At 33.3% G+C, this 57,671-nt stretch carries 54 protein-coding genes and 1 tRNA gene (1 of these 55 running past the window's edge); 27 read left to right on the top strand and 28 right to left on the bottom strand.

The genetic code is table 11. The annotated features are described in order from the left end of the window. From ACFQ1Q_RS09290 to uvrB, 7 genes are all read left to right on the top strand, one after another. Positions 1–879 carry the 3' portion of an ABC transporter ATP-binding protein gene (locus tag ACFQ1Q_RS09290; RefSeq protein ID WP_386130357.1) on the top strand. It extends 21 nt beyond the left edge of the window, so 879 of the gene's 900 nt are visible here — the last part of the coding sequence; its start codon lies off the left edge, out of view; its stop codon occupies positions 877–879. Positions 880–957: 78 nt separating this feature from the next. After that, positions 958–1,782 carry an ABC transporter permease gene (locus tag ACFQ1Q_RS09285; protein WP_386130355.1) on the top strand — a complete coding sequence of 275 codons (825 nt, stop codon included), beginning with the start codon at positions 958–960 and terminating at the stop codon, positions 1,780–1,782. A gap of 28 nt (positions 1,783–1,810) precedes the next feature. Continuing rightward, positions 1,811–5,203 carry a T9SS type B sorting domain-containing protein gene (locus ACFQ1Q_RS09280; RefSeq protein ID WP_386130352.1) on the top strand — a complete coding sequence of 1,131 codons (3,393 nt, stop codon included), beginning with the start codon at positions 1,811–1,813 and terminating at the stop codon, positions 5,201–5,203. A gap of 33 nt (positions 5,204–5,236) precedes the next feature. Then, a complete protein-coding gene (locus tag ACFQ1Q_RS09275; protein ID WP_386130351.1) occupies positions 5,237–7,015 on the top strand; it encodes a gliding motility-associated C-terminal domain-containing protein in 1,779 nt (592 codons plus the stop codon). A 108-nt stretch (positions 7,016–7,123) separates the two neighbouring features. Beyond that, positions 7,124–11,962 carry a choice-of-anchor L domain-containing protein gene (locus ACFQ1Q_RS09270; RefSeq protein WP_386130348.1) on the top strand — a complete coding sequence of 1,613 codons (4,839 nt, stop codon included), beginning with the start codon at positions 7,124–7,126 and terminating at the stop codon, positions 11,960–11,962. Between the two features lie 74 nt (positions 11,963–12,036). After that, positions 12,037–14,385, top strand: coding sequence for a T9SS type B sorting domain-containing protein (locus tag ACFQ1Q_RS09265; protein WP_386130345.1), 2,349 nt, complete (start codon positions 12,037–12,039; stop codon positions 14,383–14,385). 60 nt (positions 14,386–14,445) lie between these two features. Continuing rightward, positions 14,446–16,452: an excinuclease ABC subunit UvrB gene (gene uvrB, locus ACFQ1Q_RS09260; RefSeq protein WP_386130343.1), complete on the top strand. Its 2,007-nt coding sequence runs from the start codon at positions 14,446–14,448 to the stop codon at positions 16,450–16,452. Between the two features lie 123 nt (positions 16,453–16,575). Here uvrB and ACFQ1Q_RS09255 read toward each other — a convergent pair whose 3' ends face one another. Further along, the gene (locus ACFQ1Q_RS09255) at positions 16,576–17,013 is read right to left on the bottom strand and encodes a TerB family tellurite resistance protein (RefSeq protein ID WP_386130340.1); all 438 of its coding nucleotides are present in this window, start codon (positions 17,011–17,013) and stop codon (positions 16,576–16,578) included. A 144-nt stretch (positions 17,014–17,157) separates the two neighbouring features. Here ACFQ1Q_RS09255 and ACFQ1Q_RS09250 point away from each other — a divergent pair, with 144 nt between their 5' ends. After that, positions 17,158–17,421: a DUF1456 family protein gene (locus ACFQ1Q_RS09250; protein WP_386130338.1), complete on the top strand. Its 264-nt coding sequence runs from the start codon at positions 17,158–17,160 to the stop codon at positions 17,419–17,421. A 29-nt stretch (positions 17,422–17,450) separates the two neighbouring features. Here the strand turns inward: ACFQ1Q_RS09250 and sucC are convergent, their stop codons facing one another. Next, on the bottom strand, positions 17,451–18,641 hold the full coding sequence (gene sucC, locus ACFQ1Q_RS09245; RefSeq protein ID WP_386130335.1) for an ADP-forming succinate--CoA ligase subunit beta: 1,191 nt from the start codon (positions 18,639–18,641) through the stop codon (positions 17,451–17,453). 108 nt (positions 18,642–18,749) lie between these two features. Then, positions 18,750–20,360 carry a carboxypeptidase-like regulatory domain-containing protein gene (locus tag ACFQ1Q_RS09240; protein ID WP_386130333.1) on the bottom strand — a complete coding sequence of 537 codons (1,611 nt, stop codon included), beginning with the start codon at positions 20,358–20,360 and terminating at the stop codon, positions 18,750–18,752. Between the two features lie 158 nt (positions 20,361–20,518). Here ACFQ1Q_RS09240 and lysA point away from each other — a divergent pair, with 158 nt between their 5' ends. Further along, positions 20,519–21,721, top strand: coding sequence for a diaminopimelate decarboxylase (gene lysA, locus ACFQ1Q_RS09235; protein ID WP_386130330.1), 1,203 nt, complete (start codon positions 20,519–20,521; stop codon positions 21,719–21,721). Here lysA and ACFQ1Q_RS09230 read toward each other — a convergent pair. After that, positions 21,718–22,293 carry a hypothetical protein gene (locus tag ACFQ1Q_RS09230; protein WP_386130327.1) on the bottom strand — a complete coding sequence of 192 codons (576 nt, stop codon included), beginning with the start codon at positions 22,291–22,293 and terminating at the stop codon, positions 21,718–21,720. The genes lysA and ACFQ1Q_RS09230 overlap by 4 nt on opposite strands. A gap of 23 nt (positions 22,294–22,316) precedes the next feature. Between ACFQ1Q_RS09230 and ACFQ1Q_RS09225 the strand changes: the two genes are divergently transcribed. Further along, positions 22,317–22,469, top strand: a complete 153-nt coding sequence (locus ACFQ1Q_RS09225; RefSeq protein WP_386130324.1) for a hypothetical protein — start codon at positions 22,317–22,319, stop codon at positions 22,467–22,469. Here ACFQ1Q_RS09225 and ACFQ1Q_RS09220 read toward each other — a convergent pair. The 8 genes from ACFQ1Q_RS09220 to ACFQ1Q_RS09185 form a co-directional block, all read right to left on the bottom strand. Beyond that, on the bottom strand, positions 22,466–23,878 hold the full coding sequence (locus ACFQ1Q_RS09220; RefSeq protein ID WP_386130322.1) for a M20/M25/M40 family metallo-hydrolase: 1,413 nt from the start codon (positions 23,876–23,878) through the stop codon (positions 22,466–22,468). The genes ACFQ1Q_RS09225 and ACFQ1Q_RS09220 overlap by 4 nt on opposite strands. Next, positions 23,871–24,749: a polyphosphate kinase 2 family protein gene (locus ACFQ1Q_RS09215; RefSeq protein WP_386130320.1), complete on the bottom strand. Its 879-nt coding sequence runs from the start codon at positions 24,747–24,749 to the stop codon at positions 23,871–23,873. Before ACFQ1Q_RS09215 ends, ACFQ1Q_RS09220 begins: the two co-directional genes overlap by 8 nt. A gap of 12 nt (positions 24,750–24,761) precedes the next feature. After that, positions 24,762–25,925, bottom strand: a complete 1,164-nt coding sequence (locus ACFQ1Q_RS09210) for a sigma-54-dependent transcriptional regulator (RefSeq protein WP_386130317.1) — start codon at positions 25,923–25,925, stop codon at positions 24,762–24,764. Position 25,926: 1 nt separating this feature from the next. Further along, positions 25,927–26,817 (bottom strand): DUF6268 family outer membrane beta-barrel protein, encoded by an 891-nt coding sequence (locus ACFQ1Q_RS09205; protein ID WP_386130314.1) that lies wholly within the window; start codon positions 26,815–26,817, stop codon positions 25,927–25,929. 28 nt (positions 26,818–26,845) lie between these two features. Further along, positions 26,846–28,156 (bottom strand): ABC transporter permease, encoded by a 1,311-nt coding sequence (locus tag ACFQ1Q_RS09200; RefSeq protein WP_386130311.1) that lies wholly within the window; start codon positions 28,154–28,156, stop codon positions 26,846–26,848. Positions 28,157–28,159: 3 nt separating this feature from the next. Beyond that, positions 28,160–29,086 carry an ABC transporter ATP-binding protein gene (locus tag ACFQ1Q_RS09195; protein WP_386130308.1) on the bottom strand — a complete coding sequence of 309 codons (927 nt, stop codon included), beginning with the start codon at positions 29,084–29,086 and terminating at the stop codon, positions 28,160–28,162. Between the two features lie 262 nt (positions 29,087–29,348). Continuing rightward, the gene (dnaJ, locus tag ACFQ1Q_RS09190) at positions 29,349–30,461 is read right to left on the bottom strand and encodes a molecular chaperone DnaJ (protein ID WP_386130305.1); all 1,113 of its coding nucleotides are present in this window, start codon (positions 30,459–30,461) and stop codon (positions 29,349–29,351) included. A gap of 98 nt (positions 30,462–30,559) precedes the next feature. After that, positions 30,560–31,111, bottom strand: coding sequence for a nucleotide exchange factor GrpE (locus ACFQ1Q_RS09185; RefSeq protein WP_386130303.1), 552 nt, complete (start codon positions 31,109–31,111; stop codon positions 30,560–30,562). Between the two features lie 148 nt (positions 31,112–31,259). Between ACFQ1Q_RS09185 and ACFQ1Q_RS09180 the strand changes: the two genes are divergently transcribed. Continuing rightward, positions 31,260–31,910: a YceI family protein gene (locus ACFQ1Q_RS09180; protein ID WP_386130301.1), complete on the top strand. Its 651-nt coding sequence runs from the start codon at positions 31,260–31,262 to the stop codon at positions 31,908–31,910. A 126-nt stretch (positions 31,911–32,036) separates the two neighbouring features. Here the strand turns inward: ACFQ1Q_RS09180 and ACFQ1Q_RS09175 are convergent, their stop codons facing one another. Then, a complete protein-coding gene (locus ACFQ1Q_RS09175; RefSeq protein WP_386130298.1) occupies positions 32,037–32,549 on the bottom strand; it encodes a fasciclin domain-containing protein in 513 nt (170 codons plus the stop codon). A 300-nt stretch (positions 32,550–32,849) separates the two neighbouring features. On the opposite strand from ACFQ1Q_RS09175, the gene ACFQ1Q_RS09170 reads away from it, so the two are divergent. Continuing rightward, positions 32,850–34,085: a DEAD/DEAH box helicase gene (locus ACFQ1Q_RS09170; RefSeq protein WP_386130297.1), complete on the top strand. Its 1,236-nt coding sequence runs from the start codon at positions 32,850–32,852 to the stop codon at positions 34,083–34,085. A gap of 102 nt (positions 34,086–34,187) precedes the next feature. Then, the gene (locus ACFQ1Q_RS09165) at positions 34,188–34,574 is read left to right on the top strand and encodes a DUF2306 domain-containing protein (protein WP_386130295.1); all 387 of its coding nucleotides are present in this window, start codon (positions 34,188–34,190) and stop codon (positions 34,572–34,574) included. Between the two features lie 2 nt (positions 34,575–34,576). Here the strand turns inward: ACFQ1Q_RS09165 and ACFQ1Q_RS09160 are convergent, their stop codons facing one another. From ACFQ1Q_RS09160 to ACFQ1Q_RS09145, 4 genes are all read right to left on the bottom strand, one after another. After that, a complete protein-coding gene (locus ACFQ1Q_RS09160) occupies positions 34,577–35,221 on the bottom strand; it encodes a hypothetical protein (protein WP_386130289.1) in 645 nt (214 codons plus the stop codon). A gap of 61 nt (positions 35,222–35,282) precedes the next feature. Further along, a complete protein-coding gene (locus ACFQ1Q_RS09155; protein ID WP_386130287.1) occupies positions 35,283–36,458 on the bottom strand; it encodes a hypothetical protein in 1,176 nt (391 codons plus the stop codon). Next, a complete protein-coding gene (locus ACFQ1Q_RS09150; protein ID WP_386130284.1) occupies positions 36,455–36,964 on the bottom strand; it encodes a hypothetical protein in 510 nt (169 codons plus the stop codon). Before ACFQ1Q_RS09150 ends, ACFQ1Q_RS09155 begins: the two co-directional genes overlap by 4 nt. After that, positions 36,948–37,496, bottom strand: a complete 549-nt coding sequence (locus tag ACFQ1Q_RS09145) for an RNA polymerase sigma factor (RefSeq protein WP_386130281.1) — start codon at positions 37,494–37,496, stop codon at positions 36,948–36,950. The genes ACFQ1Q_RS09150 and ACFQ1Q_RS09145 overlap by 17 nt, the downstream gene beginning before the upstream one ends. A 122-nt stretch (positions 37,497–37,618) precedes the next feature. Here ACFQ1Q_RS09145 and ACFQ1Q_RS09140 point away from each other — a divergent pair, with 122 nt between their 5' ends. After that, positions 37,619–38,935: a hypothetical protein gene (locus ACFQ1Q_RS09140; protein ID WP_386130279.1), complete on the top strand. Its 1,317-nt coding sequence runs from the start codon at positions 37,619–37,621 to the stop codon at positions 38,933–38,935. On the opposite strand, the gene ACFQ1Q_RS09135 is transcribed toward ACFQ1Q_RS09140, so the two are convergent. Both ACFQ1Q_RS09135 and ACFQ1Q_RS09130 read right to left on the bottom strand, forming a co-directional pair. Then, positions 38,932–39,330 carry a hypothetical protein gene (locus ACFQ1Q_RS09135; protein WP_386130276.1) on the bottom strand — a complete coding sequence of 133 codons (399 nt, stop codon included), beginning with the start codon at positions 39,328–39,330 and terminating at the stop codon, positions 38,932–38,934. The two genes, ACFQ1Q_RS09140 and ACFQ1Q_RS09135, sit on opposite strands and share 4 nt — an antisense overlap. Next, the gene (locus ACFQ1Q_RS09130) at positions 39,320–39,898 is read right to left on the bottom strand and encodes an RNA polymerase sigma factor (protein ID WP_386130273.1); all 579 of its coding nucleotides are present in this window, start codon (positions 39,896–39,898) and stop codon (positions 39,320–39,322) included. Before ACFQ1Q_RS09130 ends, ACFQ1Q_RS09135 begins: the two co-directional genes overlap by 11 nt. Positions 39,899–40,030: 132 nt before the next feature. Here ACFQ1Q_RS09130 and ACFQ1Q_RS09125 point away from each other — a divergent pair, with 132 nt between their 5' ends. From ACFQ1Q_RS09125 to ACFQ1Q_RS09115, 3 genes are all read left to right on the top strand, one after another. Further along, positions 40,031–40,402 (top strand): DUF6249 domain-containing protein, encoded by a 372-nt coding sequence (locus tag ACFQ1Q_RS09125; protein ID WP_386130271.1) that lies wholly within the window; start codon positions 40,031–40,033, stop codon positions 40,400–40,402. A gap of 84 nt (positions 40,403–40,486) precedes the next feature. Continuing rightward, a complete protein-coding gene (locus tag ACFQ1Q_RS09120) occupies positions 40,487–41,476 on the top strand; it encodes a hypothetical protein (protein ID WP_386130268.1) in 990 nt (329 codons plus the stop codon). Between the two features lie 12 nt (positions 41,477–41,488). After that, the gene (locus ACFQ1Q_RS09115) at positions 41,489–42,655 is read left to right on the top strand and encodes an MFS transporter (RefSeq protein ID WP_386130266.1); all 1,167 of its coding nucleotides are present in this window, start codon (positions 41,489–41,491) and stop codon (positions 42,653–42,655) included. On the opposite strand, the gene ACFQ1Q_RS09110 is transcribed toward ACFQ1Q_RS09115, so the two are convergent. Continuing rightward, positions 42,652–43,338, bottom strand: a complete 687-nt coding sequence (locus ACFQ1Q_RS09110) for a M15 family metallopeptidase (protein ID WP_386130264.1) — start codon at positions 43,336–43,338, stop codon at positions 42,652–42,654. The genes ACFQ1Q_RS09115 and ACFQ1Q_RS09110 overlap by 4 nt on opposite strands. Before the next feature lie 27 nt (positions 43,339–43,365). On the opposite strand from ACFQ1Q_RS09110, the gene ACFQ1Q_RS09105 reads away from it, so the two are divergent. From ACFQ1Q_RS09105 to ACFQ1Q_RS09060, 10 genes are all read left to right on the top strand, one after another. Then, a complete protein-coding gene (locus ACFQ1Q_RS09105; RefSeq protein WP_386130262.1) occupies positions 43,366–43,965 on the top strand; it encodes an alpha-ketoglutarate-dependent dioxygenase AlkB family protein in 600 nt (199 codons plus the stop codon). Between the two features lie 362 nt (positions 43,966–44,327). Continuing rightward, positions 44,328–45,260: an alpha/beta hydrolase gene (locus tag ACFQ1Q_RS09100; protein WP_386130259.1), complete on the top strand. Its 933-nt coding sequence runs from the start codon at positions 44,328–44,330 to the stop codon at positions 45,258–45,260. A 475-nt stretch (positions 45,261–45,735) separates the two neighbouring features. Continuing rightward, the gene (locus ACFQ1Q_RS09095; protein WP_386130257.1) at positions 45,736–46,596 is read left to right on the top strand and encodes an SPFH domain-containing protein; all 861 of its coding nucleotides are present in this window, start codon (positions 45,736–45,738) and stop codon (positions 46,594–46,596) included. Positions 46,597–46,598: 2 nt separating this feature from the next. Next, on the top strand, positions 46,599–46,775 hold the full coding sequence (locus ACFQ1Q_RS09090; RefSeq protein ID WP_386130255.1) for a hypothetical protein: 177 nt from the start codon (positions 46,599–46,601) through the stop codon (positions 46,773–46,775). A gap of 4 nt (positions 46,776–46,779) precedes the next feature. Further along, entirely contained in the window at positions 46,780–46,938 is a 159-nt protein-coding gene (locus tag ACFQ1Q_RS09085) for a DUF4177 domain-containing protein (RefSeq protein WP_386130253.1), read from the top strand. After that, positions 46,939–47,424 carry a hypothetical protein gene (locus ACFQ1Q_RS09080; RefSeq protein WP_386130251.1) on the top strand — a complete coding sequence of 162 codons (486 nt, stop codon included), beginning with the start codon at positions 46,939–46,941 and terminating at the stop codon, positions 47,422–47,424. Continuing rightward, positions 47,424–48,359: an alpha/beta hydrolase gene (locus tag ACFQ1Q_RS09075; protein WP_386130249.1), complete on the top strand. Its 936-nt coding sequence runs from the start codon at positions 47,424–47,426 to the stop codon at positions 48,357–48,359. The genes ACFQ1Q_RS09080 and ACFQ1Q_RS09075 overlap by 1 nt, the downstream gene beginning before the upstream one ends. Positions 48,360–48,362: 3 nt before the next feature. Next, complete coding sequence (locus tag ACFQ1Q_RS09070) at positions 48,363–48,530, top strand: Arc family DNA binding domain-containing protein (RefSeq protein ID WP_386130246.1); 168 nt, start codon at positions 48,363–48,365, stop codon at positions 48,528–48,530. A 62-nt stretch (positions 48,531–48,592) separates the two neighbouring features. Continuing rightward, positions 48,593–49,903 carry a DUF819 family protein gene (locus tag ACFQ1Q_RS09065; protein WP_386130244.1) on the top strand — a complete coding sequence of 437 codons (1,311 nt, stop codon included), beginning with the start codon at positions 48,593–48,595 and terminating at the stop codon, positions 49,901–49,903. 61 nt (positions 49,904–49,964) lie between these two features. Beyond that, positions 49,965–50,687: a DUF4369 domain-containing protein gene (locus ACFQ1Q_RS09060; RefSeq protein WP_386130241.1), complete on the top strand. Its 723-nt coding sequence runs from the start codon at positions 49,965–49,967 to the stop codon at positions 50,685–50,687. Positions 50,688–50,803: 116 nt separating this feature from the next. Here ACFQ1Q_RS09060 and ACFQ1Q_RS09055 read toward each other — a convergent pair. The 8 genes from ACFQ1Q_RS09055 to ACFQ1Q_RS09020 form a co-directional block, all read right to left on the bottom strand. Next, a tRNA-Thr gene (locus tag ACFQ1Q_RS09055) sits at positions 50,804–50,877 on the bottom strand. Between the two features lie 48 nt (positions 50,878–50,925). After that, on the bottom strand, positions 50,926–51,195 hold the full coding sequence (locus tag ACFQ1Q_RS09050; RefSeq protein ID WP_386130239.1) for a hypothetical protein: 270 nt from the start codon (positions 51,193–51,195) through the stop codon (positions 50,926–50,928). A gap of 71 nt (positions 51,196–51,266) precedes the next feature. Beyond that, positions 51,267–52,235, bottom strand: a complete 969-nt coding sequence (locus tag ACFQ1Q_RS09045; RefSeq protein WP_386130236.1) for a type I phosphomannose isomerase catalytic subunit — start codon at positions 52,233–52,235, stop codon at positions 51,267–51,269. Between the two features lies 1 nt (position 52,236). Continuing rightward, positions 52,237–52,647: a 6-pyruvoyl trahydropterin synthase family protein gene (locus ACFQ1Q_RS09040; protein WP_386130233.1), complete on the bottom strand. Its 411-nt coding sequence runs from the start codon at positions 52,645–52,647 to the stop codon at positions 52,237–52,239. Continuing rightward, a complete protein-coding gene (gene idi / locus ACFQ1Q_RS09035; protein ID WP_386130230.1) occupies positions 52,644–53,168 on the bottom strand; it encodes an isopentenyl-diphosphate Delta-isomerase in 525 nt (174 codons plus the stop codon). The genes ACFQ1Q_RS09040 and idi overlap by 4 nt, the downstream gene beginning before the upstream one ends. A 107-nt stretch (positions 53,169–53,275) precedes the next feature. Further along, positions 53,276–55,258 (bottom strand): OmpA family protein, encoded by a 1,983-nt coding sequence (locus ACFQ1Q_RS09030; protein ID WP_386130228.1) that lies wholly within the window; start codon positions 55,256–55,258, stop codon positions 53,276–53,278. Between the two features lie 10 nt (positions 55,259–55,268). Further along, complete coding sequence (locus ACFQ1Q_RS09025) at positions 55,269–56,195, bottom strand: PorP/SprF family type IX secretion system membrane protein (RefSeq protein WP_386130747.1); 927 nt, start codon at positions 56,193–56,195, stop codon at positions 55,269–55,271. A 23-nt stretch (positions 56,196–56,218) separates the two neighbouring features. Continuing rightward, positions 56,219–57,671, bottom strand: a 1,453-nt coding sequence (locus tag ACFQ1Q_RS09020) for a T9SS type B sorting domain-containing protein (protein ID WP_386130225.1), incomplete at its 5' end; no start/stop codon positions are given.

Raw genomic sequence — 57,671 nt, 5'->3', positions numbered from 1 at the left:
AATAACCTTACAAAAAAGTTTGGTTATCTCACAGCAGTAAAAGATTTAAGTTTTACCATACAAAAAGGTAACGTTTATGGCATTTTAGGGCCTAATGGAAGTGGAAAATCTACGACCTTGGGCATTGTTTTAAATGTTGTCAATAAAACCAATGGCGATTTTCATTGGTTCGATGGAAACACTACCACGCATGACGCCTTAAAAAAAGTTGGTGCCATAATAGAACGCCCAAATTTTTACCCATACATGACGGCAGCGCAGAACTTAAAATTGGTCTGTAAAATCAAAGGCGTCTCTACTGAAAAAATAGATGAAAAACTAGAAGTTGTTGGACTTTTAGACCGAAAAAATAGCAAATTCCGAACATATTCTTTGGGTATGAAACAGCGTTTGGCAATTGCTTCGGCATTATTGAACGACCCTGAAATTTTAATTTTAGATGAACCTACAAATGGACTTGACCCACAAGGTATTCACCAAATTCGTCAAATTATAAAAGACATTGCAGCAAATGGCACAACCATTCTTTTAGCTTCTCATCTATTGGATGAAGTCGAAAAAGTATGCTCTCACGTTGTCGTTTTAAGAAAGGGCGAAAAATTATATTCTGGTCGCGTAGATGAAATGATAAACAGTTATGGTTTCTTTGAACTTAAAGCTGAAAAACATTCAGAATTACTTTCTCTTTTAGAAGCAAACGACTTATTTGGAAACATTAAAGTTGAAGATCAATTAATTACAGCTTTTTTAAACGAGCCAATGTCAGCTTCAGAATTTAACCAACTGATGTTTAATAAAGGTATAGTGCTTTCGCATTTGGTAAAACGAAAAGAAAGCTTAGAAGAGCAATTCCTTCAGCTAACTGACAATCTCAATTAAAATTATTTTACGATGTCACGCTGAGCGCAGTCAAAGCGCTTTACTAAACCAAAATTACATCAAATTATACCAATCAAAATGATACGACTCATACAACTAGAATTACAAAAACTTTGGCTTAATAGAACTAGTAAGGTTTTAATCCTTATAGGATTTGTATTGCCATTTACAGTTTTAATTTTATCCTCTTTAAAAATTAATTTCTTTGGGTTATTTACTCTAGAGCTTGGAGAATTAGGAATTTTTAATTTCCCTATCATTTGGCACATTACAACCTACTTTGCTGCATTTGCTAAATTCTTTTTCGCCATCGTTGTGGTAAGTATGATTGGAAATGAATATAGCAACAAAACACTCAAGCAAAACCTGATTGATGGATTAAGTAAAAAAGAATTTATCCTTTCTAAATTCTTTACTATAGTATTGTTTTCATTGATTGCTACGATATTAATCGGTGTTGCTACATTTTGTATTGGTATGTACTATTCTAGCTATACTGAAGCTAGTATTGTTTTTAGAGAAGTAGAGTTTTTATTGGCCTATTTTATGAAGCTTTTAGGCTTTTTTAGCTTGTGCTTGTTTTTTGCTATGTGGCTAAAGCGTTCTGCTTTTGCACTGGCATTTCTTATTGTTTTATGGTTAGTTGAATGGATAATAACAGGAATTTTTATTTGGCGTACAGATTATGAATTTGCTTTAGACGTACAAAGCTATTTTCCATTAGCTTCAATGTCTAACCTCATTGACCAGCCGATACAACGATTAATGATGACAAAATTTCCAGAAAAAGCAGATTTAGCATACGACTACGCTGTTCATTTCAGTGAAATTGCTATAGTTATAGGTTGGACAGCGCTTTTTGTCTTTTTGTCTTATCGATTATTAAAAAAGCGAGATTTATAATATATTTGATAGCTATTGCTTATCAAATATGAAAAAGATATTTTTTTTACTTGCGGTATTACTTTTCGCTGATTATTTAAGTGCTCAACAAGAAGCCTCTAATTGGTTTTTTGGAGATGGTGCGGGCATACAATTTAATAATGATGGCACCATAACGCCAACAACTGGCAACCTAAGCACTGACGAAGGTTGTACAAGTATTTCTGACACCAACGGACAATTACTTTTTTATACCGACGGAATTACGGTTTACGACAGAAACGGTGACCCAATGCCTAACGGTTTTGGATTAAAAGGAAATCCATCAAGCACACAGTCTGCACTCATTGTGCCAAAGCCTCAAGACCCAAATATCTATTACATTTTTACAGTAGATACGTTTTTTAATAATAACCCTGATGAAGGTTTTCATTTTTACGAAGTAGATATGACCTTAAATGGCGGCTTAGGAAATGTTGTTGCAGGTTCTGAAACACAATTACTAAGAGATAGTTCAGAAAAAATTAGTGCGGTTTTAAAAGATTGTAATTCGGAGAATATTTGGGTAATTACTTTGTCCAATGCCACTGGTGACCCAGCGCCACCAAATACTCCAAATCAATTTGACACATTTCACGCTTATGAAGTAACAGCAACTGGCGTAAATACAACTTCAGTTACCTCACCCTTGGGAACCACTATATCAGAACAAAGAGGTTATCTAAAACTTTCTCCGAATGGCGAAAAACTTGCCATAGCCAATATTGATGAAGGATTGTTTCTTTGCGACTTTGATGTAACAACAGGTACAGTAACCAATGTATCTTCCCCAATATTTATTACTTCGGTAACTAATGGCGCATTATTTACATACGGAATAGAATTTTCGCCAAATAGTGAATTGCTTTACGTTTCGTCTTATAACAATTTTTTTGTAAATCCTGGAAGTAATCCAGAAAACAATAATCCAGCAAACCATTTTTCATCTTTAGTTCAATTCGATTTAACTGCTGCTGATATTCAAGGAAGTCAAGTACGTATTCACCAAGGTCAAGGCTATCGTTCTGCGTTACAGACTGGACCAGATGGTAAAATATATAGAACTTCAAGCGCAAGTTATGACAATGGTCTTCCATTTTTAACTTTTATTGAAAACCCTAACGAATTGGGGCTAAATTGTGATTATGATTTCATTGCTAATAGAATTAATCTAATAAATAATTCTAGACAAGGTTTACCGCCTTTTATTGCTTCATTTTTCACAGAAACAATTGATATCATTAATGCTCCTGACATAACGACTACTAATTCTTTACCATTATGTGATGGCGATTCATTTACCTTGATGGCAGATAATATTGCTGGAGCAACTTATACTTGGTCGTTTAATGGTAATGTACAACCTACACCTACGATACCATATGAGTATGAAGTCACTCAAAACGGATTATACGAGGTTTTAATTGAATTAAATAATGGAGATTGTGAGACTTTTGAAGGTGTGGCTAATGTTGAGTATTTTTCTCAAGTTGAAGCCTTTGCACCGGCAAACACAGCTCCACAAAATATTAGTATAGATGTTTGCGACGACAATTTAAATGATTCTCAATTTACGTTTCAAGATTTTGATGTCCAGATTCCTAATATTATTGGAACTCAAAATCCTGCAGATTTTAATATTAAATTCTATAGAAATCTGTCGGATGCCAATGATGACAACAATGAGATTATATTTCCTTTCACCAATGAAATTAATAATCAGCCCATATTTGTTAGAGTAGAAAATATTCAAAACCCAAACTGTTTTACAACTACTGATACAAATACAGGAGAAAACATTCAGTTTTTTTTAAACGTTTTTGATAGTCCAATAGCTAATCAAATCCCAAATATTGATGAATGTGATTTAGAAGGCGACACAACAGATGGTGTTATAACAACTGTTTTGTCATCTTTAGATGCAGATGCTCTTGGTATGCAAAGCAATACAACATTCTCAGTCAGTTACCATATCTCTGCTGCAGATGCTTTAACAGGCGATGACCCATTAACAAACAATTATCAAAACACGCCTTTTAACGATCAAGTTTTTTATCGCGTGGTTAATAATTCAAATAATGAATGCGTAGCAACTGGAAGTTTCACCATAACAGTAGATTTAACTCCAGAGGTTAATGATATTTCATTATTTCAATGCGATGAAGATGGCACGCCTGACGGCAGAACAGTTTTTAATATTATTGAAAAAGAGGAAGACATTACAGGTGGAAATGCAAACTTTAGCGTAGCCTACTATTTGGACATGACTGATGCTATGAATGAAACCGACCCAATTGATGCAGTAAATTTTGAAAATACTTCAAATCCACAGATTATTGTAGCTCGTGTTACTGATACAACTACAGACTGTTTTAGCTTTAGCGAGATTGAGTTAGAAGTAAGTGCAACTTCGGCTAATGATGCCTACTTAGGTGTCTGTGATACTGACGATATCGAAGATGGTTTTACCGAATTTGATTTATCACAAGCAGATGCTCAAGTTTTAGATGGCTTACCTACTGGCCTAGATTTGGTGTATTATTTAACTCTTGATGATGCATTAAGTGAATCTAATCCACTGCCTAATAATTTTACAAATACAGAAGTTAACTCTCAAATCATCTATGCGCGTGTCGAAAATAATAACGATTGTTACGGAATTAATGAAGTCGAATTAGAAGTGCTAACATTGCCTAATGTCATTACAGAATTTGAAACGCTATACTGTTTAAATAATTTCCCTGAATCTATAACTATTGACGGTGGTGTTGTCGATGATGTTCCTAACAATTACTATTACAATTGGTCTACAGGAGAAACGACTATAGAAATTGAAATCAATGAGCCTGGTACCTATACTGTCGAAGTATCTAACGTTGCCGGTTGCTCTAAAACACGAACTGTAACCGTTTTGGCTTCAAATATTGCTACGATTGATAATATTGAAATTACAGATGCTACAGAAAATAATACAGTAACGGTTTTAGCTTCTGGAGAAGGCGATTATGAATATTCTCTTGACGACCCAAATGGTGTGTATCAAGCAAGTAATGTGTTTGAGAATGTGAGACCAGGTATCTATACTGTTTTTGTAAGAGACCGAAATGGTTGTGGTGTTGCAGAAGAATTAATATCGGTTGTTGGTTTTCCAAAATTCTTTACACCAAATGGAGACAACCAAAACGATTATTGGCAAGTAAAGGGTATTTCAGAGCAATTTCAACCAGATACCATTATTTATATATACGATAAATATGGGAAATTATTGAGCGAAATAAACCCGCTAAGTACAGGTTGGGACGGCACTTACAACGGTAACCCGATGCCAAGTAGCGATTATTGGTTTTCTGTTACCCTACAAGATGGTCGCCGATTTTCTAGCCATTTTGCATTGAAGCGATAAAATTATTTAACTTCAACGTTTTAAAGCTTTAGTTTGAAACGTACCTGCTATATCATATTTACTTTGTTTTTCTATCCCATTTTTGGGCATGGACAAGACATCGGATTATTTCAGCAATTTAATGGCAGGTTCGATTATACAGCTTTTGGGAATACTTTAAATTTAGTTGAAAACGGAGCGTTTGCCACTTGCAGCATTCTTACAGCATCTTCAGCAAATCTTCAACTTGAAAATAATCAAACTGTTATTGCTGCATATCTGTATTGGGCCGGCTCAGGTACTGGAGATTTCGAAATTTCACTTAATAACAATACGGTAAACGCTAATCGTACGTTTAGCGAACAACTCGATGAAGACCGTGTTTTTTTTGCTGCCTTTGCTGATGTAACAGATATTATTATAGCCAATCAAAGCACGACGTATACAGTTTCAGAATTTGACCTTACTAATGTCATAGCTAGCTACTGCTCTACAGGAACAAATTTTGGTGGTTGGGCCATAACTGTCATATATGAAGATGAGAATTTGCCACTTAATCAACTCAACATCTATGACGGCTTACAAAGTGTACCTGAATCGTTGACCGTTACATTAGATAACCTAAATGTTCTAGACAACGACAATGCAAAAATTGGATTTGTAGCTTGGGAAGGCGACCGTGCACTTGCCGTAAATGAGCAACTAACTATCAATGGAAATTTAATTGGTAATCCGCCATTAAATCCGGAAAATAACGCCTTCAACGGTACTAATAGTTTTACAGGAGCAATTGACTTGTTTAATATGGATATCGATGTGTATAACATTCAGGATAATATTACAATTGGTGACACTTCTGCCACTATTAGTCTAACTTCAGGGCAAGATTTTGTGATGATAAATAACATCATCACCGTTTTAAATAGTCAATTACCTGATGCCACAGTAGACATTAACAATATTCTTTTAGAATGTGATAGTCGATTTATTGAAGTAGATTATAGCATTAACAACACAAATAGCACTGGCATTTTACCAGCTAATACGCCAATTGCATTTTATGCAGACAGTATATTAATTGCACAAGCATTTACAACAACAGACATACAAATCGGTGAGTCTGAAAATGCTACTACAATTTTAGAAATTTCTTTAACTATTCCAGATGATTTTATGTTGACCATCGTAGCTGATGATGATGGAAATAGCAATGGTACAATTACGGAAACAAACGAGAATAACAATTCTACATTTTCTGAAATTTCTCTTTTAATTATTCCTGAAATTAAAATACTTTCAGATTTACTAGCTTGTAATATTGGTTTTGAAGTTGGAGAATTCAACTTAATTGATGCAACTTTAAATCTTTCAGAATTTGAAAATGGAATTTTTCAATTCTTCGAAAATTTAGAGGATTTACAAGCTAATACAAATGCTATAAACCCTGATGAAACCTATAACAATTTTGAAAACCCACAGACTATCTTTATTCGCCTTGAAAGAGATATTTGTTACGAAATTTTTCAATTTAACTTAACGATAGAAAATTGTCCACCATTTGTGCCCCAAGGTTTTTCGCCAAATGATGATACTATTAATGACTGGTTTAATATTCAAGGGCTTTATGATATTTTTACTTCACACGAACTCAAAATATTTAATCGCTACGGTACTCTAATTTTTGAAGGAGATAATTCTTCGCCATGGCTAGGCATCTCAAATCGCGGCACAAATAAAGGAAATCTCGTTCCTGTAGGCACTTACTACTACATTATAAACCTCAACGATGGTGATTATCAACCACTTGTTGGTTGGGTTTATATTAATTATTAGTTGTATTTCATCGATTTTATTTGCATTTCATCTAATTTTTGTTAATTTTGTCGACGAAGTGAACCAAAATTATGTTTTCACCGTAAGTGATTCACTATCAATATGATTATGAAAAACCGCTATACATTTTTTATTTTTTTCAGTCTTTGTTCATTTTTGGGATTATCTGTTTTTGCACAACAAATAACGGTTGACGACAACCTAACACCTAATAACTTAGTCGAAAACACAATACAATCAGAGTGTATTATTATAGAAAACGTTCAATCTCAGGTAAATGGTAGTGTAGTAAACATAAATAGTTTTGGCTTTTTTGAAAGAGGAAATTCTAATTTTCCGTTTGCTAATGGAATGGTTTTAACTACCGGAAGTGCAACATCAGCAGGTAATGGTGAAAACACAGACGAACTTAACGAAGGCGATTCGACTTGGACAACAGATTCTGATTTAGAAAATGCATTAGGAATTACAGAGACACTTAATGCGACTTCAATTGAATTTGACTTTACATCAATATCTAACACATTACAATTCAATTATATTTTAGCCTCTGAAGAATATTTTAGCAACTTCTCATGTCAATATTCCGATGGTTTTGCTTTTCTTATTCGAGAAGCAGGAACCAATGACCCGTATCAAAATATCGCTTTAATACCAGGTAACGGCTCACCAGTTAATACGATGACCATTAGACCTAATATCGAAGGTTTTTGCGAAGCTCAAAATGAAGAATTTTTTGCAGGTTTTAATCTAGGTGATACTAATTATAACGGTCGTACAACAGTTATGACAGCAACGGCTAATATTACGCCTAATGTTGCTTATCATATAAAATTGGTTATCGCAGACCAAACGGATAGAAATTATGATTCCGCAGTATTTATAGAAGCAGATAGCTTTATCCCTACAGTAAATTTAGGTAATGATTTCTCATCATGTGCTAACACTGTAACGCTTGATGGAGATATAAATAATCCTGATGCGCAATATCAATGGTATTTAAACAATTTAAATATTGATGGCGCAACCCAACCAACTTTTGAGGCTAGTGAGTCTGGAACTTATCGTGTTGAAATAAATATACCACTTGGTAACGTATTCTGTACAATAGATGACGAAATTGAAATAGAATTGAGTAGTACGCAAAGTGCAACACCAATGACCGATTTTGAGTTGTGCGATGACCTAAGTAATGACGGTGTTGAAACTTTTAATTTGGCTTTAAAAAATGCACAAGCTATAAATTCAGTGCCACCAGGAAATTATACAGTCACTTACCACACCTCTTTACCAGATGCCCAAAATGGTGATAATCCAGTAGCTGGAAATTATCAAAATCAGGTAAATCCCCAATTGATTTATGTAAGAATAGAAGATAATAATAGTGGCTGTTTGGCTTTTAACCAATTTCAATTGGTAGTTAATTCTAGACCAGAAGCTACACAACCACCTTTAATGCAAGTTTGTGATGACGAAGTTGCCGACGGTATTACTACCATAAACCTCAACGAAAATGATGATATAATTACTAACGGACAAACTGGTTTGGTTGTAACTTATCACAGCACACAAGCAGACGCTACCAATAATAGTAATGCGTTGCCGATGCCATATGTAAATATAAACCCGACAGAAACCGTTTTTATAAGTGTTACAAATCCTGCTTCGGGTTGTAACACAACAACAAGTTTAGATATTGAAGTGCTTGATGCTCCAGAACTTAATGATGCAGAACCTTATTATATTGATGCCTGCGACCCAGAGTACGATGGTTTTGCTGAGTTTGATTTAACTTCAGTTGAAGCTGATATTTTAAATGGTCTAACCAACGTAACGGTTACATATCATACATCCCAGCAAGATGCTGAATCTGGAGATAATCCAATATCTAATCCAACAAATTTTGAAAACACAACGCAAACAGAGCAAATTATATTTATCAGAGTTGTAGATAATTCTACAGGTTGTGCAAATACATTACCCATAGAAATACATTCAAATTTATTACTCTCTGAACCCGATTTTTCGGACTCAATTTTATGTGATATTGACGGAGATAACTCTGAAGCATTTAATCTTGCAGCCCTTGCAAGTCAAATAATCGGTGATATTCCAGATATTACTATTGCATTTTTTGAAACAGAAGATGATAGAACAAGCGGAATAAATGAACTTGACCAAGCTGTTGATTATTTTCCTCCTAATACACCACAAACACTTTATTTAACACTCACAAGTCCAACTTGCACAGAAGTTGAAGAGATAATTTTAGGCTTACAATCTATAGAGCAATTTCCAGATTTACCACAACAAACAGTTTGTGACTCTGACCAAGATGGCATACGAAATTTTAACTTATCAGAATATAACGAGCAATTAACTGAAGGGCAAACAGGATATACCATTACGTATTTTGAAACTCAACAAGATGCTGACGACAACACCAATCCGCTGCCAACAATTTACGAGAATACTACTAATCCTTTTACCGTTTTTGCAAGAATTACATCTAACGAGACGTCTTGTGCAGATACTTCGAGTTTTGAAATTTTAGTTAATCCTGCACCAGAGACATCTTCTCCAACACCAATTGTTATTTGCGATGATGACCTAGACGGTTTTTTTATTGTTAACCTTGAAGATAAAATTTCAGAAATTACAACATCAACAGCAGATACTAGTATTACCTTTTTTACATCTGTTTCAAATGCAAATACTAATACTGACGCCATTGAAAATCCCGAAGCTTATAATGCACAAACGAGTATAATTGTAGCAAGAGTTGAAAACACCATAACTGGTTGTGTTTCGCTCGAAAATATTTCTATTACAGTTAACACCTTGCCAGTTTTCACTGAAATTTCAGACTTTAATTTTTGTGAAAATAACACAGATAACGTTGGTGAATTTCTTCTTAGAACAAAAGACAACGAAATTCTAAATGGGCAAACTGGTAAAGAAGTATTATACTTTTTGACACCAGAAGATGCCGAAACAGGAAACAACCCAATAGACAAGAATAGTAATTTCGAAAATACCGAGAATCCGCAAACCATATATGTTCGTGTTCAAAACATAACAGACGCCAATTGTTATGGCACAGATTCATTTGTTTTAAATGTTGGCATAAATCCTATATTTAATGAGCCAATTGACATGTTTGTTTGTGATGATGGCACAAATGATACGTTTGCTGAAATTAATCTAGATGAAAAAACTGCTGAAATCAGCGAAGGTATAGCTGAAAATTTAATAGTTACTTACTATCGTAATTTTGGTGATTTTCAAAACCAAACTAATCCAATAACAGAAAATACGTTTACCAATACCACAAATCCCCAAGAAATTTTTGTAACGATAGCTAACGGTACAATTTGCACATCTGAAGCATCATTTACTATCAATGTCGTACCAGTACCAAATGTATCAACAATTCAACCTTTTGAAGATTGTGACGTCGACTACGACGAGAGTATTATCTGGGATTTAACTCAAGCCGAAATAAATATTTTAGACGTAAGACAAAATAACATAGAAGTAACATATTTCCTTTCTGAAGAAGATGCTGAGGCAGATATTAATCAAATTTCAAACCCTGAAAATTTTGAAAATACATCCAACCCTCAAACAGTTTATGTAAAAGTGATTAATACAGATTTTAATTGCCCTATTACGCTTCCTATAGAGTTGAATGTTATTTCGCCACCATTACATAATGATTTTGGGGCAATTGAAATATGTGACAACGATGATAATTCTTACGACTTAAGTCTAATTGATGAATTAGTGGTCGATGACGCTAATGGCATATCAATTTCTTATTACACCACTGAACAAGATGCCATAAATTCAGAAAATGAAATAAGTAATAATTACACATATCAAACAAATAACGATATCATTTATACTCGTATTCAAGACAATAACACGAATTGTTATTTTGTATATCCTTTTATGCTAGTTATCAATGAACGTCCAACTGCAAATATGCCGAATGATTTAGAAGACTGTGACGATGATACCGATGGACAACTAATTTTTGATTTAGAAGCGCAAAATGAACAGATAATCGGAAATCAAAACGATACCTTTTTAGAGGTTTCATATTACAATACTGAAGTTGAAGCCATAAACAATGTAAACGCTTTAGAAAGTTTTTATAATGCTTCAAATAATGAAACAATTTATGCTCGTGTGACAAATACGCAAACACAATGTTTTAGTCTAACACAATTCAATATTATAATTAATCCGTTACCATTTGCTAACATACAAGACCAATCAATTTGCTTAGAAAATTCCCCTTTAATTGTTGATGCAAATACTGGTAATAATAGCGATACATATTTATGGTCTACTGGAGAAATAACACCTTCAATTGAAATAGAAACATCAGGGAGTTACAGTGTCACCATTACAACAGAAAATGGCTGTGTTGCGACTACAGAATTTAATACTGTTGTTTCAGAATCTGCAAATATAGAGGTCGTTGAAACTGTAGATTTTTCAGACCCAAATAACATTACAATTACAGTATCTGGTATCGGAGATTACCTATTTCAATTAGATGATGGAGCATTACAAGACAATGGCTTTTTTGAAAATGTGACTTTAGGATACCATACATTAACGATATTTGACCGTAACGGATGTAGCTCTGTTACAAAAGAGGTATTAGTTATTGACGCACCAAAATTTATGACCCCAAATAATGATGGTGCTTTTGATACTTGGCATATTATTGGTGTCGAAGCTTTACCAGGGACAATCGTTTATATTTTTGACCGCTATGGCAAATTATTAAAACAATTAAATCATACATCTTCGGGTTGGGATGGTACTTATAATGGAAACCCAATGCCAACTTCTGATTATTGGTGGTCTGCAGAAGTTAAGCGTGGAGATATTCAGTTTACTGCTCAAGGTCATTTTGCTTTAAAACGTTAATCAAAATTTAACATCCTCAAACAATCTGCAATTAAGTATAGGCTGTATCTTTGCACCGCTTTAGCGCAAATTGAATGAAATACATTTCCTTAATCTACGCCCTACTTATTTGCACGTTTTGTTTGGCTCAAAACATTACTGTAGACAGCCAATCTTTAACACCGCAAGAACTCATTGAAGACATTTTAATTGATAGTGATTGTATTGAAAACGTAGTCGTTACCAATGCAGTTAGTGGCGATTTTGGTGGCACAGAATTTAGCTATGGGACTTTTGATGCCACAGGTACTACATTTCCATTTGAACGCGGTATCGTTTTAAGTACAGGAAGATTAAGTAATGTTCCAGGACCAAATAATTCGTTGAGTGATGATGACGCACCTGGTTGGAATGGAGATGATGATTTAGAATTTTCGCTTCAAGAAACTGGAACCACAAATGCCACAATTATTGAATTTAATTTTACAGCAATTACTAATCAAATTTCATTTAGATATTTATTTGCCTCAGAAGAATATCAAGAAAACAATCCAAACACTTGTAATTTTTCAGATTTATTTGGTTTTTTGGTTCGTGAAGCTGGAACAAATGACCCTTATGAAAATGTCGCATTAGTTCCTGGCACAAATACACCTGTAAAAGTAACAACAGTAACGCCAGGCATTACGGGAAGTTGTCCGCCTTTAAACGAAGACTTTTTTGGACAATTTAATCAAACTGTTTCCCCTATAAACTTCAACGGTCAAACCGATGTATTAGTTGCAACAGCAACCTTAATTCCTAATGTGGAATACAATATTAAACTAGTCATTGCAGATGAATTTAATGCTCGTTTTGACTCTGCAGTTTTTCTCGAAGCTGGAAGTTTTGAATTAACTCGCGATTTGGGAGAAAACCGTTTGCAGTCTAGCTTTAATCCGCTTTGTGAAAATGAAACTTTAATATTAGACGCAACGATTGCAGGTAATAATGGATATGACTGGTTTAGAAATGGTATGCTTGTGCAATCTGACCCAATAGGCTGTACCAATTGCGGAACGTTTGAAGTCACACAAGATGGGACATATACTGTAGAAGTAACTTTAGATAATTCTTGCGTGGCAAATGGAGAAATCATAATTGAGTATGCCACAAATCCTGTTGCATCGAATACTCAAATTATTGAATGTGATAGCAACCAAGACGGATTAACGATTTACGATTTATTTGCTGCCAATGATGCAGTTACCAACAATGATAACAACCTTTATGTTACTGATTTTTTCCTTTCTGAACAAGAAGCTATAGACGATACAAATCCGATTCTAAATCCTAATAGTTTTGAAAATACGATACCAAATCAAATTGTGTTTGCTCGCGTTGAAAATCCATTTGGTTGCTTTGATATAGCAGAGGTTGTGCTTCAAATTTCTAATAATATATTAAACATTCCTATAATCGAATCTTGTGACTTTGATGACATTGATGGTTTTACAACTTTTAATTTGAATGATGCCACAATGGCAATTGAAAATCAAATTCCGATAAACGCTGATGTGACCTATTACGAAACTGAAAATGATGCGTTTTTTAATCAAAACCCATTAAATCTTCAGTATGAAAATATTGTTGCTGACGCACAGACCATATTTGTAAGAGTTGACAGTAATAATGATTGCTTCGCTATTTCAGAAGTTAATCTCGAAGTACTTTTTACTCCAGAAATTTCAGATGATGAAACAGTCATTTACTGTACCAACACATTTCCTGAAACTATTCGTCTTCAAGGTGGCGTTTTAAATGATTTACCAAATAACTACTTCTATGAATGGCAATTGAATGGTACCACTATAGCACAGAATACGTTTGCTATAGACATTAATGAAATTGGCGTTTATACAGTTATAATCACCGACCCAAACGGATGTAGCAACACAAGAGATATTACAGTAAATCCGTCAGAAATTGCAGAAAATGTAAATATAGATGTCGTTGGCGCTGACAACCTCAATACTATTACGGTAACAATAGATGGTGCAGGTAATTATCAATTTGCACTAGATAATGAAAATGGACCGTATCAAGATTCTAATATTTTCAATAATATTACTTCTGGATTTCATACTGTATTTGTAAGGGATATTAATGGTTGTGGCATAGCTTCAAAAATATTTTCAGTCTTAGGATTTCCAAAATTTTTCACACCAAATGGCGACGGACAAAATGATACTTGGCAATTAAAAGGTATTAATTTTGAGTTATACCCAAATCTTCAAGTGTCTATTTTCGACCGTTTTGGAAAACTCATCACTCTGCAAAATGCAAATAGCTCTGGTTGGGACGGCACTTACAATGGAAATCGCTTACCAAATTCAGATTATTGGTTTTCAGCAAATTTTGGAGATGGCAAAACGTTTACTGGTCATTTTGCTTTAAAGCGTTAAAGTTAATCTAAGCTATCATTTGCATTCGTTTACAATAACGCTTTGTCGTAACTTTGTCATATGCGATTTAAGATAGAATCCGAATTTAAACCCACAGGCGACCAACCACAGGCAATTAAACAGCTTGCGGATGGTATAAAAAATAAAGAACGCTACCAAACACTTCTTGGTGTAACTGGTTCTGGTAAAACATTTACTGTTGCTAATGTAATTGAAGAAGTGCAACGGCCAACATTGGTTTTGGCTCATAATAAAACTCTAGCAGCTCAATTATATTCAGAATTTAAACAGTTTTTTCCAGAAAATGCGGTTGAATATTTTGTGTCTTATTACGACTATTATCAACCCGAAGCTTACATTCCTGTTTCTGGAGTTTACATAGAAAAAGACTTATCGATTAATGAAGAAATTGAAAAGATGCGACTTAGTACAACATCTTCCCTACTTTCTGGTCGACGAGACGTTTTGGTAGTAGCTTCTGTTTCTTGCTTATATGGTATTGGCAATCCGGTGGAATTTCAGAAAAATGTAATTTCTGTTGAGCGAGACCAAGTAATTTCACGTACCAAATTACTTCATATGTTGGTACAAAGTTTGTATTCTCGGACAGAAGCTGACTTTAAAAATGGAAACTTTAGAATTAAAGGCGATACAGTTGATGTGTTCCCTGGCTATTCAGACAATGCTTTTCGTATTCATTTTTTCGGTGATGAAATTGAAGAAATTGAAGCATTTAATCCACATACAAGAGAAATTATTGAACGTTACGACCGTTTGAATATTTATCCGGCAAACATGTTTGTGACATCACCAGATGTTTTAAACAATGCTATAAAAGACATACAAGATGATTTGGTTTTACAGCACGATTATTTTAAAGATATAGGTAAACATCTTGAAGCAAAACGACTTAAAGAACGTACCGAATTTGACTTAGAGATGATTCGTGAATTAGGCTATTGTTCTGGTATTGAAAATTATTCAAGATACCTTGATGGTCGTGCGCCAGGAACGCGACCGTTCTGTTTATTAGATTATTTTCCTGATGATTATTTAATGGTGGTTGACGAAAGTCACGTCACCATTTCTCAAGTACATGCTATGTATGGTGGCGATAGAAGCCGAAAAGAAAACTTAGTAGAATATGGTTTTCGATTACCAGCTGCAATGGACAATAGGCCTTTAAAATTTGAAGAATTTGAAGCACTTCAAAATCAAGTCATATATGTTTCTGCAACTCCAGCCGATTACGAAATGCAAAAAACCGATGGTGTTTATGTAGAGCAAGTCATAAGACCAACAGGATTATTAGACCCAATTATTGAGGTACGTCCAAGTTTAAACCAGATTGATGATTTAATTGAAGAAATACAAGTCCGAGTAGAAAAAGACGAGCGTACATTGGTTACTACATTAACCAAACGTATGGCAGAAGAATTAGTAAAGTATTTAACTCGCATTTCAATCCGTTGCCGTTACATTCATAGTGATGTTGACACCTTAGAGCGAGTCGAAATTATGCAAGATTTACGAAAAGGCATTTTTGATGTTTTGGTTGGTGTAAACTTACTTCGTGAAGGTTTAGACTTACCAGAGGTTTCGCTTGTCGCTATTCTAGATGCAGATAAAGAAGGTTTTTTACGTAGTAATCGCTCACTCACACAAACAGTTGGAAGAGCTGCAAGAAACCTCAACGGAAAAGCAATTATGTATGCTGATACCATCACCAAAAGTATGCAACAAACCATTGATGAAACAGAATACAGACGCGAAAAACAAATTGCTTATAATACAAAACATAATCTAAAACCTAAAGCCTTAAAGAAAAGTTTAGACAGTGCACTAGCAAAAAACTCAGTAAGTACTTACAGGACAGAATTAGATGCGCAATTAGCAGCTGAACCAGAAAGTAAATATCTTACAAAAGGCGAGCTTGAAAAGAAAATACGAGACACAAGAAAGAAAATGGAACAGGCAGCAAAGGCATTAGATTTTATGGAAGCTGCACGTTATAGAGATGAAATTGCGGCTTATCAAGAAAGATTAGAAAAGTTGAAAGTTAAGTAAATTTACTTATGTAATGGAGCGCAAAGTAAAAGTGATTCTTATTTTTTGATATTCCGATATTCATCGGGATAAGTTCGAAATAAAAATTATATTACGACTACTGTCTTTTAAACTGGTTATTAATCAGTTATACTGAACCTTAAATATATCTATTAAGAAATCTGGTGGAACTATTTTGTTTGGAAAACTTTCCATTAAATCTAAAACTCTACTAATAGAATCTTGACTAAGTCCCATTCTTAATCCAAAATTATGAATCTTAACCAATTGCTTTTTAGAAGCGTTTTGGTCTAAGCTCATTAATAAAATTAATCTATGAAATTGAACAATACGCTCACTATGAGAATTTAAATTCTCGTAAGTAATTGGATGTTTTACCAAGTAATCAAAATCAGCTTGAGAAATCTCTAGTTGTTTGGCTATACTTAATAAAAATTTATACTCAATAGATTTGACGCTTTCGTCCTTTTGAGCAAATGCAATCATTTCTGATAACAAACTTAATTTTTCAACACGATTAATCATTCTGGGTTCTCCTAGGGTTTTTAGTATCCTATACAAATTTAAGAAGATGTAAAATTTTATTGTCAGTCATAAACTGTATCTTGTCGAAAAATTTAATGTATTTAAACGGTAAATTCAATCGTTTATCATTTTATATTAAAATTGAATTTCAAATCAAACACCTAAGAAACCTAGTGTCTAATGACAAATAATGACATATTTAAAAAATTAAGAGTTGCTCATAAACTTCGTGACGAGGACATCGTAAACATTATGAAACTAGTTGATTTCAGAATATCAAAAAGTGAGCTCAACGCTATGTTTAGGCGTGAAGACCATCCCAAGTATATGGAATGTGGTGACCAAATTTTAAGAAATTTTCTGAATGCACTAATCATTCATCTTCGTGGACCAATGCCTAAAAAAGGAGAAAAGAAACAACCAAAAAAAAAGAGCAACGATTAGTTACTCTTTTTTTGTCTATTTATAAAAAATTAGGCTAATACTGCCTGAACTTTATCAGCTGCTTCTTGGAATTCAGTTGCACTTAGCACATCTAAACCAGAATTATCAATTAATTCCTTTGCAATATCTGCGTTTGTACCTTGTAAACGTACAATGATTGGTACGTTTATATTACCCATATTTTTATATGCATCTATAACACCTTGAGCTACACGGTCACAACGAACGATTCCTCCAAAAATGTTAATTAAAATGGCTTTTACGGCTGGGTCTCTTAAAATTAATTCAAAAGCTAACTCTACTCTAGCAGCATCTGCTGTACCACCAACATCTAGGAAGTTAGCAGGTTCTCCACCAGCTTGCTTTATTAAATCCATTGTTGCCATTGCTAAACCTGCACCGTTAACCATACAACCAACGTTTCCGTCAAGATCTACGTAGTTTAAGCCATGCTCACCTGCTTCCACTTCAATTGGATTTTCTTCTCGTTTATCGCGTAAGGCAGCTAAATCTTTATGTCTAAACAACGCGTTACCATCTAAAGTTACTTTAGAGTCAACTGCCATTATCTTATCATCGCTAGTTTTAAGAACTGGATTAATTTCAAATAAAGATGCATCAGACTCCACATATGCCTTATATAAAGCAGAAACAAACTTTGTCATTTCTTTAAATGCTGTACCAGATAAGCCTAGATTAAATGCCACGCGACGCGCTTGGAAACCCAAAAGACCCAAAGCTGGGTCTATTTCTTCTGTGAAAATTAAGTGTGGCGTTTCTTCTGCAACCGTTTCGATGTCCATTCCACCTTCGGTAGAATACATAATCATATTTTTTCCTGTTGCTCTATTTAAAAGTACTGACATGTAATATTCTTCTGGCTCATTATCACCTGGATAATAAACATCTTCAGCTACTAAAACTTGGTGAACTCGCTTACCTTCTGCAGAAGTTTGTGGAGTTATCAAATCCATACCAATAATGTTTCCTGCTATTTCTTCGACTTCTTGAAGATTTTTAGCTAATTTAACACCACCTCCTTTTCCTCGACCACCAGCGTGTACTTGTGCTTTTATAACGTGCCAACCTGTACCAGTTTCTTCAGTTAATTTCTTAGCTGCTTCTACAGCCTCAGAAGCTGTCTGGGCTACAATACCACGCTGGATGCGCACTCCAAAACTGCTTAATAATTCTTTACCTTGATATTCGTGTAAATTCATTTTTTATCAGAAATTTATTCGTTGCGCAAAAATAAGGATAGTCAAACGTTTCTCAAATTGTTTTTTGATAAGATTATGCTAATTTAGGAATAAGCAGTATTAAAGATTTTAATTTTCAACATTCATTCGGCGTCGCTCTAAAGGGGAATTGACAATGTATGGCTGTGTATCACCCAAACTATTTAAAGGAGCATACAACAATGGTTGACCTTTGGACGCAAATTTTAAATCTCTATTTAATGGTTTATTTATAAACACCTCTTGAGCAAAAAACTCTCTAAACTGATAGCCTGTAACTTCTCTTGATTTGTAAATTTCTCTTCCATCGGTATCTTCAATGTTTTTAATTGTAAACTCTAAATTTTTCATATCATTTTCAAACAATTCAGATAAAGAATTATCAAAATCATTTACAAAAACTTGAATACGCTTTGGACTAATGATTTTTACTGATTTAATTAAAACTTTCTTTTTACGTAATCGTATTTTAAAATTACGTTTATTAATTTTCTTAGTAGCTACCTCATTATTAAAAAGCACTTCAAAACATTGATTTTCTTTATTATAAATCACCTTTTCATCTCTAAATACAAAATCATCAGTTACAATGAACCTGTTGTTGAATGATATGTAATTTAAGTACATTTTATCTCCTAACTGTTTATACTCAATTCTAACATTAAAGAGTGGATTACGCTGATTAAAATCGTACATCGTATAATTAAATGCATGTATTGCATAATCTTTTAATGAAATTGATATATTTCCTAAAACTTTTAGTTTTTCAGCAGTTTGTGTTCCTTTTACGCGTTGCTGAACTCCTTTTCGTTGATTTGTTAATGTGGTAAAGGAAACATTTACAATAGGATTATCTTCATCAAAAACAAAACCTTCTTTAGAAAAGATATGATTACGAACAAAGTTTTCTGCTAGCTTATAGACATAAGAAAAACTATTTAAATTATAGTTTCTAATGGGATTATGAACATTTAAAATACTCAATTCATTTCCGCCAAAAGCTAATAAATCTGCATTTTGCACATACTTACTTTCGCCATTATACTCTTGCGAATATTGCGTGCTTGATTTAAAATCGGGATTTCTTTCAAATGAATAAAAAACATTTCTATTATTAACGTCTGATATTTTTTCAGTACCGATACCTGCGTCAAATTGTTCTAATATACCTTCATTTAAATTGTAATATTCGTCGTTTACTAATTGGTAATCTCTATAATATCCAATAATAGAATGTGGATTATTATCTAAGTTTTCTGGTATCTTATCGATGGCAATTTGAACAATTTCATTTCCAAGAATCCTTTTATTCTTTTTTATTAAACTACCAACATTTATGGCTTTTTGCCGATTGTTTTTAGTAACGTTTAAAATAACTAAATCAAGCGCTTCAGTTTGAGGTGACATCTCTAGTATATTGACTTCGGTAACCGATAATATCTTTGGAGAAATTTCTAAATCATTATATCCTAATGCCGTGATTGTTAAATCTGGTATATTATTAATATCAATATATGGAATTCTAAATCTACCATCATAATCTGCAACAATACCTCTACTCGTACCTTTAAAAATAGCTGTAGCAAAGGAAATTGGTTCTTTAGTATCTGCATCCAGCAATTCTATTTTTAATTCGTTTTGCGAAATAGAAAGCCATGTAGAAAATAGGGTTAAAATTGTTAGAAGAAGCTTTTTAAGCATTGGTAAATTTTGAAATAAGATTGATGAGCATAAATATAGCAATAAATTAAGCTTTTATATTTTGTTATTTAATTAACAATATGTTTTAAAATTGATTTTTTCATTCATTTAGTATTACCAAAAGAAATCAATCTGTAATTTTGAACAAAACTCATAAGATGAATACCCAATTATTAAAAATTGCTGAGGAATTTGGAAGTCCTATCTACGTTTACGACTCAGCAAAAATAATATCACAATATAACAGATTACAAAATGCATTTAGCAGCGTCAACAGTTTAAAATTGAACTATGCTGCAAAAGCATTATCAAATATTTCAATATTAAAGTTATTTAAATCTTTAGATTCGGGTTTAGATACCGTTTCTATACAAGAAGTTAAATTGGGTTTAAAAGCAGGATTTGCACCAGAATCCATCATATTTACACCAAATGGCGTATCGCTTCAAGAGATTGAAGCAGTTGCGGAAATGGGTGTGCAAATAAATATTGATAACCTTTCTATATTAGAACAGTTTGGTACTAAACATCCAAAAATTCCGGTTTGTATTCGTATAAATCCGCATGTTATGGCTGGCGGAAATACAAATATTTCAGTTGGACATATAGACAGCAAGTTTGGCATTTCTATTCATCAGATTCCACTTTTACTTCGTATTGTTGAAAATACAGGAATGAACATCAATGGCATTCACATGCACACAGGAAGTGATATTTTAGATATTGATGTGTTTCTTTATGCTAGCGAAATTTTGTTTGAAACCGCAAAAAACTTCAAAAATCTAGACTTTATAGATTTTGGTTCAGGATTTAAAGTGCCATATAAGGCAGGCGATATTGAGACAAATATTGAAGAATTGGGCGAAAAGCTTTCTACGCGTTTCAATGAATTTTGTGTTGAATATGGTAGAGAATTGACTTTGGCCTTTGAGCCAGGTAAATTTTTAGTGAGTGAAGCCGGAGTCTTTTTGGCAAAAGTTAATGTGGTAAAACAAACGACCTCAACTGTTTTTGCACAAATCGACTCTGGTTTTAACCATCTTATAAGACCGATGCTTTATGGTTCTCAGCACGAAATTGTAAATATTTCGAACCCAGAAGGTCGTCAGCGTTTTTACTCTGTCGTTGGGTACATCTGTGAAACGGATACATTTGCTAACAACCGCAGAATTTCGGAAATAAATGAAGGTGATATCTTATGCTTTAAAAATGCTGGCGCATATTGCTTTACCATGGCTAGTAATTATAACTCACGCTATAGACCAGCAGAAGTTTTAATACATAATGGAGAAGCGCATCTCATTAGAAAACGGGAAATTTTTGAAGACATATTGCACAATCAGGTAGAAATGGCTTTTTAATCTCTCACTTTTCCAGTAAAATGATTAACCTTAGGGTTAATAGGATTTCCTGTAGCGCGTCTATAAACTGCTAGTTGCCCACAATGCCAAATAGCATCTGAAATTGGTCCGTTAATTTGATTCCAAAAGGGAATTTTTTGCTCTCCGAAAATGATATTATATTCTGAAATATCATCGCTTTCTCGCAAAATATCGGCAGCAATTTTTAAATTTTTGAGTGTTGCAGAACGTTTGTCTTCGTAGGCCATTTCATCTTTCTTACCTCGCGAATTTGACTTTTTTAAAGTAGAGTTGACAATGATTTTAGATAAGTCGTAAATATGATTGATGGTTTCTTCTGCAGAACGACCATCTGCATTTAATTTATAAACTAAATCTTTCTCAGTTAAATCTTTTGTTGCCCAATAAAACCGAAACCCTAGAGCATCAACCATTCGCGCGGCAAGAGTTCCTGCAGTAAACTTCTCGGAATATTCGGGCAATTCATAATAAGGGACATTATCATCGGATTGAGCAATTAAAAATTGCATACTCGCTAAAAGAATGAGGCTAAATGTTTTAATTTTATTCAAAATTAATTTGATTAAAAAATATTATGGCGAAAGATAAAAAAGATATGCCTTATATCGTTAATAGAAAACCAGCAGATATGCATGACGATGGTGTCCATTTTAACGAAGAATTATTAGCTAAAAAGCGTAAAAAAGAACTTCAAAAACAAAAAATCGACAAAAAAAAGTCTGATTAGTCTCTGAGTTGACGCGCATTCTGAATTTGATTAACACCGTATTTATCAAACAAATATACCAACGAGGTCATTGTAGCTGCGCCCAATTCTAATTCGCGCTTATTAACAGCGTCGAATGTATCGTTAGATGCATGATGATAATCAAAATAGCGTTGAGAGTCTGGTCGTAATCCTGCCAAAACAATATTATCGTTTTTTAATGGTCCAATATCTGCACCACTATAACCTTTCTCAAAAAAGTGAATTAAATAGGGTTTAAATAAACTACGCCATTGCTCTATTTGAGCCAAGTTAGCATCACTACAATCAAAACTAAAACCTCTAGGTGTAAATCCACCTGAATCACTTTCTAAAGCAAAAATGTGGTTTTCACCTTTTGCTTTGGCAACCTCAGCATACTTACGTCCGCCACGTAGTCCATTTTCTTCATTCATAAATAATACAACACGGATACTTCGTTTTGGTTTTATCCCACTTTCTTTAAGTAATCTTAGAACTTCCATAGATTGTACAACGCCTGCACCATCATCGTGTGAACCGTCACCCAAGTCCCAAGAATCTAAATGTCCGCCAACGACCAAATATTCATCTGGAAATTCACTTCCTGTAATTTCGCCAATAACATTATACGACAAAACATCATCGTATTGTTGACAGCTTTGTTTGAAATAGAATTCGAGATTATTATTCTTTTCTAATAATTCTGAAAGCGTATTTGCATCATTAGTACTTATCGCTGCTGAAGGAATGCGTTTATTTTCCGGCAGGTCTAAATAGCCCATGCTTCCTGTATGCGGAAAATCGTCCTGACGTAAATTTAATGACCTAACAATAACACCAACAGCACCAAATTTTGAAGCTTCATAAGCACCAGCATAACGTTGTCTTGAGCAACCGCCGTAAGCCTCGAACGTATTGATTAAGTCTGCTTGCATTGCGCCATTGAAGAATACGATTTTACCTTTGACTTTGTCTTCACCAAGCTCAGCGAGCTCTTCAAAACTTTTAACCTCAACAACTTTGGCTTGCAGGCCATTTTCTCCCGTTGCTGTTGAACCACCGAGTGCGCATATGTTTACATCTATTTTGGTAGTTAATCCTTCACTCTTTAAGATAATTTCACCCTCTTCTTTTTCGCCTCTTACCCATTTTGGCACCATAACTTCTTGCAACCAAACTTTATCAAGTCCTAACTTTTCTAGTTCAGCTTTTGTATATTCTACGGCTTTTTGAGCATTCTCAGAGCCAGACAGACGACCTCCGATTTCGTTAGATAAATAATCTAACCACGCGTAACTCTGTCCATTAGTTAAGGATTGTTTGTAAATGGCTTTTAAAGTTGCTTCATCGTTTTGAGAATAAACTGAGATACTAAAAAAAGCAAGTAAGACTACTAAAATTCTATTCATTTTCCAGTTGAGATTTATATATGTGAATATTTTCTTTTTCTTTAGCAGGTAACTCTGGCTCCACAATGTCTGTATACTGCTTTAAAGTATCATACAAGATTTTAGCTACAATATAACGTGCAGTTGGTTTATCGTCTGCAGGAATATTAAACCAAGGTGCGTGAGGTTTTGAAGTGTTGTTTAGCACATCTTCATAACAGTCTTGGTATTTATCCCACAACTTACGCTCTTTAAGGTCATCCGCAGAAAACTTCCATTGTTTTTCAGGTTTATTAAGACGTCTTAGTAATCTATTTTTTTGTTCGTCTTTTGATAGATTTAAAAAAAACTTAAAAATGATAGTACCGTTGTCTGCAATATGTTGCTCAAAATTATTAATTTCATTAAATCGACGTTGCCAAAATGCATTTGTAACATCTTCTACTGAGTTGATGTCTGGCATATTTTCAAACTTTAAATAATTAGGATGCACGCGTGTTACAAGAACATTTTCGTAATGTGTGCGGTTAAAAATACCAAATTTACCACGAGCTGGTAACGCTATGTAATGCCGCCACAAATAATCATGTTTAAGCTCTAATTCGGTTGGTTTTTTAAAGCTATGCGCCACAATACCCCGAACATTAAACTCCTTAAAAACCTCACGAATTAAGCTGTCTTTACCTGCTGTATCCATTCCTTGAATACACATCAACACAGCATATTTGCCATGAGCATACATTTTATTTTGTAGGTCTGCTAATTTTTTGCTCAGCTTATTCATCTCATCCTCAATCTTTTTTTTATCTTCTTGAAGGTCGAAAGTGGTCGAAAGATTTTTGATATCTATTTGAGATGAAATTTTAAAATCTGAAATGCTTACGTTTTTCATCGTTATTTATATTTATTTTGATGCAAAAGATTTCACATCAGCTTCACTAACTTCTGTTCCACCAAGAATAATTAGTCGTTCTACGACATTTCTTAGTTCACGAATATTACCTGTCCAATCATAATCTTGTAGCAACTTTATAGCACTTTCTGAAAATGTTTTAGTCGCAGTTCCTTGTTCTTCAGAAATCTTTTTTGCAAAATAATTGATGAGTAACGGTATGTCTTCTCGTCTCTCATTTAATGCTGGAACTTCGATTAAAATAACCGCTAATCTGTGGTATAAATCTTCACGGAATTTTCCGTCTTCAATTTCCTTTTTTAAATTTTTATTGGTAGCCGCTACAACACGAACATCTACTTTAATATCCTTATCGCTACCAACTCGCTGAATACGACTTTCTTGCAAAGCACGTAATACTTTAGCTTGGGCAGAGAGACTCATATCACCTATTTCGTCTAGAAAAATGGTTCCGCCATTAGCAGCTTCAAACTTACCTGCGCGGTCTTTTGCAGCAGATGTAAATGCTCCTTTTACATGTCCAAAAAGTTCGCTTTCTATAAGTTCACTTGGTATGGCAGCGCAATTAACTTCAATCATTGGACCTTTACTACGCTCACTTTTTTGGTGTAACCAATGTGCAACAAGTTCTTTTCCTGTTCCGTTTGGTCCAGTGACTAACACGCGCGCATCGGTTGGCGCAACTTTGTCAATCATATCTTTAATACGGTCAATAGCAGGACTTTCTCCCACCATCTCGTATTTTTTAGAAACTTTCTTTTTTAAACGCTTGTTCTCTACCACTAATTCTTTACGGTCTAGCGCTATACGAACTGTGTTTAATAATCTGTTTAAATCTGGCGGTTTAGAAATATAATCAAAAGCTCCTAAACGCATCGTGTTTACAGCAGTATCTAAATCACCATGACCAGAAATCATAACCATCGGTATTTCGGGCTTAATTTTTTTGACAGCTTCAAGCACTTCTACACCATCCATTTTCGGCATCTTGATATCGCAAAGTACGAGGTCGTAATCTTTCTTTTTTATCATCTCGACACCAGCTAGACCGTCTTCTGCTTCTTCAACGGCATAAGTGTCACTTTCTTCAGAAAGAATTTTAACTAATACACGGCGAATAGCCGCTTCATCTTCTATAATAAGTATATGTTGCATGTTATATTTTAAATTTTATTCCCGTTCTTAGATAAAACGCATTTCTTTCGTTAAGTTGAAATACGTCATCTCTATCATCATTTCTTAATACATTTCGTAATCTAAAGGTATATCCTGAATATAGATAAGCCACTAAATGCTCAGTGAAGCAATATTCATAACCCAAGCCAGCAACGGCAACTGATAAAGAAATGTTATCTGCTTGTTGCCCATTTATTGTTATCGGCCTTTGTAAGTTAGCAAAATATCCGTCTAATGTCGCATATGTCTGAACAATGCTAGACTCATTAAAATAATATTTTAAATTAGATTTTGGTATTCCTGCACTGTAAGACCATTTATCATTTATTCTTCTAAAATAGTTTATAAATGGTAATGGAATTGGCACACCAGCAGTAGTGTTATATGTTAATCCGTAAATCCAACGATGCGGTTTTTTTGCAGATGGGTCAGCGGTTCTGTCGTTAATGGCAAAAACACCACCGTTTAAAAATAAATCGTCTTTAGTAATTGTGTGGTTTAAAGTTGAAGCGATACGTGGATTTAGTTTAAGTCCTATGCGCCAATATTCGCTGGTTTTAAAAGTATAACCTAAGTTTAAATCTATAATATTTAAAGCGCTTAATTGCTCTCTATCAAAGGGATAAACTTCGTTTAGATTTATAAAAATTCTATTATATTCAGCTCCAACGACAAAGTAAGTATCTTCTTTTAATTCAATAGGATAATTTAACATTAATCGAAGCCTTGTGTATGTATCTTCGGATTTGCTGCTTGGAATAAATGAATATTCCAAACGTGCTAAATCTGTCAATTGCGCATAAGATAGACAGCTACCAATTAATGCAATTGTTAAAACTATTTTTTTATAGAATTTAAATTCTTTCGTCATAAATAAAACTAATTGTAGTTTTTCGCTTTTAATATTTTAACCACTTAAATAATTCCTTGTATGTAGCTTTTTTGCCATACATCAAAATACCAACGCGGTATATTTTTGCAGCAAACCAAACGGTAAATGTAAATGTCCCAATAAGCAATAAAAGGCTTACAATTTGTTGCCAAATGGGCACACCAAACGGAATACGCATAAGCATTACTACTGGTGAGGTAAATGGTATAAATGAAAATACCGTAGAAACAGTTCCGTGTGGATCATCAATAACCGTAAATACACCAACATAAACTGCCAATATTAATGGCATTAAAATAGGCAACATAAACTGTTGGGTATCCGTTTCGCTATCAACAGCTGCACCAACTGCTGCATAAAGTGAGCTGTATAATAAATAGCCACCAATAAAGAAAAACAAGAACGCAATCACTAGGTTTACTAACGGCAAATTTTGAAATGATTGTACTGCAATAGCCATTTCATTTTGCATGGCAGGATTTTCCATCGCTTGCTGAACTAACTCTTGATTTTGAGTTGTGGAAGACATTAAATCTATATTAAACACCACACTCAAAATTGTGCCAAGAACTCCTAAAAGCACTATCCAAATGGCAAATTGCGTAACTCCAGCTAAAGACGTCCCAATGATTTTACCCATCATTAATTGCACTGGTTTTACTGAAGAAATAATAACCTCAATAATTCGAGATGTTTTTTCTTCAATGACACTACGCATTATCATGTTACCATAAATAATAATGAACATAAAGAGCAAATAACCTGCAGCACCACCAAAAGCGAGTTTAAACAAATTATCAATTTTTGAACTTTTTTGACCTTCAAAACTTTCTTGAGAAATGCTTACATTAGCTCGAGATGCCTCAATCTGTTCTACATCTAATCCATTAGAAATTAATTTTAATTCTCTAAGTTTTCTTTCAATTTTATTCTCTAATCCGTTAATAATGGTTAAAGATGGCGATTCTTCAGAGTAAAAACGCACTGATTTACTAACATCATCCAAACTGCCGTTACCTATATATAGAAGTCCATATTGGTCTTTTTCTTTAACAGTAGTTTTGGCGTCTTCAATTGAACCAGAGTTGACGTAGTTGTAGGTTGTATTATCGGTATTGGTAAAGGTTTGAGAAAATAAACCAGATTCATCTAAAATAGAAATCGTTCGTTTTTTATCGCCATTAAGTTGTGCTAAATAAGCCACAACACTAATTAAGGCAATCATTATTAACGGACTCACAAAGGTCATAATAATAAACGATTTGTTTCTCACCTTAGTAAGATATTCGCGTTTTATGATAAGTGGTAAATGATTCATCCTCTAATTATTTTTTACAGTTTGAATAAAAATATCACTTGCCGATGGTATAACTTCAACAAAGTGATGCACTTCGGCTCTTGAGGTTAAAAATGACAACAATTCATTTGGCGAATGCTCTGGTGAAATTTTTACATTCATTTTAATATCATCATACACATTTTTGAAGGTTGCTGGCAAAACTTCAAACTTAGCTTTAATATCATTAAGTAATGTTTCTGATTGGGCAGATTGTAATCCAACTTCAAACGTGTTTGACTTAAATTGTCGCTTAATATCTATTAATTTTCCGTCTAATATTTTTTTTGATTTATGAATTAGAGCAATATGGTCGCACAGTTCTTCAACAGATTCCATTCGATGTGTTGAAAATATAACCGTTGCACCATCATCTCTAAGTTTCAAAATTTCGTCCTTTATTAAGTTGGCGTTTATAGGATCAAATCCTGAAAACGGTTCATCAAAAATGAGCAGCTTTGGTTTGTGCATTACTGTAACGATGAACTGTATTTTCTGAGCTTGTCCTTTACTTAATTCTTGAATTTTTTTGTTCCACCAAGCACCTATTTCAAACTTATCGAACCAATACTTTAATTGAGTTTTAGCTTCAGATTTAGACATACCTTTAAGTTGCGCTAGGTATAAAGCCTGCTCTCCTACTTTCATAGATTTATACAGTCCACGTTCTTCTGGCAAATAACCAATATCTTTAATGTGTTCTGGTTGCAACGGTTGCCCATCGAGCAAAACTTTGCCAGTATCTGGCAATGTAATTTGATTAATAATCCGAATTAAAGTTGTTTTACCTGCACCATTTGGACCAAGAAGCCCAAAAATACTGCCTTTAGGAACTTTGACAGAAACCTCGTTAAGCGCTTTAAAATTTCCAAAATTTTTGGAAACTGCATCTGCAACAAGCAAGTTTGACATTTACGTTGTTTTTGAATTTAGGTTGAAACGTAAATATATTAAATGTAAGATGGAATAATAAGCCTTTTGAAAATTAAATGAATTCAATTAAATCGTTAAACAAAATCAAGAAATACAAAAACTAATTTAGTTCAAGAAAAACAAAACCCACCCTTTTCGCAAAAAAAGGATGGGAAAAAATTGCTATGAAAAAGAAAAATTACCGCTGAATAGCATCAGCGATAATTCAAATATACTATTTTTTATGATATAGCCTTAAAAATTAAGAAAACATATCTTTTACCTTCTCAAAAAAGGACTTGTCCGTGCTTTCTGGTTTTGGCTGAAAATGCTCGTCTTCGCGCATACTCTCAAAGAAATCTTTTTGGCTTTTGTTTAATGTTTTAGGTGTCCAAACATTGACATGCACTAACAAATCACCTTTGCCGTAACCATTGATACTCGGAATTCCTTTTCCTCTTAAACGTAAAATTTTTCCAGACTGAACACCTGGCTCAATTTTGATACGCACTTTTCCTGTAACAGTATCTATCTCCATAGAATTACCTAAAACTGCATCTGGTAAACTTACGTACAAATCGTAATGTAAATTATCACCTTCGCGCTTTAAAGTTGGATGGTCTTCTTCTTGAATAACAACAAGCAAATCTCCAGAAATGCCATTTCCTGGTGCGGAATTTCCTTTTCCAGTGACTTTTAGTTGCATACCGTCTTGAACACCAGCAGGAATTTTGACAGTCACCATTTCGTCCTTAGTAATAAGGCCTTGAGCATCTGCACCTGCAGGTTTTTTGTCAATAGTTTGACCAGAGCCACCACAAGTATTACAAGGTGATGCAGTTTGCATTCGTCCTAAAATAGTGTTTTGAACACGAGTTATTTGACCCGAACCATTACACGTAGAACATGTTTTGTATGAAACACCATCGGCTTGTACTTTGCGCTTAACTTTTATTTTCTTTTCGACACCGTTTGCAACATCCTCTAAAGATAAATTTACACGGATGCGAAGATTGCTTCCTTTAACAACACGACGTCCGCCGCCGCCAAAACCGCTAAAGCCTCCGCCAAAACCACCACCAAAAATATCTCCAAACTGACTGAATATGTCATCCATATTCATTCCGCCACCGCCAAAGCCACCTGCTCCGCCTTCAAATGCCTGATGTCCAAACTGGTCATAACGTGCTTTTTTGTCGGCATCGCTCAGGACTTCGTAAGCTTCTGCTGCTTTTTTAAACTTTTCTTCAGCCTCTTTATCATCAGGATTTTTATCTGGATGATACTTCATTGCCGTTTTTCTGTAAGCCTTTTTAATTTCAGCTGCACTTGCATCTTTACTTATGCCTAATATGTCGTAAAAATCTTCTTTCATCGAAATTTGTAATTCGTTTCCACAGAAGTGGAAGTCTTTTTTTAATTGCTATCGATATATCCAAAATAAAAAAATAGGACAATCGAGCTAAACTAGATTTATTGTCCAATAACTACTTTTGGAAAACGGATAACTTTTTCCCCAAGCTTATAACCTTTTTCAACCACATCTATAATTTTTCCTTTTAAATCGTCGCTTGGAGCTGGAATTTGGGTTACTGCTTCGTGATTGTCGGCATTAAAATCATCTCCTTTTTTAACTTCAATTTTTGACAATCCTTTTTGCTCTAACGTATTAATCAACTTATTATAGATTAATAACACACCTTTTCGCAATTCTTCAGCTTCTTTGTCTTCTTCAATATGCATTAGAGCACGCTCAAAATCGTCAAGCACTGGCAACATTGAAACCATTACATCTTGACTTGCAGTTTTAAATAAATCAAAACGCTCTTTTGTGGTGCGCTTTTTATAATTTTCGAACTCAGCAAAAAGACGCATAAATTTATCTTTTTCTTCTGCTAACTGATTTTGAAGTTTTTCTTCTCCAGTCTTAGACTCTTCAACTTGTGCTTCACCCTCAAGTGTATCTACATCGTTAGCTTCAACTTGTGGCTCTTCTGCTTTTGTGTTTTTATCTTTTTTGCCCATTATTTTAGACTATTTTAAACTTTATTTAACGAAGGGCAAAAGTACTGCCAATATTCAGAAAATGTCAAAATGTCATTAACATTTATTTAAATATTTTACAGTAGAATAAGTCATACCTTTTAAAATCTAACCAAATAATATGAAAATTATGAAAAACAAAATTTTTAGTCTTACTATTTTAATGCTCGTCATTATTACAAGTTGTAAGGACAAAGCAAATGAAGTTGAAACAAAAGACGCAGAAAAAGTAGCAAAAGCAGAAGAAAGTGCAGTATCATATACTGTTGATACAGACAATTCTCTAATTATGTGGAAAGGTTTCAAGCCAACTGGCTCGCACAATGGTGTTATTACTGTTTCTGGTGGTGATTTTGAATTAAAAGACGATAATCTCCAAAGTGGTAGCGTTACTATTGACATGAAAAGCATTGAAGTTTTAGACATTCCGAAGGAAGAAAAAGGCAATGCAAAATTAAAAGGCCATTTAACTAGTGCTGATTTTTTTGATGTTGAAACTTACCCTTATGCTAATTTTGCAATTACAGATGTTTCGGAATCTGATGGAAAAACAATGATTGAAGGTAACTTGACAATCAAGGATGTTACTAATAACATAAGTATACCTGTTACCACTACAGTTGACGGTGACAGAATGACTTTGAAAAGCGAGAAATTTACTATAGACCGCTCTAAGTGGAATGTAAGATACGGTTCAAAATCCTTTTTTGATGACTTAGGAGATTCTTTTATTAACGATGATATTGAGCTTCAGATAGATGTAAACGCATCAAAATCATAATACGGTATTTTATAATTTTTAAAATCTCTCACTAAGCGTGAGAGATTTTTTTTCTTCAATTTAGAGCAAAAAAAACATCCCGAAATTCGGGATGTTTTTCTTTTTCATAGCAGTTTTTCCTAATAATTATTTAGGCATTACTACACTGTCAATTACGTGGATTACTCCATTACTAGCTTTTACATCTGTAGCTGTAATTTCGCTGTAATTTCCATTTCCGTCTTTTAACCAAATTTTTCCGTCTTTTGACATTACAGTTAATACAGAACCATTAAGTGCTTTTACCTCAACTTTACCATCATTCTTTTTTAAAGCTGCAACGACATCGCTAGCCATTAATTTAGAAGGCACAACGTGGTATGTTAACACATTTGCTAAAGCTTTTTGATTTTCTGGTTTAAGCAAATTAGTTAGAGCAGCTTTATCAACTTTAGCAAACGCCGCGTTTGTTGGAGCAAATACTGTAAAAGGTCCATCACCTTGTAATGCCGATACTAAATCTGCTGCCTTTAATGCTGTTACTAAAGTTGAAAAATCCTCGTTTCCAACAGCAACGTCTACAATTGTTTTTTGAGCTGTTGCCACAGTACTAAAAGTTAATGCTGCTACCATGCTAAAAATAAATACAATCTTTTTCATAATTTTAAAATTTTAGGTTATTGTTAATTTCAGGTTATTTTACTCAAAATTACAATACTTACTTCTAGCTTTTTCACAAAAAAATACAATTGGTAAATATTTAACAACTAGTAACTTAAAGCCTTTTCAAAGATAAATTTTAAAAAATAATGCAATACGTTAAAAATCAATTGTTTAACTTTTATAAAAATAAGTTAAACAAAAAAAATTAGTATTTAGTTTTATTTTTTAAAAGAGCTAAATCTTAATTTTATCTTAATACATCTATTAAACAGTTACATTTGCAGCAAACAATAACTTATGTCATTTAAAGACTTAAATCTTAACAAACCGCTTTTACGTGCTATTTCAGAATCTGGTTATGATGAACCGACTTTAATTCAAGAGCGTTGCATTCCGCATATAATTGAAAAGAAAGATGTTGTTGCTTCAGCACAAACCGGAACTGGGAAAACAGCTGCTTTTGCATTACCTATTTTGCAGTTATTGTTTGATAAGCAAGATGCACCAAAACGTGGCAAAAAAATCCGAGCACTCATTGTGAGTCCTACTCGCGAATTGGCTGTACAGATAAATGACAATTTTAAAACTTACGCAAAGCATACAAATTTAAGGTCAACAGTTATTTTTGGAGGCACTTCTATCGAGCCACAAATTGATGTTTTAAAGAAAGGTGTGGACATCTTAATTGCAACGCCAGGACGTTTGTTGGATTTGCACAAACAAGATTACGTCAATCTCGACTATATTGAAACTTTGGTTCTCGACGAAGCCGATTTAATGCTCGATATGGGCTTTATTGACGACGTTAAAAAAATTGAACGTTTATGCCCAGAAGACAGACAAACTTTACTTTTTTCGGCAACGATTCCTTATAAAGTAGAACAATTGGCAAACTCTATTTTAAAAGAGCCAATTCGTATAGATGTGACGCCATCAAAATCTGTAGCAACTGCTATTAATCAGGTGTTGTATTATGTACCAAAGCGAAACAAAATGGAGTTATGCTTACACCTTTTACGAAACACAGTTAAAGGCAATATTCTCATTTTTAGACGCACAAAATTTGGGGTCGATAAACTAGAAAAAACACTTCAAAAAAATGGTTACTTAGTCGATAGCATTCATGGCGATAAAAATCAGAGCGATAGACAAACGGCACTAAATAAATTTAAAACGGGTTATGTAAAAATTCTTATTGCCACTGACGTTGCCGCTCGTGGTATTGATATTAATGAATTAGATTCTGTCATAAATTTTGATATGCCTAACGTACCAGATACGTATGTGCATAGAATTGGCCGAACAGGTCGTGCTGGAAATGTTGGTACGGCATATTCGTTATGCTCGGCAGATGAAAAGAGTTATGTAAAGACTATACAAGAATCAATAAATATTCAGATTCCTGTTGAGGAAGACCATCCTTTTCCTTTAGACCCAAAAGCGAAACCAATTGTGCATAAAAAGAAAGGCAGCAAGTATAAAAAAGGACGTAAAGGTGAAGGTTCTAAAAAGAAGAAAAAGCGTTGGTATTAAAAGCCCATCTTCCGTCTTCCCGAAGGGAAGAAACTTTAGCCAGTTTGAGGTTACAATGCTTTGTGGTTAAATTTTTAATGATTTAAAATTGAAATTTAAGAAATGAATTACGACACTCTGATGTACATCCATTTAATAACCGTTGTGCCTTGCGTATTTATTGGTGGTTATTTACTGATTGTAAAAAAGGGAACAAAACTTCATAAATCATTAGGTCGTATTTACATGATTTTAATGTTGTTTACAGCGATTTTGACCCTTTTTATGCCAGCTGCAGTTGGTAGTACGCTTTTTAATCATTTTGGATGGATTCACCTATTTAGTGTTTTAACCATTTGGACTGTGCCAACAGCATATCTTGCCATAAAAAAAGGGAATATAAAGGCTCACAAAAGAAAGATGATTTTACTTTATTTTGGAGCCTTAATTATTGCTGGTGCATTTACCTTAATGCCTGGTCGTTATTTGCACCAATTGTTTTTTGGATAAAACTAATCAAACGTCATCTCGAATAACAAATAATGCTTTATACCAAATTTTGTTCCCCAGTTTTCTAGGTCTTTTCCTGCTGTACCAACCTCGCACCAAGATTTTGAACCGTCTTCGCGCTCGTATGGTAAAATATAAGCTAAGAGATAAAACGGCTTATTATACTGAATGTCTAGATTGCTTTCATCTGCAATGTTGCGCAAACTGTAATCTTTAGATTTTGTAGCTTTAAATTCTTTGTTTGTACTAAAACGCGGAAATTTAAATTTCACTTGTAGTTTATTATCAACGTGCTTTGCTAAAATTCTCATTTTAAGCTCTCCCGATTTTAAAGTTTCAAATTGTGGTATGCCCAAGTTTTTACTGTCCAAAACCACAGATTCTGATTTTACCTTACCATTCCAGATTTCTTTTACAGTAATTTTATAAGTTTTCCCTTTCAACTCTTCACCCTTAAAATTTACTTTCATGTAATCGATGCCTTCAAAATCGAGAATATCACTGACTTCAATATTATCCGAACCATAATCTGTGGTCATTTTTAAATCAGTAGGTGATTTAATGTTTAGTAAATTTTCCTGACTTTGTTGTGCTGTTAAACCGCTGAAGCAAATTAATGCAGCAGCTAATACTTGTAATTTTCTCATGTTTTGTTTGTTTTTTTTAAAACACCCCTAAAGTCCCCTCAAGGGGACAATCAAGGAAATTTTATTTATTTATTTTTTTGATTGCATCCTCGTGTGTGTAAATGATGCCATGTATAATATCGAAGTAGATTTCGTTGATTGGGGCATTTTCATTTTTGGCGGCTTTGGTCATCATGGTGAATTTTTCCCCATTGCGAGTTGGTTGCATGTTAATTTCAAATTCATTGTTGCCAATAAGATTTTTAGTGTTGTTACCCACCGTTTTCATGCTGTGATTTGTCTTTGGATAAAAGAGGTGAATTTTAGAATATTCTGAAAACAGATTGAAGCGTTCAAAACTCTCAGACCAATTGTAAAACCAATATTCGCTATTAAAATCAGTGATTTTGGTTTGCTTACCAATTTCGCCTATTTGAAATTTTGAAAATTCTGAATCTATTCTAGCATTTGAAATTTCGCCTATTTTTCCATTAATAACATTTTTAAAAATATAATCACCACCAATAAGATTTGTCGCTTCAAAACCAGCACCTTCTACTTCAATTTTGTTGTAAATATTGGTTATTGCTTTGGCTTTAATAGCGCCATCATTTGATGTGATAGACAATTCATTCTGAAGGTCGTTTCTAAAATATAAATTAGAACTTTTAGCGTTGATAGTAAGCTTTACAAAAGGCGGAAGTTTAATGACAAATTCACTTCTAACCATCTTAAAACTTCCTTTGGTTAGATTTTTTAAATTGCCATTTTTATCTATCACTTTAAAACGGTCATTGAAATATTTTAAATTAGTCTTTAATCGAGGACGATTATTTTGATTAATTTCTCTTAATAGCGAATCCTTAGATTTTCTTACAATAGTATCTTTTCTAGAATTAAAATGCACGTCTCTTATTGAAATACCATGTGGAGAATTAAATTGAAAAGTTTCAATATTTACACGTCTTTTACTTTTTGCTTTGAGAGATACAACCTCAGCTGAGCCAGTGGCTTCGACCTCAATTTCGTCAATCATCGCAGATATTTTCTTCTTAGAATAACCATCGAATTCCATAACATAATCAAAATGAATTTTGCCATCTGTAGCTTCTTCAAAAGCCACAGATATATTATCTAAGTTGAGTACTATTGATGTGTTTTTGTTGACTTCAAATTCTTTTTGAATGATACGATGCCGTTGGGCGAATACACTTACCGATGTGATGAATATCAGTAAAAACGTAAATTGATTTTTCATAATGTTCGTGGTTTTTGATTTAAAATTTTGATATGTTCTTGGATGTCTTTTAGCAATTGTAAACGTGTTTGTAAATTCTCGATTAAGCTCTCTACGACCACTATATTATTGGTGTCTTTTTTAAATGCTTTTGATACTTCTTTATAATCGGCATCTAAATCTGTTAAGCGTTTTTCATACCGTTTTACTAAAACTGAATCTGTTGCAATGGCTTTAAAATTTTGCCACTCGGCTTCAATATTTGCTAAATATTCTTTTTCTACTTGAGCAACTTGTGCTATGAGCGGATTTTCTTCACCTACTGGTTTTTGGAGTGTAAAAAAGCCCACAGTTAATGCTATGACAACCACTGCTGCTATTCGCAGAAATAGATATTTAGATGTGTTAGACTCGTTAATTTTTTCAGAATTTAACTTTGCTAAAAATTCTTTACGATGATTTTCTGGCAACTCATGTTTGGTCACGTCAACTTCATCTTTAAATAATTCTCTAATATCTCGCTTCATTATATCTTGTTTTTAGTAAATCTTGTAATTGTTGTTTCCCGCGTCTCAACTGCGTGCGTGATGTTTTTATGTTGATATTTAATATTTCTGAAATTTCCTCGTGGTCGTAACCTTCAATCAGGTAAAGTGTAATGACCAATCTGTATTTTTCGGGTAATTGCTCAATAGTTTCAACAATTTGTGTTTTGGTTATTGAGTCTTCAAACTGCCAATTATCATCTTCTATAATCTGAAGATTCTCAGTCTCTAATGATTTTGTTTCAAAGGTGTTTTTACGGATAGCATCTATACATTGGTTGATGATTATTCGCTTTAACCAAGCACCAAATGTTGATGTTTCGGTATAGTTTTCAATATTCAAAAATGCTTTTAAAAAACCTTCTTGCATGGCGTCTTTGGCGTCTTCAGTATTATTTAAATATCTGCGTGAGACAACGAACATAGCATCGCAATACCTATCATAAACCTGCATTTGTGCTTTTTGGTTGCCGCGTTTACAGGCCTTTATGAGTTGAATGTTTTTAGTTTGCATTAAGTTAAATTGGTTCTCTACTATTAAAAACGAGAAAAAAATCTGTACGTTTCAAAATGAAGAAAAAAAATAGACATTTACTATGAATATCCTTAAATTTAAAAGCTAATTACCCTTAACAAATGAGTAACGATTACAATAACCCTGCATTTAAAAAGCTTTTGCAAAAACTACAAGAAGAAAGTTGGCAATTAGAATTGCTAATTTCTGGTTTTGCCATTTTTGGATTATTTCAAGCTTTTGAGCCTTTAGAAATTCTATTTACGGAGCTTAAGTATGATGACCAAGTTATACCAGCAATAATTATTACGGTGATATTAATATCGTGTGTAATATTAACTTTTAATTTATTATTGCACGTTATTTTAAGAGGACTTTGGATTGGTGCACTGGGTTTACGCTATGTTTCTGGCGATATCGATTATGACTATTTAAATTACAGTCCAAAATTTACTAAATATCTTAAAAAGAAAGTTGGGTCCTTTGATAGATATATTGCAAGATTAGAAAATTATTGTAGTATTATTTTTGCCGCTTCATTTCTTCTAATTTTTTATGTATTAGCGTTTGCCTTTACGGCGTTTACCATTTTTTTAATAGCTAATTATATTATAGGCAACGATAGCTATGGTAATTGGGGCAAAATCATAGGAATACCCCTAATACTTTTTATTGTTTTAGGAATGCTTTTAACGTTTATCGACTTTATAACCCAAGGTTGGCTTAAGAAAAAACAGTGGATAAGCCGAATATATTTTCCTGTTTACTGGGTTTTTAGTTTTATAACACTTGCCTTTTTGTATCGCCCAATTGTCTATAATTTTTTAGACAACAAATTTGGAAAACGAATTAGCTTAATATTGATTCCGCTTTACATTACACTATTAATAGCAACTTCATTTAATTATAAAAATTCAAATTATTTTCATAAAAATTTGAATTCAAATGAGATTATCGCTAATTCTTCTAATTATGAAAATCTATTAATTGAGAAGGATGATTTTGCTTCAGATATTACAATTTCATCAAAAGTGATAAGCAATAACTACATTAATGTGTTTATGCTTTTTGAAGAAGACATAGAAAATCATGTATTTGATTTTAATCCTAATCTGAAACCAAAAACCGATGTAAGAGGTTTTAGCTCGGATATTATATATTCTACTCACAATAAATCTAGAACTTACGACAGCTTAAGAAAAGCATATATAAAAACGGTAAATGATATATATTCTATAAAGATAGACTCAATAGATTATGATACTAATTTCGTTGTTTCATTTAACACTAAAAAACAAAAAGGTTTAGAGACGTATTTGGGAATCAAAGAACTTTCTGAAGGCAAACATCTTCTTAGAGTAATTAGAAAATATATTATTAAAAATGATACAACGGCTTATGAAATTAAAAAAATTCCGTTTTGGTATTATCCAGATTAAAACTGCAAGCGTTTATTAATGTAATTTTTTAAGATTGAAACCTGAAAGCCTATCATTACCATTGTAGTTATGAGAGCATAAACGAGCGTTTGAGATAGATTAAACTCCACATCTTTCAATGGATTAAAGTTGAATTGCGATAGATTCATCAATTCCGAAAGCTTCGATGTAGACTTGCTATCATCTAAAAACGCATACACCACAACTGCAGCAAAGACAAGAGCAATACTGCACCAAACCCATTTAGAAATAAGCGGTTTATAAACAATTGGTTTAGATGTAATATTTAATTGGTGTAATACCGAATTTGTAAAATCTGCAGATGGCTTTTCTAGAGTATCATTAGCCATAAGTTTATCTACAAATGCTTCAAATTTTTTATCATTAGGTTCCATAATTACTTATTTTTTCTAAATTGAGCTGCTTCTCTAAAATTACGGCTAATTTTTTTCGAGCTCTAAATAATTTTACTTTAATGGTGTTAGAGGACACGTTTATAATTTCTGAAATTTCATCTAAAGATAATTCTTCAAAATAAAACAACGTCAGCAAATAGGCATCTTCATTAGGCAAACTGTTAATGCATTGCTTTATAACCTTTGTTTTTTCAGCTTTTATTATATGTTCTAAAGCATTGTCAATGGTTTCTATTTTATTGAAAGTAAATTCATCAATAGACACGTTATTCCTATGCTTTTTATTCTTCTTTAAATTATCGAGACACGTATTAAATGTCACTTTATAAATCCATGTCGAAAATTTTGAATCGCCCTTAAACTTATCCAATGACTTATACACTTTTACAAAGGCATCTTGAGAAACTTCTTCCGCTTCTTCTCTATTTTTCAACATCCTTAATGCCAATGTAAAGACCAAATCCTTGTAACGGTTCACCAATTGTGCGTAGGCATTTTGGTTTCCATTGAGGATTAATTTGATGAGTTGATGGTCGTTAGTAGTCATTTATTATTAAGACGACTATTATCTGATTTAGGTTACAGAAATAAAAAAAATATTTTTCTTGTAACCTCATTCTAAAACTTGTCGTCAAAAGCTATGAACACATTAAAATTAATCAATTAAAAAACAAACATTATGATTACCAGTTTACTCATCAGCACATCAGACGACGCAGCAGAATTATTAATTCCAATCAGCTTTTTTTTAGTTGTTTTTGGTATCATCTACCTCTATTTTTCAACTCGAAACAAAGAGCGCTTAGCATTAATAGAAAAAGGTGCTGACGCAAGTATTTTTAATATTGGCAAACGCGGCTCATCGTGGAAAGTCGTTGTTATTAATTTTGCATTTTTATTAATGGGTATTGGTTTAGGCTCTTTTCTAGCTGCACTTATAGACACTTACACAAACCTAGAAGAAGGCGCAATGGCTGCAGTAATTTTCTTTATGGCTGGTGTTGGTCTTTATGTTGGTTATTTGCAAACCAAAAAAGATTTAGACAGTTAACAATCAATCACATTTTAAATAAAGCCGTTATCAAATAATACGATAACGGCTTTTTTTATGTTTCAAAAAATGTATCTTTAATTTATGTTGAAAAAACTTAGCCTCGTCATTGTTTTATTTTACACATTTCAAACTAGAGCACAAATTTCTATACTTGATGCAGAAGCCAAATTACCTGTTTCGTACGCATCGGTATCATTTGGAAACGGCCATGGTATCGTTGCTGATGATAATGGGGTGTTTGTTTTTACAAAAAAGCTATATCCAGATATTGATTCGCTTTTTATCTCAGCTTTGGGTTATAAAGATTTGGGGATTTCTACACAAAGCATAGAAAAAACTCTCTTTTTACATCCACAGGCGGATGAGCTAGACGAAGTTTTTATTGGTGTTACTTTAGATAGAACTAAAAATAAAAAGTACAAAACCGAAAGTCTTAAACCTTACCTTGATGATGATTATTACAAATGTTGGTTACCAACTATAGAATCTGAAATAGCGGTGTTTTTCCCAAATGAAGATGATAAACTTAAGCGTGTAGCTAAAATAAAATTTCCTATTGCCTTAGAATCTAAAGATTGGAAAAAACGCAATCGTAGTAATAACGAAAAGAAGAAATTCTCAACCCTTTTTAAAGTTAATGTTTACAAAAACAAAAATGGTAAACCTGGTAAAAACCTTAACAAAAAGCCAATAGTTTTTAGAGCTACAGAAAAAGATGGTGATTATCATGAGCTTGATATTATAGATAATAATATTATTATGCCAGATGAAGGTGTTTTTATTTCAATACAAGTATTAGGCTACACGGATAAAAATGGTAAACTACTCCCAAATAAAAAGTATAAAGAAATTAAGGGTCGTGATGGTGTTGTAAAAATCCCGACTAATTTTAGACCACTTTTACCATTTACAGACGAAGTAAAAGACAACAGAACCTTTGTAAGGCGCGTTTTTATAAATGGAAACGATTGGCAAGCTTTTAAAAAAGGAAATGGTTTTCAATCTACGCTTTTAAAAAGTGGACTTAACAATTATGGTATTGGTTTGGACCTTCATGTTTTTAAGGATTAATTCTCAATTTGTGTGAAAACTCCAAAACACATTTTATCCATAATCGTTTTTTCTCAGTTTTGCTGCACTTCCCTTTGGTTTGCTGGGAATGCCATAATTACTGATTTATCTTTAAATTTTAATTTATCCCAATCTGCGTTAGGTCAACTTACCTCATCAGTACAATTTGGATTTATAGTTGGCACCTTCCTTTTTGCTCTTTTTACGGTTTCTGACAGATTTTCGGCGTCTAAAGTTTTTTTCTTCTCAGCCTTGTTAGCTAGCGTATTTAATCTTTTTAGTTTGTATTCTGGCAATACCTTAATCTCGTTAATTGCCATCCGCTTTGCCACTGGCTTTTTTTTAGCTGGTATTTATCCCGTTGGGATGAAAATTGCTTCAGACTATTTTGAAAAAGGTTTAGGAAAATCTCTAAGTTATTTAGTCGGCGCTTTGGTTTTGGGTACTGCTTTTCCACATATTCTTAAAGCCGAACTTATAACGTTCAATTGGAAAACAATTATAGTTACAACGTCTTGTCTTTCATTTTCAGGAGGTTTACTGATATTACTTTTTGTTCCTGATGGCCCATTCTACAAAAAAGCATTTCAATTTGATAGTAGAAAAATTGTGACTGTTTTTAAAAATCCGAAGTTTAAATCCGCAGCTTTTGGTTATTTTGGCCACATGTGGGAATTGTACACCTTTTGGGCATTTGTACCCTTATTATTAAAAACATATCTATCTATTCATATAACAAAAAGCTTTAACATTCCGCTTTTTTCGTTTTTAATAATTGCCTTAGGGAGTTTGGGTTGCATTATTGGCGGAAATTTAGCCTCTAAATATGGAAGTAAAACGATTGCTAAAGCAGCCTTAAGTATTTCGGGGATTTGCTGTTTGGTTTCGCCCTTATTCTTTTATATAAATTCTGAATTAATTTTTCTCTCATTTTTAATAATTTGGGGAATGTCAGTAATTGCAGATTCGCCATTATTTTCAACTTTGGTAGCGCAAAATTCAAGTTTAGATTCTAAAGGCACGGCTTTAACGATTGTCAATTGTATCGGGTTTGCTATAACAATTTTTAGCATTTTATTATTTAATAAATTAACCGAACTTGTAAGTCCTACCTATCTATTTACAATTTTAATTTTAGGACCTATTTTTGGTTTAATTCATTTAGGGAAAAAAGCCTAATCTTCAATTTTAAAATCGAAATAAGTATTAGGAAACGGCTCACCACGAAGCGTAAAATGCCACCATTCTTTTGCATAAGAACGGAAGCCATGCTTATTCATTACAGATTGTAGCAGCTGCCGATTGGCTTTCTGTTTGTCTGAAATATTAGCGTGAGCAACCCATGATTCAGGACCAAAAAAATCGTAAGGACTTCCCATATCTAATGGCACTTCTGTTTCGCCATTAATAATGGTCAAATCGATTGTACTGCCACGACTATGACCCGATTTACTAGCAATGTAACCTTCTCTAAACAAATGTCTTTTATTGACGTTTGGATAGAATTCAGATTTTTTTAAAGTGTCATTTATTTGTTTAGCCCAGTGCACAAAATGATTAACAGCGGTTTGTGGTCTATAACCGTCATACACTTTTAAGCAAAGATTATATTGCTGCAATTCTTCTTGAACCTTTTTTAATTGTGCAGCAGCTGGTTTTGTTAAGTACAATGTATTGGCGTGATAACCATCAATAGTATCGCCGACAAAATTATTTGAGGTGTAGTAACGCAATTCTACATTTAGGTCAGGAATTACAGTTTTTACATCAACAAACATTTCTGGAACTTCATTCTTTTGCTGCATTGAAAATAAAGCAAAAAGCAATAGGAAAAGAATAGTTGTATTTTTGTAACTCTTCATGATAACGAAGTTATACAAAAAAATATAATGGATTTATTTTCATCAGAAAAACAAGAGTTTCGATTACCAGATGCAGAATTAATTTACTTCCCCAACTTTTTAATAAATAGAGAAGCTGATATGCTTTTTAAAAAACTTAAAAACGAAACCGAATGGCAAGAAGATGACATTACTGTTTTTGGAAAAACTTACAAACAGCCTCGTTTAACCGCGCTTTATGGAGAAGATAATCAACCTTACTCCTATTCAAATATTACAATGTATCCCAAAGCATTTACAGAAGGACTTCAGGAATTAAAGTCTAAAATTGAAAAAATTTCTAAAGAAACATTTAATACCGTTTTGCTCAATTTTTATAGACACGGTAATGATAGTAACGGTTGGCATGCAGATAATGAAAAAGAATTAGGCAAAAATCCGGTGATAGCTTCTGTTACATTAGGTGAAGAAAGACCATTTCATTTTAAACATAGAAAACTAAAGGAAGAAAAACATAAACTTATTTTAGGACATGGTAGTTTATTAATTATGAAAGGCGCTATGCAGCATCATTGGTTGCATCAGATTGCTAAAACAAAAAAAGAAATTGGAGAACGAGTTAATTTAACCTTTCGAAAATTGCAATAAAGTTAAATGTATAAAAAACGAAAGACCGAGATCCCTCAATCTCGGTCTTTCTAATTTGCATTTTGTATGTGAGTAGATTCAGGGTTTCTAAAACCATCAACACAAGCAAATATTTAATTAATTAATCCATTGAACTAAAAACTTGTTTAGTACATGACAAATATATAAGACCATTTTAAATTAAACGATTAAAAACTATATTTATCGATGAAATACATTAAATTTTAACATTTACTGCTTAAAAACATGTTTTTATCGACGAAATACGTCGTTTCAGATTGAGGTATTTAATAGTGTAGATACCATTTTGAAGAAAATATCGTGTAAATAATACTTTATCTTTGTACTAAAATTAGAAAAATATGAAACTAAAAATATTCATTATATCCTTGCTTATAGCTTCTATAAGTAGCGCTCAAATTTCAGACTTTACAGATACTGAAATTTCTATTTCTGATATGATAGACGGAACACTACTTGCGCCAAACACAGATGAAAAGACAGATTTAGTTATAATTATTGCTGGCTCTGGACCAACAAACCGCAATGGAAATCAGAATATTTTAAAAAATAATAATTTAAAAAAGCTTGCTGAAGCTTTAGCTGTTAACAACATTTCCTCTTTTAGGTATGATAAACGCATTGTAAAACAAATAAAAACAGGTAAAATTGACGTTGAATCTATCCGGTTTGAAGATTTTGTAAATGATGCGAAAGACGTTGTAGCCTATTTTAAAGATAAGGATGAATTCAAAAATATCTATATCGCTGGACACAGCCAAGGTAGTTTAGTTGGTATGCTTGCTATGGATGATGTAGATGGTTTTATCTCTTTAGCTGGTGCTGGCCAAAATATTGGCGATGTTATTGTGGAGCAAATCAATAATACGGCTCGACAGTTTGTAGAAGAAACAAAGAAAGTAGTTACGGAATTAAAAGCAGGAAAAACAACAAAAGACTTTCCACCTGCGCTAAGTTCTATGTTTAACATGCAGATACAACCATTTATGATTTCATGGATGAAATACAATCCTGTAGAAATTATTGAAACTATAAAGCAACCTATTCTCATAATCAACGGTACAAAAGATTTACAAGTTTCTGTAGATGAAGCCAAGCTACTCTCAAATGGTAACAAAGATGCAGAACTCGTTATTATTGAAAATATGAATCATGTTTTATTTACCATTGAAGGTGACCGCTTAGAAAATTCAAAATCCTATAACGAGTCATTTAGAGAATTAAATAAAGAATTGATTGACACCATTGTAACATTTATAAAAAATAAAGAATAGTATTAAATGTAAATAACTATTATCAAAAAAGCCGTTTCTTTCGAAACGGCTTTTTTCACTAACTAACCAACCAATCGTAATGAATGCGTTTGTAGTATCGTCGGTAACCAGCCGACTTTCGCAATAATTTCATTACAATTTATATAAATCAAATGCTGTGCCAAAGTCGATTAATTAAGCAAATATTACAGTTGATGTATCTATTAAAATCAAAAGAGCCGTTTCTTTCGAAACGGCTCTTTTACTAACTAACCAACCAATCGTAATGAAGGCGTTTAGTAGTGTCGGTAACCAGCCGACAAACGCTCTATTTTCATTACATCTACATATAAACAAATGCCGTGCCAAATTTAATTATTGGTAAAAATTATTTTTTAGTGTAACAAAAAATATTTCTTGCATACTAATATTTAAAATTATATCTTTATGATATCAATTTAATATCATATTAAATTAACTTTAAAATCTAACAACCATGAAAGAAGAAAAAATCATTGTTCCTGCAAACGGCTACCTTATGCTACTAGTATTTTTAGTATTATTTTTTGGAAGCATTGCCTTAATACCAATTTACAAAACACCTTGGCCAGTGTTTGGCATTGTTGCCGCTTTATTAATTGCGTTCGGGTTTTTAATGGTGCAACCTAATGGTTCTCGTGTTTTGTTATTATTTGGAAAATACGTCGGTACCGTTAAAAAGAATGGATACTATTGGGTAAATCCTTTTTATACTAAAAAGAAGATTTCGCTACGTGCTAGCAATTTTGATAGCGAACGCTTAAAGGTGAACGACAAACTTGGTAATCCGGTTATGATTAGCACTATTTTAGTTTGGCGTGTACAAAACACTTATAAAGCTGCTTTTGATGTAGATAATTATGAAAATTTTGTTCGTGTACAAACTGATGCGGCTGTACGTAAATTAGCAAGTATGTATCCTTATGATAATTTTGCTGATGAAGGCCATGATGAAGATATTACACTTCGTTCTAGCGTAAATGAAGTTAGTGAAGCTTTAGAAAAAGAGATAGATGAGCGTTTGTCTATTGCTGGTATTGAAGTTCTCGAAGCCCGAATTGGTTACCTAGCTTATGCTCAGGAAATTGCAAATGCTATGCTTAAACGCCAGCAAGCTACTGCTATTGTTGCTGCAAGGCATAAAATAGTTGAAGGTGCAGTGAGTATGGTAGAAATGGCAATAGAAGAACTAAATAAAAAGAATGTTGTTGATTTAGATGAAGAACGCAAAGCAGCTATGGTAAGTAATCTAATGGTTGTGCTCTGTGGTGATAAAGATGCCTCTCCAGTTGTTAATACAGGCACATTAAATCATTAATAATGAATAGAAACCAAATTTATAGCGTTGCCATAGGTAGCGCTATGGGCACAAGTATAGGAACCACAATTGGAGCAGTAATAGGAAATATTGCAATGAGTTTAGTTTACGGCTCTTTAATCGGTACAATAATAGGCGCAATTGTAGCTATGGTTGTTTTTAAAAACACAGAAGACTAAAATTATGAAAGAATACAAAGTTGTACACTTAAAATTAGGATGGAAGAACCGCCTACAAGCATTAGAAGATATCCTTAATCAATATGCACGTGAAGGTTGGATAGTTAAAGAGATGGGAAATGGTTGGACGAGTGCAATATTAGAAAGAGATAAAAATAGATAAATGAAAATATTTAAAGAAGAACAAAGATTTACACAACTTTGGCTCATCGTATTAATGATTGTTAGCGTCATTGTTCCAGTTGCAGTAATTTTAAAAGACGCTGATAACATGTCTACAAGCAACCTTATTACTTCTTTAAGCGTAATAATTTTAGCACCTGCAATAATATTTCTGTTTAAACTTAAAACCAGAATGGATGAAAAAGGGATTTATTATCAATTTATTCCGTTTCATTTTAAAAAACGGTTTATAGCTTGGAATGAAATTTCTAATGCGTATGTAAGAACCTACGACCCAATTGGAGAATATGGTGGATGGGGAATTAAAGGTGGCGTTTTTTGGAACAAGAAAAAAGGCATAGCTGTTAACGTAAAAGGTGATATCGGAATTCAACTCGAATTAAAAAACGGTAAAAAAATATTAATTGGTACACAGTTAAAAGAACAAGCGCAAAGTACTATTAACAATTACAGAAAAGAATTATAATGAAACAACTATTAAACATACTGTTTTTTCTTTTGTATTACCTAAGTTTTGGACAAACCAAAATTGTATCAGAAGAGTATTTATTAAAAAATGATAGTATAAAATTACCAGGAACACTGACATACAATGAAGGTTTATCAAATCAACCCTTAGTTATTTTTGTTCAAGGCTCAGGAAACCCTGATAGAAACGGAAACCAACCAGCTTTAGGTGTAAATATTGACTACATTAAATTGCTAAGAGATGAATTAAATAAAAAAGGAATTGCCTTTTACAGTTACGATAAACGTAATGTAACAAAGTCAAACTTTAAACATTTAGTGAAGTCTTCTAAATTTGAAGATTTAGTAGAAGATACCAAAAAAGCCACTGAAAATTTTGAGAATGATAATCGCTTTTCTACAATAACTTTAATTGGTCATAGTCAAGGCTCGTTAGTTGCCATGCTTGCGATAGAAGAAGATATTGACAAATATATTTCACTTTCTGGTCTTGGTGAGTCATTTGATAAGGCTTTAATAAGACAAATATCAGCGCAAAACGAAGCCTTAGGAAAAACCGCAGAATTGCACTTTAAAGAGTTGAATGAAACAGGAGATATAAAAAATATAAATCCTATGCTTTTATCTTTATTCTCAAAACCAAATTTGTCATTTTTAAAATCATATTCTGCATTCGACCCAGCAAAAGAAATTGCTAAACTAGAAATACCAGTTTTAATTGTCAATGGAAATAAAGACTTACAAGTTTTGGTTAACGACGCACAAAAGCTTAAAGCTGAAAACAGTGAAGCAGAATTGGTGATAATTGATGGAATGACGCATGTTTTAAAGACAATTACAACTGATGATGAAAATATCAAAACTTACACAAACAGAGATTTTCCACTTTCGTTAGAGTTAGTCGAAGTGATAAGCGCGTTTATTAAAAAATGAGTTATGGCTAAGAAAAAAGCATTTGCATTACGACTTAACGAAGATATGCTAAAAGCTATTGAAAAATGGGCTGCGGATGAATTTCGTAGTACCAATGGTCAAATAGAATGGATGCTTATGCAATACTTAAAAGACCACAAACGCCAACCAAACAAAAAAGAAAAAGAGTGACTGTAAAGGTCACTTTTTTTATGCTTCAGTTTTTGTATTTTGCATGTCTAACAATTCTATAAATGGAAAACCAACCACTAATTACAAACGATGCTATTGTTTTTGGATTCCTAATGCTTGCATTAGGTTTCGTTTTTTATACAGAATCTATAAAGACTGGGTTTTGGAGTAAATTCTACAAAATAGTTCCCGGACTATTTATGGCATACATGATACCAGCTATATTAACTACTACAGGACTAATTGCACCAGAATGGGAAAGCACTTCTGCATCTGGTGAAATAGTAAAGGGTAGCACAAATTTATACTACATGGCGAGCCGTTATTTACTACCAGCAGCTTTGGTTTTAATGACTTTAAGTATTGACTTAAAAGGTGTTTTTAACCTCGGCTGGAAAGCTTTAGCCATGTTTTTTGCTGGTACTATCGGAATTGTAATCGGTGGACCTTTGGCATTATTTTTAATTGCACAATTTAATCCAGACCTTATTGGTGTTACTGGACCAAATGCCATTTGGAGAGGTTTATCTACGCTAGCCGGAAGTTGGATTGGCGGTGGTGCTAACCAAACCGCCATGCTCGAAATTTACGGATACAATCAAAAATTATATGGCGGTATGGTGTTTGTAGATATTGTTGTTGCAAACATTTGGATGGCATTAATTTTAATCGGTATTGGCAAACGAAACAGTTTTAACAAATGGTTAAAAGCAGACACCTCTTCTATTGAAGATTTAAAAGAAAAAGTTTCTCAATTTTCTGAAAGCGTAAAACGCAATCCAAGTCTTACAGATATCATGATAATTTCAGCCATAGCATTTGGTACTGTTGGGTTTGCGCATCTTGGCTCAGATTATATTGCACCCTATTTTGATGATGTTGTAAACGGAATTGAAAACACCACTACTAAGAATATTTTTACATTTCTTGGTTCAAAATTCTTTTGGATGATAAGTATAGCAACAATAATTGCAGTTCTTTTATCTTTTACAAAAGCAAAAAACTACGAAGGTGCTGGCGCTAGTAAATTTGGCAGTGTATTTATATACATTCTTGTTGCAACCATTGGCATGAAAATGGACTTAAGCCTCATTTTTGACAATGGGTCAATTATAATAATTGGTGTTGTTTGGATGACCATCCACGCTTTAATACTCATCATTGTAGCCAAAATTATAAAAGCACCATATTTTTTCTTAGCAGTTGGCAGCCAAGCCAACGTTGGTGGTGCTGCCTCTGCTCCGATAGTAGCTTCAGCGTTTCATCCGTCTTTAGCAACAGTTGGTGTTTTGCTTGCTGTTTTCGGTTACGCAGTTGGTACAATTGCCGCAATCGGTTGTACAATTTTAATGCAAATTGCTTCTGGTGGATGATTGTTTTTTCAAACTAAAATTAGATATTTGCCAGCTGATTAAATTCTTCAAAAAAATTAAGATGAAATTATTTCAAAATTTATTACTAGTCGTATTAGCTTCTTTTTTATTCTCGTCATGTGGCAATGATAGCAATGCTAATTTTACTCTAAAAGGAAAAATAAAAGATTTAAAAAAAGGTGTTGTTTATCTTCAAAAGGATGGAAAAACAAGTATTGTTGATTTAGATTCGGTTGTAATAAAAGGTCAAGAAGAATTTACGCTGCAGGCTAATATAAAGGAACCTGTATTATTGTACTTAAAACTTCAAAAAAAGGACGGGCAAGAACATTTTATTCCGTTTTTTGCTGATAAAGGTGTTACAGAAATAACTACGACATTAAAAGGATTTTCTGGTGATGCAATAATCAAGGGTTCAAAACAACAAGCGTTGCTAGAAGAATATTTAGAGCTTAGAGATGGCTTTCAGAATAAAAATTTAGATTTATTAAAGGCAAATTTTGAAGCTGTTAAAGCGCAAGACTCTGCAAAAGCAGAAGAATTATATCAACAATCTGACCGTTTACTTAAGCTAAAATATGCTTCTACTATAAATTTTGCTTTGAGAAATAACGATAGCGAAGTAGCGCCTTATATAGCTATTTACGAAATTCCTAATAGTAATGCTAAGTACCTAGATAGCATTTATAATAACTTAAGTGAAAGAGTAAAACAGTCGTACTACGGGAAAAAACTTGGCGATGCTTTAGAAGCATATAAAAATAAAAAAGATAGTATTAAATAAACCTTTAGAATAAATTATAAAAGCTAGCGTTAAGCCGGCTTTTTTTGTTTTAATTTGAAGTGAAAATTGAAAAATAAAAAAAGTCTAACTTTTTAGTTAGACTTTTTTTAATAAAGAGCCGATGGAGGGACTCGAACCCACGACCTGCTGATTACAAATCAGCTGCTCTAGCCAGCTGAGCTACATCGGCAAAACTGAGCGCAAATTTAATTTAGAATTTTAAATCTGCAAATCTAAACTACTTTAATTTGTTTATTTTTTCGATTAACGCTCTACCTTTATCTTCAAGCTCTTGCTTCACAGCTTTGAAGTGTGCTTTTTTGTTTTCTACAGACTTATCATTTACCTTAACTATTAAATCGTCAAATGTAACTATAGCCTCTTCAATTATTGCGTCACTTTCTTTTGTTGGTTTTTCTGAATTTGAAAGTTCCCAAACGTAAACTGCTTCGATAATATCGCCTAAAACGTAATTAATATCTTTTTTTAAATCTCTTTTATTTGCCATTATAATTTATTTATTGCGCAAAAGTAAGAAATCTGTTTCACGTTAACTGATTTTTTTCAAAATAAGAATTACTAAACGTAAACTTCTAACAGCTCTGCGTTTTTCGTTTTTAAACTGAATTCTTTTATTGTTGCTGGTACTAATATAGTTTCGCCTTTTGTTATTAATTCTGAAGTATTTGAAGTTCTAATTTCTGCTTCACCTTCAACACACATATAAATAATAAACGAATCATAAGTGTTTTCTTTATCTAAATCGGTATCTAACTTTAAAAAGTTTGTTGTAAAATACTGACAAGAAACCATTTTATTAGTCGTGTTTGAATCATTATGGTAATTAACTTTAAAGTTTTCTTTCATATCAAAATCTATTGCTTCTAAAGCTAAATGGTTATGAAGTTCTCTTGCATTACCGTTATCGTCTACTCTATCCCAATCATATACACGATACGTAATATCGCTGGTTTGTTGGATTTCGGCAAGTAAGACACCAGCGCCAATAGCATGTACACGTCCAACCTCAATAAAATAAGTATCTCCTTTTGTTACGTTTTCAAAATTTAAAATTTCAGTTAATGTATTATTTTCTAAATGGCTTAGATATTTTTTAGGTGTTATTTGTTGATTAAAACCAATGATTAAATTTGAGTTTTCGTCAGCTTGTAAAACATACCACATTTCGGTTTTTCCAAACGAGTTATGGCGTTTTTTAGCTAGCTCATCATTAGGATGTAACTGAATACTTAAATCTTGTTTAGCATCAATAAATTTGATGAGTAAAGGAAAATTATTACCGAATATTTTGTGGTTTTTTAATCCTAGTATTTCAACTCCATAGGTTTGTAACACTTGCTTTAGCGATTGGTCTTTTAAAAAACCATTGCTAACAATTGAAACATCGCCTTCAATATCACTAATCTCCCAACTTTCGCCTACTTGTGACGATTTTGAATTTTTATTTAGATATTTTGAAAGCTTATCGCCGCCCCAAATTTTATCTTTTAAAATTGGTTGAAATTTTAATGGATAAAGGCTATTCATTTTACTCACCTGAATATTTTACAAAATTACGTGGTGTTTCGTAAAGGGTTACTTCTAAATCGAATTTTGAATCTAGCTTAGCTTTTAATTTATTATAAATAACCACAATTATATTTTCTGCAGTTGGATTTAAGTCTTTAAATTCTGGAACTTCGACATTAAGATTTTTATGATCAAAAGCGTCTTCAACCTCTGACCTAATGATGTCTTTTAAAATTTTTACATCTATAACATATCCTGTTTCTGGGTCGATATCTCCTGTAACGGCAGCAATTAGTTCGTAATTATGACCGTGAAAATTTGGGTTATTACATTTTCCAAAAATAGCATCGTTCTGCTCAAAACTCCAATCTTTTCTATATAATCTGTGTGCTGCATTAAAATGGGCACGTCTGCAAACTGTTACTCTCATTTGATGATATTTATGTGTTGATAAAATTTTTCAAATATTATTTTAAACCAAGCCGTGTAAACTTCTGGGTTTTGTTTTATGTCAGTTTTAACATCTTCTAAATGCATCCATTTCCAAGCTTCTACTTCTTCTTTATTGATATTTGGCTCACTTTGGTAATGACCAACCATTATATGGTCTAACTCGTGCTCTGTTAATCCATTATCAAAAGGGGCTTTATAAATAAAAGATATTGTTTCCTTTAAGTCTGTAGTAAAACCCATTTCTTCCTCTAAGCGTCGTTTTCCTGCTTCTAAATTGGTTTCGCCATCTCTTTGATGACTACAGCAGGTATTTGTCCATAAACCTGGTGAATGATACTTATGAAGCGCCCGTTGCTGTAGCATTAATTCGTTTTTATCATTGAATATAAAAACAGAAAAAGCGCGATGTAATACCGCTTTTTCGTGAGCCTCCATTTTAGGCATTAGGCCTATCTGTTCATCCTTTTCATTAACTAAAATGACTAATTCTTCTTTCATTTTGTAAAATTACAATCAAATGTTAAAATAATCTCTAAGGTTATCATAAAAAAACAGCCGTTTACAATATAAACGGCTGTTAGTTTTATTAAACTTCTTGCTATGAATTAATCTTCACATTTTTTTCCTTTAAAGGATGTTATAATAAACTCACTTCTTCTGTTTTTTTGATGTTGAAGTTCAGTACATTCAGAAGTATCTGTAGTACCACAACCACAATCGTTTACCAATTGAGATTCCCCATAACCTTTGCCAGATAAACGGCTTGGGTCTATACCACTTTTTGTAAGGTATTTGAGTGTAGCCTGTGCTCTTCTCTCGGATAACGCTTGGTTATAGCTTTCGGATGCTCTACAATCTGTGTGACTTCTTATATCAATTTGCATTGAAGGATATTCTACTAAAACAGCTAATACTTTTTGCAATTGTAATTCTGCCACGTATGTTATTTCAGATTTATCCAATTCAAAATAAATTAAAGGAATATTAAGAGATTTTGCTAAATCATCACAAGGTCCTATTTCAATAACTTCTGGATATAATCCGATATCTAAATTTAAAGCTAACGACCCAGAATTCGAATTAAATCGTTTTTCTTCAACACTATATTTTTCTTTAGAACCTCTTACGAGATATTGCTTATCACAATCTACATTAAACATATAAGCAGCATCACTTGCAACGACAACACGCTCTAATTCATTTCCTTCAGTATCAGATAACACTACTGTTGCACCTGGAAGAAGCTCACCTGTTTGAGCATTTCTAACATTTCCTCTAACTACTTGAGAACAGTCGCTTGGTCTAAAACTATAAATATCGTCATCTCCAGCTCCACCTTCTCTATTAGATGTAAAAAAACCATTTTCATTTTCTATATTTTCGTAAAAACCAAAGTCATCTGCGCTACTGTTAAATGGTTCTCCAATATTTGTAACAACATAGTTGTCTGTAACGTTGTTTCCAATTTTTTCATCGGCACTTCTTACCACAAAAATATCATAACCACCTAAACCAGGAATACCCTTTGTTGAATAGTATAAATCTCCTTCGCTATTAACAAAAGGAAAGGAATCTGGCCCTTCAGTATTTATTGAATTACCAAGATTTCGTGGTGTACCTAAGGTTCTATCTGCGTTGATGTCCACAACCCAAATATCAGAATCTCCAATGGTGCCATCCATATCAGAAGCAAAATAAAGACGTGTTCCTTCTTTATTAATAGTTGGGTGTGCAACACTGTATTCATCACTATTAAAATGAATTGGTGATATATCATCCCAATTTCCATTTTCGTTTTTTGTTGCTCTAAATAATTTTAGCTTGTTAACACCATCATCACCTTTACGTGCTTTATTTTTAAAATAGTTGTTTCTCGTAAAGAATATTGTATTTCCATCGGGCATGAAAGCAACACTAGATTCGTGAAATTTTGTGTTTATTTTAGAACTGTATTCTGTAGCGTCAGAAAAGTCTCCATCATTATAACCATAAACTTTGAATAAATCTAGGTAAGGTTGACCGTTCCATTGATATGTTTTTTCGTCATTATCTCTTGAAGACGCAAATACTAAAGTGCCATCATATATAGCAGTTCCGAAGTCTGAATATTCAGAATTAAAATCTAAATTTTCTACGACAACAGAATTAGATTTTGAATTTTGTTGAATTTGTTTACGATAATCTCTTCTCGCAATAAATGATTTAGCTCTAGTATCTGATGGATTTTTTTGATTAAATTTCTCCATCCATTCATCGGACTTTTCATAATTTTTTGCCCCTTTTAAAGCTAAAGCATATCTAAAATAATACTCAGAATCTACATCCGTAGTTAGTTTGAATAATTCACCATACCAACGCGAAGCTTCTTTCATTTTATTTTGAAAATAGAATGAATTGGCTAACTTTTGAAGCATTTCTTTGCTTCTGTAACCATTTTCTGCTACTTCTAAAAGTACTTTACTGGTCTCTAAGTAAGCAAATTTATCGTATTCTTCGCTAACGCTTTCCACCTTTCTTTCTTGACTATTTGCCAAAAAAGAACCTTGAATTAAAGTAATGGCTAATATGTATTTAAAAAGTTTTTTCATAGTAAATAGTTTAAAAGAAACGTGGTGATAATATTTTACCTAATTGTTGTATTTCGAATCTTAAAATCAATTCGTGCGTACCACTGTTATAATTATTTAAATCTGATGTTGTTAAATCATAACCGTAACCTACATACATCCCATTTGTAACTTGGAATCCTGCTAGTGCAGATATTGAGTCATCCCAACGCCATGCTAACCCTACTGTTAATTTATCATCAAATAAGGCATTAGCCGAAATATCTGCGATTAATGGTGCCCCAGAAACCGCTTTAACTAAAAAGGCAGGCTTCAGTTTTACATTTCCACCCACGTCAAAAACATAACCACCTGTTAAGAAAAAATGCATACGCTCAGTAGCTAAAGATTCTTGAAAATCATCATAATGGTCTGTATTTAGAAAATTTGGTGCAGAGAGGCCAACATACCAATTTCGATTACTTAAATAAAGCCCCGCGCCAACTATTAACGCATTCTGGCTAATATTTTCATTAAATACTACATCAGGATTTTGAAACTGCCCTTTACTCCAATCTGTACTGATATTATGCCAACCAGCCTTTACACCAAAAGAAAGCTTAGTATTATTATCATTTATTGGAAAAGTATACGAAAAATTAGCATCTACAAAAGACTCACGTGCTGGACCTAAAGCATCAGTTACGATGTTTAAACCTAATCCCAAACGTTCATTACGAAGTGGCGAATGAATACCTAAAGATTGTGTTTGTGGAGCTCCATCAATCCCAACCCATTGAGATCGATGAAGTCCTACAATACTTAAAGTTTCACGTTGACCTGCATAAGCTGGATTAATACTCAACGTATTATACATATAATGTGTATACTGAGGGTCTTGCTGACTGTAACTATCAGTTGGTATTAGTCCTAGTGCTAAAATTACAACTAGGCTAATTAATGATGATTTATCTATCATGTTTTTCATTTTTCAGTATTGTTTTATCTGTTAATATATAACCATCCAACTCTCGGCTCGCTTCCATCGCCTAAGTCAAGAACATAGTAATATGTTCCTACAGGTAATAGGTCTGGTGCATTAACAACTGAACGTCCATTTGATTTACCATCAAATGTATTGTTATAACCATTCATGCTGTAAACAATGTTACCCCATCTGTTATAAATTTCAAGTTTATTGTTTGGGAATTGATCAATACAGTTAATTACAAATGTTTCATTAACACCATCTCCATTTGGAGAAAACTCATTAAATATAGTTAAACATCCTAGTGATAATATAGTTGGGTCATCAGAAAAATTTCCATCTGTATCATCTCCATCATCACTTATATCTCGAACAATAACACCATCATTTGTTGCTATGGCTAAAGCTTCTGCAGTATTGGATATACCACCAGCATTTATTGCCTCCGGAGTTAAAACATAAGTAGCTGTGTATATTGCTACTTCTCCTGGAATTAGTGTTCCTTCATTACTACCTAATGTAGAGTCTACATATATAGGTCCAGTTGTAAGATCTAATGGATTACCAGCTATATCTGTGAACGTGTCAATAATATCTAGACCATTTAATACTACATTTCCAGTATTCTCGATTTCAATAGTAAAGGTAACTGTATCACCAACGTTTTCTCCTGTGGTAACAAATGTTTTAGTTACTTCAAGTTCTGGTCTACATAATACTGTAGTAGTTATCGGTAAAGTGATATCAGTACCAATAAAATCACATGGATCAAGTGGGTCTGTACCAGAATTCATTTCATCTTCATTGGTTACACCATCTCCATCACAATCTGATATTAGCCAATCACCAGATTGTGGCAATGTAATATCAATCTCATTAAAGTCACATGGGTCATTTGGGTCTGTATTATCTGGACCTGGAGTTCCTGTCATATCAGGATCTACTTCTGTACCATTAATCACACCATCTCCATCACAATCCGCTGTATACCAATCGCTGGTTGTATCCATTAAGTCCACGTTAGCTAAATCTCCTCCTTCACATGGATCTGTTGGGTCTGTACCGTTTGCTGTTTCAGTCCCATTATCCTCGCCATCTCCATCGCAGTCTGCCAATAACCAATCGCCTGTCTGTGGACCAGTAATACTTCCTGCAATGAACTCGCATGGGTCAGTTGGGTCTGTTCCATCATTAATCTCATCTCCATTTGTCACGCCATCGCCATCACAATCTGCAATTAACCAATCTCCTGACTGAGTTACTGTAATATCATTCATATTAAAATCACATGGGTCATTTGGGTCTGTATTACCTGGACCTGGAGTTCCTGTCATATCAGGGTCTACTTCTATACCGTTTGGCACGCCATCTCCATCACAATCCGCTGTATACCAATCGGTAGTCGTATTCATTAAGTCTACGTTAGCTAAATCTCCCCCTTCACATGGATCTGTTGGGTCTGTACCG

This window comes from Winogradskyella litorisediminis, from assembly GCF_042675765.1.
Lineage (GTDB): Bacteria > Bacteroidota > Bacteroidia > Flavobacteriales > Flavobacteriaceae > Winogradskyella > Winogradskyella litorisediminis.
This window is presented reverse-complemented; position numbering and strand designations above follow the sequence as displayed.

Excerpts from the sequence above, each read along its gene's own strand:
- ACFQ1Q_RS09270 (WP_386130348.1), top strand. The coding sequence starts at position 7,124 with ATGAAAAACCGCTATACATTTTTTATTTTTTTCAGTCTTTGTTCATTT.
- ACFQ1Q_RS09150 (WP_386130284.1), bottom strand. The coding sequence starts at position 36,964 with ATGAAGCGAGATATTAGAGAATTATTTAAAGATGAAGTTGACGTGACC.
- ACFQ1Q_RS09045 (WP_386130236.1), bottom strand. The coding sequence starts at position 52,235 with ATGAATAGCCTTTATCCATTAAAATTTCAACCAATTTTAAAAGATAAA.
- ACFQ1Q_RS09195 (WP_386130308.1), bottom strand. The coding sequence starts at position 29,086 with ATGTCAAACTTGCTTGTTGCAGATGCAGTTTCCAAAAATTTTGGAAAT.
- ACFQ1Q_RS09180 (WP_386130301.1), top strand. The coding sequence starts at position 31,260 with ATGAAAAACAAAATTTTTAGTCTTACTATTTTAATGCTCGTCATTATT.
- ACFQ1Q_RS09145 (WP_386130281.1), bottom strand. The coding sequence starts at position 37,496 with ATGCAAACTAAAAACATTCAACTCATAAAGGCCTGTAAACGCGGCAAC.
- ACFQ1Q_RS09030 (WP_386130228.1), bottom strand. The coding sequence starts at position 55,258 with ATGAAAAAACTTTTTAAATACATATTAGCCATTACTTTAATTCAAGGT.
- ACFQ1Q_RS09070 (WP_386130246.1), top strand. The coding sequence starts at position 48,363 with ATGGCTAAGAAAAAAGCATTTGCATTACGACTTAACGAAGATATGCTA.
- ACFQ1Q_RS09085 (WP_386130253.1), top strand. The coding sequence starts at position 46,780 with ATGAAAGAATACAAAGTTGTACACTTAAAATTAGGATGGAAGAACCGC.
- ACFQ1Q_RS09040 (WP_386130233.1), bottom strand. The coding sequence starts at position 52,647 with ATGAGAGTAACAGTTTGCAGACGTGCCCATTTTAATGCAGCACACAGA.
- ACFQ1Q_RS09140 (WP_386130279.1), top strand. The coding sequence starts at position 37,619 with ATGAGTAACGATTACAATAACCCTGCATTTAAAAAGCTTTTGCAAAAA.
- ACFQ1Q_RS09225 (WP_386130324.1), top strand. The coding sequence starts at position 22,317 with ATGGCGAAAGATAAAAAAGATATGCCTTATATCGTTAATAGAAAACCA.
- ACFQ1Q_RS09220 (WP_386130322.1), bottom strand. The coding sequence starts at position 23,878 with ATGAATAGAATTTTAGTAGTCTTACTTGCTTTTTTTAGTATCTCAGTT.
- ACFQ1Q_RS09125 (WP_386130271.1), top strand. The coding sequence starts at position 40,031 with ATGATTACCAGTTTACTCATCAGCACATCAGACGACGCAGCAGAATTA.
- sucC (WP_386130335.1), bottom strand. The coding sequence starts at position 18,641 with ATGAATTTACACGAATATCAAGGTAAAGAATTATTAAGCAGTTTTGGA.
- ACFQ1Q_RS09090 (WP_386130255.1), top strand. The coding sequence starts at position 46,599 with ATGAATAGAAACCAAATTTATAGCGTTGCCATAGGTAGCGCTATGGGC.
- ACFQ1Q_RS09105 (WP_386130262.1), top strand. The coding sequence starts at position 43,366 with ATGGATTTATTTTCATCAGAAAAACAAGAGTTTCGATTACCAGATGCA.
- ACFQ1Q_RS09250 (WP_386130338.1), top strand. The coding sequence starts at position 17,158 with ATGACAAATAATGACATATTTAAAAAATTAAGAGTTGCTCATAAACTT.
- ACFQ1Q_RS09135 (WP_386130276.1), bottom strand. The coding sequence starts at position 39,330 with ATGGAACCTAATGATAAAAAATTTGAAGCATTTGTAGATAAACTTATG.
- ACFQ1Q_RS09095 (WP_386130257.1), top strand. The coding sequence starts at position 45,736 with ATGAAAGAAGAAAAAATCATTGTTCCTGCAAACGGCTACCTTATGCTA.
- ACFQ1Q_RS09185 (WP_386130303.1), bottom strand. The coding sequence starts at position 31,111 with ATGGGCAAAAAAGATAAAAACACAAAAGCAGAAGAGCCACAAGTTGAA.
- ACFQ1Q_RS09155 (WP_386130287.1), bottom strand. The coding sequence starts at position 36,458 with ATGAAAAATCAATTTACGTTTTTACTGATATTCATCACATCGGTAAGT.
- ACFQ1Q_RS09025 (WP_386130747.1), bottom strand. The coding sequence starts at position 56,195 with ATGATAGATAAATCATCATTAATTAGCCTAGTTGTAATTTTAGCACTA.
- uvrB (WP_386130343.1), top strand. The coding sequence starts at position 14,446 with ATGCGATTTAAGATAGAATCCGAATTTAAACCCACAGGCGACCAACCA.
- ACFQ1Q_RS09210 (WP_386130317.1), bottom strand. The coding sequence starts at position 25,925 with ATGCAACATATACTTATTATAGAAGATGAAGCGGCTATTCGCCGTGTA.
- ACFQ1Q_RS09075 (WP_386130249.1), top strand. The coding sequence starts at position 47,424 with ATGAAACAACTATTAAACATACTGTTTTTTCTTTTGTATTACCTAAGT.
- ACFQ1Q_RS09080 (WP_386130251.1), top strand. The coding sequence starts at position 46,939 with ATGAAAATATTTAAAGAAGAACAAAGATTTACACAACTTTGGCTCATC.
- ACFQ1Q_RS09175 (WP_386130298.1), bottom strand. The coding sequence starts at position 32,549 with ATGAAAAAGATTGTATTTATTTTTAGCATGGTAGCAGCATTAACTTTT.
- ACFQ1Q_RS09110 (WP_386130264.1), bottom strand. The coding sequence starts at position 43,338 with ATGAAGAGTTACAAAAATACAACTATTCTTTTCCTATTGCTTTTTGCT.
- idi (WP_386130230.1), bottom strand. The coding sequence starts at position 53,168 with ATGAAAGAAGAATTAGTCATTTTAGTTAATGAAAAGGATGAACAGATA.
- ACFQ1Q_RS09165 (WP_386130295.1), top strand. The coding sequence starts at position 34,188 with ATGAATTACGACACTCTGATGTACATCCATTTAATAACCGTTGTGCCT.
- ACFQ1Q_RS09285 (WP_386130355.1), top strand. The coding sequence starts at position 958 with ATGATACGACTCATACAACTAGAATTACAAAAACTTTGGCTTAATAGA.
- ACFQ1Q_RS09060 (WP_386130241.1), top strand. The coding sequence starts at position 49,965 with ATGAAATTATTTCAAAATTTATTACTAGTCGTATTAGCTTCTTTTTTA.
- ACFQ1Q_RS09130 (WP_386130273.1), bottom strand. The coding sequence starts at position 39,898 with ATGACTACTAACGACCATCAACTCATCAAATTAATCCTCAATGGAAAC.
- ACFQ1Q_RS09160 (WP_386130289.1), bottom strand. The coding sequence starts at position 35,221 with ATGAGAAAATTACAAGTATTAGCTGCTGCATTAATTTGCTTCAGCGGT.
- ACFQ1Q_RS09065 (WP_386130244.1), top strand. The coding sequence starts at position 48,593 with ATGGAAAACCAACCACTAATTACAAACGATGCTATTGTTTTTGGATTC.
- ACFQ1Q_RS09280 (WP_386130352.1), top strand. The coding sequence starts at position 1,811 with ATGAAAAAGATATTTTTTTTACTTGCGGTATTACTTTTCGCTGATTAT.
- ACFQ1Q_RS09205 (WP_386130314.1), bottom strand. The coding sequence starts at position 26,817 with ATGACGAAAGAATTTAAATTCTATAAAAAAATAGTTTTAACAATTGCA.
- ACFQ1Q_RS09200 (WP_386130311.1), bottom strand. The coding sequence starts at position 28,156 with ATGAATCATTTACCACTTATCATAAAACGCGAATATCTTACTAAGGTG.
- ACFQ1Q_RS09240 (WP_386130333.1), bottom strand. The coding sequence starts at position 20,360 with ATGCTTAAAAAGCTTCTTCTAACAATTTTAACCCTATTTTCTACATGG.
- ACFQ1Q_RS09215 (WP_386130320.1), bottom strand. The coding sequence starts at position 24,749 with ATGAAAAACGTAAGCATTTCAGATTTTAAAATTTCATCTCAAATAGAT.
- ACFQ1Q_RS09120 (WP_386130268.1), top strand. The coding sequence starts at position 40,487 with ATGTTGAAAAAACTTAGCCTCGTCATTGTTTTATTTTACACATTTCAA.
- ACFQ1Q_RS09050 (WP_386130239.1), bottom strand. The coding sequence starts at position 51,195 with ATGGCAAATAAAAGAGATTTAAAAAAAGATATTAATTACGTTTTAGGC.
- lysA (WP_386130330.1), top strand. The coding sequence starts at position 20,519 with ATGAATACCCAATTATTAAAAATTGCTGAGGAATTTGGAAGTCCTATC.
- ACFQ1Q_RS09265 (WP_386130345.1), top strand. The coding sequence starts at position 12,037 with ATGAAATACATTTCCTTAATCTACGCCCTACTTATTTGCACGTTTTGT.
- ACFQ1Q_RS09170 (WP_386130297.1), top strand. The coding sequence starts at position 32,850 with ATGTCATTTAAAGACTTAAATCTTAACAAACCGCTTTTACGTGCTATT.
- ACFQ1Q_RS09100 (WP_386130259.1), top strand. The coding sequence starts at position 44,328 with ATGAAACTAAAAATATTCATTATATCCTTGCTTATAGCTTCTATAAGT.
- dnaJ (WP_386130305.1), bottom strand. The coding sequence starts at position 30,461 with ATGAAAGAAGATTTTTACGACATATTAGGCATAAGTAAAGATGCAAGT.